At 61.1% G+C, this 55,804-nt stretch carries 60 protein-coding genes, 1 pseudogene and 1 riboswitch (1 of these 62 cut by a window edge); of the genes and pseudogenes, 40 read left to right on the forward strand and 21 right to left on the reverse strand.

Annotation, left to right across the window (positions count from 1 at the left end; genetic code table 11):
• Positions 1-132: pseudogene (locus tag G8767_RS29065) on the forward strand (acetyl-CoA C-acyltransferase); the annotation flags it as partial.
• Between the two features lie 71 nt (positions 133-203).
• Here the strand turns inward: G8767_RS29065 and G8767_RS29070 are convergent.
• Positions 204-419 carry a BldC family transcriptional regulator gene (locus G8767_RS29070; protein WP_095971307.1) on the reverse strand — a complete coding sequence of 72 codons (216 nt, stop codon included), beginning with the start codon at positions 417-419 and terminating at the stop codon, positions 204-206.
• 111 nt (positions 420-530) lie between these two features.
• On the opposite strand from G8767_RS29070, the gene G8767_RS29075 reads away from it, so the two are divergent.
• On the forward strand, positions 531-938 hold the full coding sequence (locus G8767_RS29075; protein WP_095971308.1) for a Rid family hydrolase: 408 nt from the start codon (positions 531-533) through the stop codon (positions 936-938).
• Positions 939-960: 22 nt separating this feature from the next.
• Here the strand turns inward: G8767_RS29075 and G8767_RS29080 are convergent, their stop codons facing one another.
• A complete protein-coding gene (locus G8767_RS29080; protein WP_007734706.1) occupies positions 961-1,230 on the reverse strand; it encodes a DUF4235 domain-containing protein in 270 nt (89 codons plus the stop codon).
• 188 nt (positions 1,231-1,418) lie between these two features.
• Between G8767_RS29080 and G8767_RS29085 the strand changes: the two genes are divergently transcribed.
• On the forward strand, positions 1,419-1,634 hold the full coding sequence (locus G8767_RS29085) for a hypothetical protein (RefSeq protein ID WP_095971309.1): 216 nt from the start codon (positions 1,419-1,421) through the stop codon (positions 1,632-1,634).
• 7 nt (positions 1,635-1,641) lie between these two features.
• On the opposite strand, the gene G8767_RS29090 is transcribed toward G8767_RS29085, so the two are convergent.
• From G8767_RS29090 to G8767_RS29105, 4 genes are all read right to left on the reverse strand, one after another.
• Positions 1,642-2,799: an AI-2E family transporter gene (locus G8767_RS29090; protein WP_095971466.1), complete on the reverse strand. Its 1,158-nt coding sequence runs from the start codon at positions 2,797-2,799 to the stop codon at positions 1,642-1,644.
• Positions 2,800-2,863: 64 nt separating this feature from the next.
• Entirely contained in the window at positions 2,864-3,340 is a 477-nt protein-coding gene (locus G8767_RS29095; protein WP_003945539.1) for a hypothetical protein, read from the reverse strand.
• A 136-nt stretch (positions 3,341-3,476) separates the two neighbouring features.
• On the reverse strand, positions 3,477-3,632 hold the full coding sequence (locus tag G8767_RS29100) for a DUF6131 family protein (protein WP_003945564.1): 156 nt from the start codon (positions 3,630-3,632) through the stop codon (positions 3,477-3,479).
• A 164-nt stretch (positions 3,633-3,796) separates the two neighbouring features.
• On the reverse strand, positions 3,797-4,198 hold the full coding sequence (locus tag G8767_RS29105; RefSeq protein ID WP_166813296.1) for a nuclear transport factor 2 family protein: 402 nt from the start codon (positions 4,196-4,198) through the stop codon (positions 3,797-3,799).
• Positions 4,199-4,298: 100 nt separating this feature from the next.
• Between G8767_RS29105 and G8767_RS29110 the strand changes: the two genes are divergently transcribed.
• The gene (locus G8767_RS29110) at positions 4,299-5,654 is read left to right on the forward strand and encodes a DUF1254 domain-containing protein (RefSeq protein ID WP_166813367.1); all 1,356 of its coding nucleotides are present in this window, start codon (positions 4,299-4,301) and stop codon (positions 5,652-5,654) included.
• 52 nt (positions 5,655-5,706) lie between these two features.
• Here G8767_RS29110 and G8767_RS29115 read toward each other — a convergent pair whose 3' ends face one another.
• Both G8767_RS29115 and G8767_RS29120 read right to left on the reverse strand, forming a co-directional pair.
• Positions 5,707-6,498 (reverse strand): SDR family oxidoreductase, encoded by a 792-nt coding sequence (locus G8767_RS29115; protein ID WP_166813298.1) that lies wholly within the window; start codon positions 6,496-6,498, stop codon positions 5,707-5,709.
• Positions 6,499-6,661: 163 nt separating this feature from the next.
• A complete protein-coding gene (locus tag G8767_RS29120) occupies positions 6,662-6,820 on the reverse strand; it encodes a hypothetical protein (RefSeq protein ID WP_166813300.1) in 159 nt (52 codons plus the stop codon).
• 157 nt (positions 6,821-6,977) lie between these two features.
• Here G8767_RS29120 and G8767_RS29125 point away from each other — a divergent pair, with 157 nt between their 5' ends.
• The 5 genes from G8767_RS29125 (at position 6,978) to G8767_RS29145 (ending at position 11,688) form a co-directional block, all read left to right on the forward strand.
• Positions 6,978-7,835: an SIP domain-containing protein gene (locus tag G8767_RS29125; protein ID WP_166813302.1), complete on the forward strand. Its 858-nt coding sequence runs from the start codon at positions 6,978-6,980 to the stop codon at positions 7,833-7,835.
• A 40-nt stretch (positions 7,836-7,875) separates the two neighbouring features.
• Positions 7,876-8,057, forward strand: a riboswitch (cobalamin riboswitch).
• Positions 8,058-8,114: 57 nt separating this feature from the next.
• Positions 8,115-9,128 (forward strand): ABC transporter substrate-binding protein, encoded by a 1,014-nt coding sequence (locus tag G8767_RS29130; protein WP_166813304.1) that lies wholly within the window; start codon positions 8,115-8,117, stop codon positions 9,126-9,128.
• Positions 9,129-9,881, forward strand: coding sequence for a class I SAM-dependent methyltransferase (locus G8767_RS29135; protein ID WP_166813306.1), 753 nt, complete (start codon positions 9,129-9,131; stop codon positions 9,879-9,881).
• Positions 9,878-10,918, forward strand: coding sequence for an iron chelate uptake ABC transporter family permease subunit (locus tag G8767_RS29140; RefSeq protein WP_095971315.1), 1,041 nt, complete (start codon positions 9,878-9,880; stop codon positions 10,916-10,918). The genes G8767_RS29135 and G8767_RS29140 overlap by 4 nt, the downstream gene beginning before the upstream one ends.
• Positions 10,915-11,688 (forward strand): ABC transporter ATP-binding protein, encoded by a 774-nt coding sequence (locus G8767_RS29145; protein ID WP_166813308.1) that lies wholly within the window; start codon positions 10,915-10,917, stop codon positions 11,686-11,688. Before G8767_RS29140 ends, G8767_RS29145 begins: the two co-directional genes overlap by 4 nt.
• A gap of 15 nt (positions 11,689-11,703) precedes the next feature.
• Here G8767_RS29145 and G8767_RS29150 read toward each other — a convergent pair whose 3' ends face one another.
• Positions 11,704-14,064 (reverse strand): arylsulfatase, encoded by a 2,361-nt coding sequence (locus G8767_RS29150; protein ID WP_166813310.1) that lies wholly within the window; start codon positions 14,062-14,064, stop codon positions 11,704-11,706.
• 177 nt (positions 14,065-14,241) lie between these two features.
• On the opposite strand from G8767_RS29150, the gene G8767_RS29155 reads away from it, so the two are divergent.
• The 3 genes from G8767_RS29155 to G8767_RS29165 are packed head-to-tail and all read left to right on the forward strand — an operon-like array spanning position 14,242 to position 16,567.
• Positions 14,242-15,219, forward strand: a complete 978-nt coding sequence (locus G8767_RS29155) for an HAD family hydrolase (protein ID WP_166813312.1) — start codon at positions 14,242-14,244, stop codon at positions 15,217-15,219.
• Between the two features lie 12 nt (positions 15,220-15,231).
• Complete coding sequence (locus G8767_RS29160) at positions 15,232-16,098, forward strand: hypothetical protein (RefSeq protein WP_166813314.1); 867 nt, start codon at positions 15,232-15,234, stop codon at positions 16,096-16,098.
• A gap of 55 nt (positions 16,099-16,153) precedes the next feature.
• The gene (locus G8767_RS29165) at positions 16,154-16,567 is read left to right on the forward strand and encodes a PPOX class F420-dependent oxidoreductase (RefSeq protein WP_166813316.1); all 414 of its coding nucleotides are present in this window, start codon (positions 16,154-16,156) and stop codon (positions 16,565-16,567) included.
• Between the two features lie 18 nt (positions 16,568-16,585).
• On the opposite strand, the gene G8767_RS29170 is transcribed toward G8767_RS29165, so the two are convergent.
• Entirely contained in the window at positions 16,586-17,962 is a 1,377-nt protein-coding gene (locus G8767_RS29170; protein WP_166813318.1) for a wax ester/triacylglycerol synthase family O-acyltransferase, read from the reverse strand.
• A 280-nt stretch (positions 17,963-18,242) separates the two neighbouring features.
• On the opposite strand from G8767_RS29170, the gene G8767_RS29175 reads away from it, so the two are divergent.
• The gene (locus G8767_RS29175; RefSeq protein WP_166813320.1) at positions 18,243-19,115 is read left to right on the forward strand and encodes a hypothetical protein; all 873 of its coding nucleotides are present in this window, start codon (positions 18,243-18,245) and stop codon (positions 19,113-19,115) included.
• Positions 19,116-19,127: 12 nt separating this feature from the next.
• Here the strand turns inward: G8767_RS29175 and G8767_RS29180 are convergent, their stop codons facing one another.
• Positions 19,128-19,586 carry a MarR family transcriptional regulator gene (locus G8767_RS29180; protein ID WP_206029898.1) on the reverse strand — a complete coding sequence of 153 codons (459 nt, stop codon included), beginning with the start codon at positions 19,584-19,586 and terminating at the stop codon, positions 19,128-19,130.
• 63 nt (positions 19,587-19,649) lie between these two features.
• On the opposite strand from G8767_RS29180, the gene G8767_RS29185 reads away from it, so the two are divergent.
• Both G8767_RS29185 and G8767_RS29190 read left to right on the forward strand, forming a co-directional pair.
• The gene (locus G8767_RS29185; protein WP_166813322.1) at positions 19,650-20,528 is read left to right on the forward strand and encodes a haloalkane dehalogenase; all 879 of its coding nucleotides are present in this window, start codon (positions 19,650-19,652) and stop codon (positions 20,526-20,528) included.
• Between the two features lie 144 nt (positions 20,529-20,672).
• Entirely contained in the window at positions 20,673-21,311 is a 639-nt protein-coding gene (locus tag G8767_RS29190; protein ID WP_166813324.1) for a PAS and ANTAR domain-containing protein, read from the forward strand.
• A 156-nt stretch (positions 21,312-21,467) separates the two neighbouring features.
• Here the strand turns inward: G8767_RS29190 and G8767_RS29195 are convergent, their stop codons facing one another.
• Positions 21,468-21,614: a hypothetical protein gene (locus G8767_RS29195; protein ID WP_166813326.1), complete on the reverse strand. Its 147-nt coding sequence runs from the start codon at positions 21,612-21,614 to the stop codon at positions 21,468-21,470.
• 179 nt (positions 21,615-21,793) lie between these two features.
• On the opposite strand from G8767_RS29195, the gene G8767_RS29200 reads away from it, so the two are divergent.
• From G8767_RS29200 to G8767_RS29215, 4 genes are all read left to right on the forward strand, one after another.
• On the forward strand, positions 21,794-22,981 hold the full coding sequence (locus G8767_RS29200) for a zinc-dependent alcohol dehydrogenase (RefSeq protein WP_124568688.1): 1,188 nt from the start codon (positions 21,794-21,796) through the stop codon (positions 22,979-22,981).
• Positions 22,982-23,093: 112 nt separating this feature from the next.
• Complete coding sequence (locus tag G8767_RS29205) at positions 23,094-23,621, forward strand: SRPBCC family protein (RefSeq protein WP_166813328.1); 528 nt, start codon at positions 23,094-23,096, stop codon at positions 23,619-23,621.
• A gap of 51 nt (positions 23,622-23,672) precedes the next feature.
• A complete protein-coding gene (locus G8767_RS29210; protein WP_166813330.1) occupies positions 23,673-24,260 on the forward strand; it encodes a TetR/AcrR family transcriptional regulator in 588 nt (195 codons plus the stop codon).
• A complete protein-coding gene (locus G8767_RS29215; protein ID WP_166813332.1) occupies positions 24,257-25,027 on the forward strand; it encodes an SDR family oxidoreductase in 771 nt (256 codons plus the stop codon). Before G8767_RS29210 ends, G8767_RS29215 begins: the two co-directional genes overlap by 4 nt.
• A gap of 46 nt (positions 25,028-25,073) precedes the next feature.
• Here the strand turns inward: G8767_RS29215 and G8767_RS29220 are convergent, their stop codons facing one another.
• Positions 25,074-25,559 (reverse strand): RNA polymerase subunit sigma, encoded by a 486-nt coding sequence (locus G8767_RS29220; RefSeq protein WP_095971328.1) that lies wholly within the window; start codon positions 25,557-25,559, stop codon positions 25,074-25,076.
• Positions 25,560-25,733: 174 nt separating this feature from the next.
• A complete protein-coding gene (locus tag G8767_RS29225; RefSeq protein WP_166813334.1) occupies positions 25,734-25,955 on the reverse strand; it encodes a hypothetical protein in 222 nt (73 codons plus the stop codon).
• A gap of 287 nt (positions 25,956-26,242) precedes the next feature.
• Here G8767_RS29225 and G8767_RS29230 point away from each other — a divergent pair, with 287 nt between their 5' ends.
• Both G8767_RS29230 and G8767_RS29235 read left to right on the forward strand, forming a co-directional pair.
• Positions 26,243-27,130, forward strand: coding sequence for an SAM-dependent methyltransferase (locus tag G8767_RS29230; protein WP_166813336.1), 888 nt, complete (start codon positions 26,243-26,245; stop codon positions 27,128-27,130).
• 184 nt (positions 27,131-27,314) lie between these two features.
• Positions 27,315-28,721 carry a serine hydrolase gene (locus G8767_RS29235; protein ID WP_166813338.1) on the forward strand — a complete coding sequence of 469 codons (1,407 nt, stop codon included), beginning with the start codon at positions 27,315-27,317 and terminating at the stop codon, positions 28,719-28,721.
• 81 nt (positions 28,722-28,802) lie between these two features.
• Here G8767_RS29235 and G8767_RS29240 read toward each other — a convergent pair whose 3' ends face one another.
• Positions 28,803-29,756, reverse strand: a complete 954-nt coding sequence (locus tag G8767_RS29240) for an ornithine cyclodeaminase family protein (protein ID WP_166813340.1) — start codon at positions 29,754-29,756, stop codon at positions 28,803-28,805.
• 150 nt (positions 29,757-29,906) lie between these two features.
• Between G8767_RS29240 and G8767_RS29245 the strand changes: the two genes are divergently transcribed.
• From G8767_RS29245 to G8767_RS29290, 10 genes are all read left to right on the forward strand, one after another.
• Positions 29,907-31,493, forward strand: a complete 1,587-nt coding sequence (locus G8767_RS29245) for an ABC transporter substrate-binding protein (RefSeq protein WP_166813342.1) — start codon at positions 29,907-29,909, stop codon at positions 31,491-31,493.
• Positions 31,490-32,521, forward strand: a complete 1,032-nt coding sequence (locus G8767_RS29250) for an ABC transporter permease (RefSeq protein ID WP_166813344.1) — start codon at positions 31,490-31,492, stop codon at positions 32,519-32,521. Before G8767_RS29245 ends, G8767_RS29250 begins: the two co-directional genes overlap by 4 nt.
• Positions 32,522-32,588: 67 nt before the next feature.
• Positions 32,589-33,407, forward strand: coding sequence for an ABC transporter permease (locus tag G8767_RS29255; protein ID WP_166813346.1), 819 nt, complete (start codon positions 32,589-32,591; stop codon positions 33,405-33,407).
• Entirely contained in the window at positions 33,404-34,402 is a 999-nt protein-coding gene (locus G8767_RS29260; protein ID WP_166813348.1) for an ABC transporter ATP-binding protein, read from the forward strand. The genes G8767_RS29255 and G8767_RS29260 overlap by 4 nt, the downstream gene beginning before the upstream one ends.
• The gene (locus tag G8767_RS29265; RefSeq protein ID WP_240952898.1) at positions 34,399-35,385 is read left to right on the forward strand and encodes an oligopeptide/dipeptide ABC transporter ATP-binding protein; all 987 of its coding nucleotides are present in this window, start codon (positions 34,399-34,401) and stop codon (positions 35,383-35,385) included. Before G8767_RS29260 ends, G8767_RS29265 begins: the two co-directional genes overlap by 4 nt.
• Before the next feature lie 60 nt (positions 35,386-35,445).
• The gene (locus G8767_RS29270) at positions 35,446-36,405 is read left to right on the forward strand and encodes a serine hydrolase (RefSeq protein WP_166813350.1); all 960 of its coding nucleotides are present in this window, start codon (positions 35,446-35,448) and stop codon (positions 36,403-36,405) included.
• A complete protein-coding gene (locus G8767_RS29275) occupies positions 36,405-37,196 on the forward strand; it encodes a creatininase family protein (RefSeq protein ID WP_240952899.1) in 792 nt (263 codons plus the stop codon). The genes G8767_RS29270 and G8767_RS29275 overlap by 1 nt, the downstream gene beginning before the upstream one ends.
• Positions 37,193-38,287: a serine hydrolase domain-containing protein gene (locus G8767_RS29280; protein ID WP_166813352.1), complete on the forward strand. Its 1,095-nt coding sequence runs from the start codon at positions 37,193-37,195 to the stop codon at positions 38,285-38,287. Before G8767_RS29275 ends, G8767_RS29280 begins: the two co-directional genes overlap by 4 nt.
• A 52-nt stretch (positions 38,288-38,339) precedes the next feature.
• A complete protein-coding gene (locus G8767_RS29285; RefSeq protein ID WP_166813354.1) occupies positions 38,340-39,185 on the forward strand; it encodes a M55 family metallopeptidase in 846 nt (281 codons plus the stop codon).
• A 13-nt stretch (positions 39,186-39,198) separates the two neighbouring features.
• Complete coding sequence (locus tag G8767_RS29290; RefSeq protein ID WP_166813356.1) at positions 39,199-40,467, forward strand: FAD-dependent oxidoreductase; 1,269 nt, start codon at positions 39,199-39,201, stop codon at positions 40,465-40,467.
• On the opposite strand, the gene G8767_RS29295 is transcribed toward G8767_RS29290, so the two are convergent.
• A complete protein-coding gene (locus tag G8767_RS29295) occupies positions 40,427-41,152 on the reverse strand; it encodes a GntR family transcriptional regulator (protein ID WP_166813358.1) in 726 nt (241 codons plus the stop codon). The genes G8767_RS29290 and G8767_RS29295 overlap by 41 nt on opposite strands.
• Positions 41,153-42,407: 1,255 nt before the next feature.
• Here G8767_RS29295 and G8767_RS29300 point away from each other — a divergent pair.
• On the forward strand, positions 42,408-43,583 hold the full coding sequence (locus tag G8767_RS29300; protein WP_166813360.1) for a glutamate--cysteine ligase: 1,176 nt from the start codon (positions 42,408-42,410) through the stop codon (positions 43,581-43,583).
• Here G8767_RS29300 and G8767_RS29305 read toward each other — a convergent pair.
• Positions 43,580-43,735: a DUF6131 family protein gene (locus G8767_RS29305; RefSeq protein ID WP_095971469.1), complete on the reverse strand. Its 156-nt coding sequence runs from the start codon at positions 43,733-43,735 to the stop codon at positions 43,580-43,582. The two genes, G8767_RS29300 and G8767_RS29305, sit on opposite strands and share 4 nt — an antisense overlap.
• Positions 43,736-43,880: 145 nt before the next feature.
• Here G8767_RS29305 and G8767_RS29310 point away from each other — a divergent pair, with 145 nt between their 5' ends.
• From G8767_RS29310 to G8767_RS29320, 3 genes are all read left to right on the forward strand, one after another.
• Positions 43,881-44,084, forward strand: coding sequence for a hypothetical protein (locus G8767_RS29310; protein WP_003945456.1), 204 nt, complete (start codon positions 43,881-43,883; stop codon positions 44,082-44,084).
• Between the two features lie 77 nt (positions 44,085-44,161).
• Positions 44,162-45,244: a M48 family metallopeptidase gene (locus G8767_RS29315; protein WP_166813362.1), complete on the forward strand. Its 1,083-nt coding sequence runs from the start codon at positions 44,162-44,164 to the stop codon at positions 45,242-45,244.
• Between the two features lie 201 nt (positions 45,245-45,445).
• The gene (locus G8767_RS29320) at positions 45,446-46,480 is read left to right on the forward strand and encodes a hypothetical protein (RefSeq protein ID WP_166813364.1); all 1,035 of its coding nucleotides are present in this window, start codon (positions 45,446-45,448) and stop codon (positions 46,478-46,480) included.
• Between the two features lie 38 nt (positions 46,481-46,518).
• Here G8767_RS29320 and G8767_RS29325 read toward each other — a convergent pair whose 3' ends face one another.
• Together G8767_RS29325 and G8767_RS29330 are read right to left on the reverse strand one after the other, a co-directional pair.
• Positions 46,519-47,685, reverse strand: coding sequence for a MinD/ParA family protein (locus tag G8767_RS29325; RefSeq protein ID WP_124568702.1), 1,167 nt, complete (start codon positions 47,683-47,685; stop codon positions 46,519-46,521).
• Positions 47,686-48,088: 403 nt separating this feature from the next.
• Positions 48,089-49,204, reverse strand: coding sequence for a cellulase family glycosylhydrolase (locus G8767_RS29330; protein WP_166813366.1), 1,116 nt, complete (start codon positions 49,202-49,204; stop codon positions 48,089-48,091).
• Positions 49,205-49,325: 121 nt separating this feature from the next.
• Between G8767_RS29330 and G8767_RS29335 the strand changes: the two genes are divergently transcribed.
• The 4 genes from G8767_RS29335 (at position 49,326) to G8767_RS29350 (ending at position 53,130) form a co-directional block, all read left to right on the forward strand.
• Positions 49,326-49,856 carry a hypothetical protein gene (locus G8767_RS29335; protein ID WP_029254615.1) on the forward strand — a complete coding sequence of 177 codons (531 nt, stop codon included), beginning with the start codon at positions 49,326-49,328 and terminating at the stop codon, positions 49,854-49,856.
• Between the two features lie 108 nt (positions 49,857-49,964).
• Complete coding sequence (locus tag G8767_RS29340; protein ID WP_124568704.1) at positions 49,965-51,395, forward strand: PepSY domain-containing protein; 1,431 nt, start codon at positions 49,965-49,967, stop codon at positions 51,393-51,395.
• 24 nt (positions 51,396-51,419) lie between these two features.
• A complete protein-coding gene (locus G8767_RS29345; RefSeq protein ID WP_124568705.1) occupies positions 51,420-51,920 on the forward strand; it encodes a copper chaperone PCu(A)C in 501 nt (166 codons plus the stop codon).
• A complete protein-coding gene (locus tag G8767_RS29350; protein WP_124568706.1) occupies positions 51,913-53,130 on the forward strand; it encodes a Dyp-type peroxidase in 1,218 nt (405 codons plus the stop codon). The genes G8767_RS29345 and G8767_RS29350 overlap by 8 nt, the downstream gene beginning before the upstream one ends.
• 80 nt (positions 53,131-53,210) lie before the next feature.
• On the opposite strand, the gene G8767_RS29355 is transcribed toward G8767_RS29350, so the two are convergent.
• Complete coding sequence (locus G8767_RS29355) at positions 53,211-54,347, reverse strand: GIY-YIG nuclease family protein (RefSeq protein ID WP_124568707.1); 1,137 nt, start codon at positions 54,345-54,347, stop codon at positions 53,211-53,213.
• 45 nt (positions 54,348-54,392) lie between these two features.
• Positions 54,393-54,980 carry a TetR/AcrR family transcriptional regulator gene (locus tag G8767_RS29360; RefSeq protein WP_234036657.1) on the reverse strand — a complete coding sequence of 196 codons (588 nt, stop codon included), beginning with the start codon at positions 54,978-54,980 and terminating at the stop codon, positions 54,393-54,395.
• Positions 54,981-55,158: 178 nt separating this feature from the next.
• Here G8767_RS29360 and G8767_RS29365 point away from each other — a divergent pair, with 178 nt between their 5' ends.
• Positions 55,159-55,804: the 5' portion of a hypothetical protein gene (locus tag G8767_RS29365; protein WP_124568708.1), read on the forward strand. The gene runs 920 nt beyond the window's last position; the window shows 646 of its 1,566 coding nt (coding positions 1-646); it begins with the start codon at positions 55,159-55,161; the stop codon falls past the right edge of the window.

Consider the following 55,804-nt stretch of genomic DNA (forward strand, 5'->3'; position numbering starts at 1 on the left):
ATGTCCGGCGCCCGCATCGCCCTGCACCTCGCCCTCGAACTGCAACGCCGCGGCGGCGGCATCGGCGCAGCCGCACTCTGCGGCGGCGGCGGACAAGGCGACGCACTCATCATCCGCGTCCCCAAGGTGTAATCAGTTCCTGCTGACCAGACAGGTCGCCGAGCCCTCATCGTGCTCGGCGACCTGTCTGCTTCACGCCGGAGTCACGTCGGATCGAGTGTCGTCGAGCGGTTACGCAACAACTTCTCGATCTCCGACCGTCGGTATCTCCGATGTCCGCCAAGCGTTCTCAGCGTTCCGACTTTGCCCTCCCTCGCCCATCTCGATACCGTCGTCCGGTCGACGTGGAACAGTGCCGCAACCTGTTTGGTCGTCAGCCACTCGTCGACTGGCGCTGTGTGCTCTTCTTCTCGGCTCATTGACAGGCATTCGTAGCCGCAGCCCGGATGGACGGGTCCGATAACGAATTGGCTACCCCAGGTGCGCTGTGAAAGACTGGCTGCAAAACTTTACTATTCCTTGGGGAAACTATGTCGAAGTCGGTAACTCTGATCCGTTCCACATCACTCTCTTTGGTCGCTGAATATGCTTATGCAGCAACGGCTCCCACCGAAGCCAGACTGATCTTCCTCGCAGGATCTTGCCCGTTGAACGAGGACGGCTCTACTGCCGCCGTCGGCGATTACGCGGGGCAAGCAGCCAAGGCCGTCGACAACCTGAGAACAGCTCTCTCGGACGCCGGCGCGTCGATCACCGATGTGATCAACACCCGCGTTCTGGTGGCGTCGAGCAGTCAAGAAGACCTCGTTGCAGCGTGGGAGGTAGTCCGCGACGCGTTCGGCGATCATGACGCCCCGAGCACTCTGATGGGCGTGACCGTTCTCGGCTACGACGATCAGTTGGTCGAGATCGAGGCCATCGCGGCCGTCGTCGACTGAACTCGAACCGAACCGGACGTTCCTACCGGGGATCTTCGTGAGCCAGCGCCTGGTAGCCCTTTGCCCCCGCACGATCGACTGCGGCTCGCACAACAGCGAAGATGGCCCCCTGTAGGGCTGCGGCGATCAGGACTTCCTTGCTCGACCTGCTCAAGTCTTTCGGCTCGGGCGCATTCTTGTCGTCACCGATGCGCTTCCACACCTGCTGGAAGACGGCACCGGCCAAAATGCCGCCGAGGACGCTCGTCGCCAGTGAGAGTGGCTTGTACATCGCTTTCGATACTGCGCTCATTGCGCGGATCCTCCATGGTTCGATTCCTACCGCCTGAGCGGGCTGACCGACTCTCACTACCCCGCAGGCGAACTGTCGAAACATTGCACCGGCGCGCCGCGAAGTCGACTGTCGCACGTTATGTTCCACGGGTTTGCCACTTCGCGGGCCGGGTAGGATCGTCTTAGCGAAAGAAGGTTGTGTAAGTCATGGAAAACTACAGAATCGAACTACCGGACGGTACAACGGTGATGGAAGATTTCGTCTCGGATCGCGCCGCAATCGCATACGCGGTCGATCTGAATCACGGGTGCAGCGAGAAAGTATCGGTATTCCGTATCACCGACGAAGGGGAAACCATCCCGACTCGGATGTGCCCCAAGCCGAATCCCGGTTCGCGGCGTCGCGCGCGAAGCGCCCGATAGAGGCCGGTCAAGAAGCGTCGAGGCGGGGGAAGAGCGTTTCTCTTGCGAGCAGCAGCAGGGCCGCAGCAACCGGAATCGCCAGCAACGCACCGACAATACCGAGCAGCGCTCCGCCCAACAGAACCGCGACAACGGTCACCAGCGCCGGGACCGCCACTGTCTTCCCGATGATCTTCGGAACAAGCAGGTAGTCCTCGAGCAGGCGTAACGCGATGAAGAACGCAACTGTCGCCAATGCCGTTGGGACAGAGACTGTCAGGGAGACCAAGGCGACGATGACCCCTGCGATCGTGGAACCGACTATCGGGATCAGATCGAGCAGGGCGACCAGCAGCGCCAGTATCAACGGGTACGGCACGTCGAAGATCAACAACCATGCGAAGGTACATCCTGCGGTGATCACGGAGATCAGAACATTGCCGAGGACGTACCCACCCACGCCTGCCAGTATCTGATCACCGATGGCGATTGCTCGTGGCCGCCGCGAATGTGGCACCAACCGATACAGATTCGTGCGGATTCGTGGATAGTCGATCAAGAAGTACGTGGTCAGTACAGCAACGATTCCGGCGTCGGCGACTGCGCTGAACACCGCCCGCCCGGCACCGAGCAAACCCGTTGCGAGCGCAGAACCCGAACCGTCCAGTTGCGTGGTGAGGTGCTGCTCGAGGTGATACTTCTCGTCGAGGTCGCTGACGATGGGATACCGGTCCCGAATGTGCGTCAGAAGTTCTGGAGCGTGCGATGCGAACTGACGCCCCTGCTCGACCAGCGGGGTGATCGCAGCAACGAGAAACAGCGCCAACATCACGGCAATCCCGAACAGCACCACGGTGACCGCGATCCAGCGTCGGAAATTTCTCCGCTCCAGCCAGACGATCACCGGTTCTATGCCCACCGCGAGAAACAGGGCCACCACGATCAGGATCAGCATGCCTCGCGCCGCAAGCAGCACTTCGATCACCGCGTAAGTCACGGCAACTCCGGCAGCGGCGGTCAGACCGATGAAGAACGGTGAACGACGATCGAACCTCGGTCCGGGTTCACCCAGCGGCCGGACGGGCGTCGCCAATGCGGCGGCTTCGCGTTCGGCCACCGCCATCGGATCCGGAGCTTGGACTTCGCTTTCGGGGTCGGGTGACGTGTCCGCGGAATTGGGATCCATCCAAGCCACCTCACGATCCGCGCGACTTCCCGGCTCGAGGGTGAGTACCCGTGCCGTAGTCGGATCAACCTCGAGGCTTCTCCGCTCCACTTCGTGTCAGCGCGAGCCCGGTTCCCACAACTCCGATGATTGACACAGCGATGGCGATGCTCGGCCAGCCGTCACTCTGCCAGTAGACGTCGTCGAGAGTGATCAGTAACGCGGCCTCGTCGACGATGAGTCCGAGCGCAATGCCCAACGCGATGCCCATCCATGTTCGTGCGCGAGGGCTTCGGTCGACGAGTCCGAAGATCGCCACCCCCGCCAACAGGAGAATTCCCCACAAGTAGTGGTGCAGATGAGTGCCGCCGGCACTGATGTCGCCGACATCCCTGGTGTCGATCTGGATCAACCACGTCACCAGACGTGCTCCGCCGAACGTCAGCGTGAAGGCCACCCACGCCAACACCAAACCGCGACGTGATTCGTCAACTTGATTCCATCTGCGAGGGAATCTGAATCTCTCGGCAGATTTCTCTTCGTCATGATCTCGAGAAAGCATGCTTCATGTTTACCCGACGCCGATCAGAGTGATGATATCGGGTAGAGACACCGAAAAGCTATTGAAGAACGAAAAAGCGGTACTCGATCTCCGAAGAGACCAAGTACCGCCTTCTCAGCTACTCGCCCAGTATCGATCAATACCAGACTTTTCGTCCGCCCACTGCACGCCCGGTAGCACCGAGGATGGACAAAACTGCACCTACGACGACCAAGATGATGCCGACGGTGGTCAGAATACTCAACCCCGTGAAGAAGCCGATCAACGCCAGAATAATGCCGAGAACAATCATGTGAGAACCTCATCCGGTATGCGTATAAAAATGATCTACTCATCTGACGCTACTACAAAAACGTCACATTCTATAAATCCGATAATTGACGTCGTAAATACTGAACTCGTATTACTACCCAATAGTCTCGACGTTAAAACATCAGCGTTTCTTCGCATTCTCGTTCACGGTTCCGCGTCCTCGACCTTCGCCTCGACCGCCGGCGTGATGTGGCTCAACACGCAGCGCCAGCGACCTTCTCGCCGGGCGAACACGTCGGTGGTCCACTCGTCGGCGTCGTACTGCCTGCCGTCGTATTGCGCAGTATTGGTGATCCGTGTGGTGAACAGTGCAACGTCACCGAAGAAGCGCACGCGAGCGTTCCCGACACGGTCCATCGCCGAATGAGTCAGCTCGCCTGAGGCCACGAAGCCCAGAAACTCCGCTTTGGTCGAGACCCCCGATTCCGAAACGATGACCCAGTCGTCGGCCATGAAGTCGCCGATCCGTTCGGCGTCGTTCGAGCACATCGCGACGTTCCATTCGTCTGCGGTCGCTGTCAACGCCGCTTTCTCCTGATCCGACATGTCCAATCCCTCCCCGCCGTCACCCCTTGCGGGTGATGCCGCGACGACAGGGTTCCCGCAAGGTGGACCTCGAACCGCCGTGAACGACGAGAGGGCAGCGATGACCGACACCATCCGCACCGAGCTTGCAGCTCAGGCGTACATCTACGGCTTTCCCCTCGTTTTCAATCTCGACCAGGTCAATCGGTACGTTCACGACGGTGTCGGGGCAAACCCGGCCGCACCTTTCAACACCTTCAGCCACGCCCGCACACTCGCCGGCCCGGCCGACACCTTCGTCACGATCAACAACGACACCGTGTATTCGATGGCGCAGATCGACCTCTCGGTCGGCCCTGTCGCGCTGCACGTCCCCGATACCGATGGCCGTTACTACGTCCTCCAATTCGTCGACGCCTGGACGAACAATTTCGCTTACGTCGGGCACCGTGCCACCGGCACCAAGAGCGGAGACTTCCTTCTCGTCCCGCCCACCTGGACCGGAACCCCGGCGGCCCAGACCACGGTGATCAGATTTCCCACGACTGTTGCATCAATCGTCGGCCGGTGGGCGTGCGGTGGCGACGACGACCTCCCCGCCGTGCACGCCTTGCAGGACGCCACCACCCTGACCGTCGTCGACTCCGCCGGGGCGCCGCCAGGTCTCCCGGTCCCCGACTCCGAAGTCAGCCAGGACCTCCTGTTCCTCGAGAAACTCCGCATCTGGTCGCAGGCCTTTCCGCCTGCCCCGCGCGACCGAGAGCTGCAGGATTCGTTCTCGGCGATCGGAATCGACGAGCGCGGACCCTCGCCCTACACCTCACCGTCTGCCGACTCGCTGACTGACGACGAGGCAGCCGCACTCGCCGACGGATTGAGGATCGGTGAGAAGAACTTGCTCGAGGCCCTCACCAAAGGCTCCAGCCCCGAAGTCAACGGATGGAAGCTCACCTTCCACGCTTTCGACTACAACCTCGATTACTTCGAGGTCGGCGCAATCGACGATCCACAATTCAAAATCGCCGATCCCAGGTTGCGCATCGTCGAACGTGCCGCGGCGGCCAAGGGCGGGCTCTGGGGCAACCATCCCTACGAAGCGGCGTACATCATGACCTACGTCGACGATCAGGGAGAGCAACTGAACGGAACCCACACCTACACAATCAGACTCGACCCCACTCCACCGGTGAGCGCGTTCTGGTCGTTGACGATGTACTCGGTGCCCGACTTCTTCCTCGTGGCAAACCCGGTCGACCGATACTCGATCGGCGACCGCACTCCAGGTGTCGTCCACGACCCCGACGGCGCGTTGACGATCACGATCAGCCACGAGGAGCCGAAAGATGCCACAGCGAAGGCGAACTGGCTCCCCTCCCCGCCCGGAGACTTCCGACCGGTCCTGAGAATGTACGAGCCTTCGCCCGCCGTACTCGATCAGTCCTACGTCGTCCCCGCTATCACTCGCTCGCGAGAATGACGGCTCGCGTCTGACGGCCTGCCCTGGGGCAGGCCGTCAGACGGACGCAGAATCAGGCGTGTGTGCCGCCGTCGACCCGGATCTCCGTGCCGGTGATGAAAGCACCATCCTCGGAAGCCAGCATCGCGATAACTCCCGCAACACTTTCCGGCCCCGCCATGGGGGCGCCGCCGGACTCCAGATCAGTGCTCAGAATCGGCGACAGCTTGCCGAAGAGCGACCAGTCGGTGTCCTCCGGCAGATACGACGCCGTTGTGTCGGTGATCCCGCTCTTCACACTGCCCGGAGCTACCGCGACGGCGCGCAGACCTTGCTTGCCGTATTCGAGAGCCAGTGCGTGAGTGAAGGACTGGATTCCTCCCTTACTTGCCGCATATGCGGCCATGTACGGGTGCGCGAAGGCTGCGGAGGTGGAGCTGAAATTCACCACTACTGCGTTGCCCGTGGCCAGGAGAGCGGGCAATGCCTCACGCGTGACGAGGAAGGTGCCGGTCAAGTTCACGGAGATCACCTGATTCCACAGCTCCAGTGAGGTCTCGTGGGTATGCCCGCCGCGCAGTATCCCGGCAGCGTTGACCAGTACATCCAACCCACCGAGGGCCGAAATCGCTTGACCCACAACCTTGATGACGGAACTCTCGTCACCGATATCGACGACGACGTTGTCGAGACGGTCGGCCGTCAAGGCGTGTTCGGCCGATTTCCGGGTGTCCGCCAAACCCGCCTCGGAGATGTCTGCAGCGACCACACGGCCACCTTCGGCGAGCAACCGCAGCGCGGTGGCCTGCCCGATTCCAGATCCTGCGCCGGTGACGAGAATACGACGACCTTCGAAACGATTCATTGCTGAGTACCTTTCACGAAAACGAGTTGGTTGGTAATCCAGGCTCGGCGGCGCCGACACACAACCACCCGACACAGAACTTCGGTACGGGAAAAGCGCAGCACGGCAACAGGTGTGGTGCTGCGAAGTCACGGCAAGGCGATGCCCGCCGCAGTGGCGAATGTCAGACGGATCCGGCCGGTACGGCCAATGCTCTTTCGATCCAGACGAGACCGGAGGGGCGGCGGTCGATCGCCTTGCGCCCCCGTCGGAAAGTCGCTACGCCGAATCGGGCCGTGCGCAGTGCACGGCCGGAAGCGAGAGAACAGCGGCGTATGGACATCACGAGCACGGTAGCAGTGCGAGGACAAATCGCTCAAACGCGTTGTTCGCTGCGCCAGTTCATTCAGGTAATCAGATGTCACTTCTGGACAAATCTGTCAACTTAGGCAGTACTAACCTGATGGCATCTCGAAAACCCGATCCAGGAGCAACAGTCGATGACACATGCAGACGCCACGAGCACAACAACTCCCCCGACGACCGTCCTACGCACCGCTGACCACAATCGCGGACTCAACGACGTTCGCGCGGTCATCGAAGCACTGGAGCGACCGAGCGACCATCTGCTGCGGATCACGGCTCGTTTGACGGAGTCGACCGACGATCCGGCCTGGTCACGCCCGAACGTCACCGTACGTATGAATCTCGGGCCTTCCTTCGACGACGCTTCGCGCGTTTACACGGTGCGTTCCTACGATTCCGCCGCCGGATCGATCGTCATCGACGTGGTCCTGCACGGACGTACCAGCCCGATGATGAGGTGGGCAGCAACATTGACCGTCGGGGACACCTTCGACCTCACCGGTCCGCGACCACACTTCTTGGTCCCCGAAGTTCCCGGTCGACGTATCGCGCTTTTTCTGGACGGCACCGCAATACCCGCGCTGTTCTCGATCATCGAGCAGCTGCCTACCGACGTCGTCGGAATCGGCTGGGTCACAACAGATGACGAGGTCGCATTCGACGAACTTCCCACCCTCCCCGGCCTGGAATTTCATCGCGTGAGCGCCGATCCCGCCGAGTCCGACGGCCCTCTGACAGCACGAGCACGCGAGCTCGCCGATCCCGAGAGTTACGTCGTGTGGGGAGCCGGTGAACGCAACGAGATGCGCGCAATCCGGAAGCACTTTCGATCGACCGTCGGACTCGACAAAGACGACGTCGCGATATTCGGATACTGGAAGCACGGCGTCAGCAACACCGAAATCGACCTCCGCCGGCGCGAGAACTACGAGCGCATCCTCGCCGACGGTGGAACCCTGACCGACATCGACGACCTGGCGATCGAGATCTGATCGCCCTCACCGGCCGACCTGACCGGCTGTGCACTGCGGTGATAAGTTCCTCTGTGCCAGCAGACCTCCACACAGGGGGTCAGGGAATCCGGTGTGAATCCGGAACTGACGCGCAGCGGTGAGGGTGACCGCCCGGGCTTACGCCACTGGATGAGAATCTGGGAAGGCGCTCGGGTGGAGTGATCTCGAGTCCGAATACCGGCTGGCAGCAGGGGCCAACAGGCGCCTGTTCACACGGTAACGGGCTCCGCGAACGAGCCCCTGCGAGAACGAGATTCCATGCGTCTGTCCACACTTCGCGTATCCGCCGCTGCCGTCGCGGCTCTGTTGGGTGCATCGTTGGTTGCCTGTTCCTCCGAAGACAGTGCTGCCGAACAATCCAACTCTTTCGAACAATCCGGCGCCACTGTTCAGAACTGTGGCCGAGACGTCACGGTGGAGCGACCGATCGAACGAGCGATCGCGGTAAATCAGCCTGCCGCCGAGATGCTGTTCGCGCTGGGGGTGCAGGACCGGATGGCCGGCTACGCCATGAGCGATGACGATGTCCTCCCCGAACTGCGTGAGGCGCGCGGTCAGGTCCAGGCCTTCGACACCGAGTTCCCGTCATTCGAGAGTGTCCTCGAACGCGAACCGGACATGGTTTACACGACTTTCAATTACACGTTCACTTCGGAGGGCATCGCCGACCGGACCAAGTTCACCGACCTCGGTGTCGCGACATATCAGTCACCCAGTGAGTGCACCGGCCAGGACGCAGAGCAGAACAAGGCTCTCACACTCGACGACCTGTATGACGAAATCGGGGACGTGGCAACACTGTTCGATGTCAAGGACAAAGGTGCCGAGCTGACCGAGAGTTTGAAGGATCGCGCGGCCACCGCCACGGCGTCACTGGGAGCCGAGAATGTGACACTGGCGTGGTGGTACGCAGCCACGAAGACCCCGTACTTCGCCGGGTGCTGCGGCGCACCGGGAATCATGACCGACGCGGTGGGCGCAAAGAACGCCTTCGACGACAACAAGCAGTACTGGCCCGAAATCGGTTGGGAGAGTGTGCTCGACCGGGACCCCACCGTGCTGGTGCTCGCTGATCTCGACCGCGGCGGAGACGGCGACAGTGCGGCGGCCAAGATCGCGTTCCTCGAATCGGACCCGGTAGCCAGCAAGCTCACCGCAGTGAAGAACAAGCGATACATCATCCTCGAAGGCACGACGATGGATCCCTCGATCCGCAACGTCGGTGGCATCGAACAGCTCTCCGACGGTCTGCGCCGGTTGGGTGTGGTCTAGATGTCCACGGAAGTCAGCGAACTGGTGCGTCAATGGGACGACCAGCAGGCGGCATACATCGCCGATCGCGAGAAGCGCTTCGACGTGATTCTCGACGTTCTCGAATTGCAGTATGCGCACACTCCGTTCACAGTCGTCGACCTGGCCTGCGGACCTGGTTCGTTGAGCGTCCGGATCCTCGAGAAGTTCGGGCACGCGAGCGTTGTGGGGATCGACTACGACCCGATGTTGCTGGAAGTCGCCCGCCAGTCGTCGACTCGTTTCGGCGACCGAATGCAGCTGGTCGACGCGGACCTGCTGAGTACCGATTGGCCGACTTCGGTGACTGCGCCGGTTCAGGCGATCGTGTCGACGACCGCGCTGCACTGGTTGCAACCGCAGCAGCTCGTCGAGGTGTACCGGCAGTGCCGCGAACTGCTGAGCCCCGACGGCGTTCTGCTCAACGGTGATCACTTTCGCTTCGACGGCCGCTCCCCTGTCATCGGACGGTGGGCGAAGGCACACGACGAGCAGACACAACGCTCCGCTTTTGCTGCGGGGGCTCCCGCGTGGGACAGCTGGTGGGACGAGTTGCGGGCCACTCCCGGGATCGGGGCACTGACCGACGAGCGTGAGCGCAGATTCGCCGGTCGCGACGCCACCGCGCCCACCGCCGTCGATTTCCAATTGGCGGCGCTCGCGCAAGCAGGTTTCCGGGAGTCGGGTACGGTCTGGCAACTGTTCGACGACTACGTGGTCTACGGCGTGAGATGACGACAAGAGTTCGGCTGCGTGACAACCCGACTGCCGTCAGCCTGCTGTGGGTGATCGGTGTTGTCACGCTGGCCGGGTCGGCCGCCGTGGCGATCACGTTGGGGCCGGCGGGCCTGTCGGTCGGTGAGGTGACCTCGATCGTCGTCGGGCACCTCGGAGGTACCGCGGCGGACGTCACACCTATCCGCGACGGCATCGTGTGGGATCTCCGTCTGCCGCGTACTCTGCTCGCCGCGCTCTGCGGTGCCGGTCTCGGGTTGTGTGGAGCGATCATGCAGTCGCTGCTTCGCAATCCACTGGCCGATCCGTTTGTCCTCGGCATCTCGTCCGGCGCCTCGACCGGTGCCGTACTGATCGTGATCCTCGGAGTGGGCTCGGGAGTGATCGGACTGTCGAGCGGCGCCTTCATCGGCGCGGTGATCTCCTTTGCCCTTGTGCTGCTGCTCGCCCACGCGGCCGGCGGCACGCCGGATCGGGTGATCCTGGCCGGTGTCGCCGCGACCCAACTGTTCTCCGCGCTCACCTCGTTCATCGTCATCACCTCGGCCGATCCCGAGCAGACCCGCGGCGTGATGTTCTGGCTCCTGGGCTCACTCGGTGGCGCCGACTGGCTCGACGTCGCGCTCTGCGCTGCGGTGGTCGCAGTCGGCCTCGTGGTCTGTCTGACTCACTCCCGCGCACTCGACGCCTTCGCCTTCGGTGAAGACGCGGCGGCGTCACTGGGAGTGAACGTGTGGCGGGTGCGCGTGACCCTTTTGTTGGCAACAGCTTTGATGACCGCGGTGATCGTGAGCGTCGCTGGCGCCATCGGCTTCGTGGGCCTCGTCCTCCCTCATGCGGCACGGGCCCTCGTCGGGTCGAACCACCGCCGACTCCTGCCCGCGTCTGCACTGATCGGCTCCATCTTCCTGGTCTGGGTCGACGCTGTGGCACGCACAGCCATTGCACCGCAGGAACTCCCGGCCGGCGTGGTGACCGCACTGGTCGGTGTGCCTGCGTTCGCCGTCATCCTCTGGAGACGGAAGGCCAGGCCATGACACTCGAAGCAACCGGTGTCAGCTGGCGGGTCGGCGAGGCGCTCATAGTCGACGACCTCGACGTGTCCCCCATCGTCGGAAGCACGGTAGGACTCCTCGGCCCCAATGGCTCGGGCAAGTCGACACTGCTGAAACTGCTTGCCGGGCAGAACCGTCCGACGTCCGGTGTGGTGGCTCTGGACCGAACTCCGTTGCCTGACTGGAAACGCCGCGATGTCGCGCGCCGGATTGCCACCGTCGATCAGCACAGCAACACCGAGATCGACCTGACGGTAGCCGAGGTCGTCGAACTCGGACGCACACCGCATCGCGGACTGTGGGGCGGGCAGTCGGATTCCGACCGCGACGCCGTCCGCGCTGCGATCGAACACACCGATCTCGCCGCCATGCTGGACCGTTCGTGGCACACGCTCTCGGGTGGGGAGCGCCAACGCGTCCAGATCGCGCGCGCCCTCGCTCAGGAACCTCACGAGCTGCTACTCGACGAGCCGACCAATCACCTGGACATCAACCACCAACTCGAATTGCTCGCGCTCGTGCGACGCCTGCCCACCACCACGATCATGGCTTTGCACGATCTGAATCTGGCCGCCATGTTCTGCGATTCGATAGTGATGCTGAACCGTGGATCCATCGTGGCCCACGGAAGCCCGACCCAGGTCCTCACCGCCGACCTGATAGCCGAGGTCTACCAGGTCGACGCCGAGGTCCGCTTGGACGGCCCCGGCGGCATACCCACCGTGAGATACCTTCCACCCAGCTCGGATTAGACGCGCTCGGATCTGTCATTCACGCGAGAGCATCGCCACTGCTTCGCGTTCGAGGTCGACGTACGGTTCACCACTGACGTCGATCGCCACCCGGTTGAGCGTTCCACCGGTAAACGCCCAAGGTGACGTACCCGGGTAGTCGTCGGTCACAGGCTCCCCGCTGTCACGGCCTGCGTTGAGCCCTTCGCCGCCGCCGATGCTGAACTTGCCTGGCTGAGTGCGGATTCTGCCCTCACCGACTTTCCGGTCGCCGTAGTAGAGACCGAGCACCCCGTGCGCAGTACCCGGCGGGTCCTCACCTTCCTTGTCGAAAGTTGCTGCCAAGATCACGTTTTCGCCGACCGGAAGGTCTTCGGTGGCATCGATCTTCTGTTGTTCACTGCCGAGGAAGTTGTACACGTAATGCAGTCGGTTGTCCTTGACGTACAGCGAATGACCACCGAACCTGCCGCCATGCGAGAACAGCACGCCGGCCGCACCCGGTTCGGCCAAGTCGACAACTGCTCCGATCGAGAAGGAACGATTACGAAGGTTGACGGCGACGGCTTCCGGTACCTCGGCTCCCCCTGGACGGTAGACGTACCGGTTGCGCGGCGGAGCGAGCTGGGGGCGAGGCGTGGTGAGGAGTTCGACACCGGACCGATCGTCCAGTGGCAGAGCTTGATTGGCACCGGCCTCGTGGAACCACAACCCCACGAGCTCGGCCAGCCTGCCGGGTTCTTCATCCGCAAGGTTCCGGAGCTCGGCTCGGTCGACCTCCGTGTGGTAGAGCTCCCAGGTGTCTTCCGAGAAATGGCCCCACCCGCTCAGAGTCGGGTGCGTGGTGACGGCCTTCCAGCCGTCATGCCAAATCCCTCGTCCTCCGAGCATCGAATAGAACTGGGTGTGCTTGGCGGTGGGGATGTTGCCGGCGTCGAAGCTGTACCGCATGCTCACGCCTTGGATCGGGTGCTGGGTGTATCCCTTCACCGTGTCGGGCAAGTCGACGCCGACGCAGTCGAGCAGAGTCGGGACGACGTCGATAGCGTGGTGGTACTGATCTCGAATCTGACCACGGGCGTCGATGCCTTCCGGCCACGAGATGATGCAGGGGTCGCAGGTTCCACCGTTGAACGAGTACCGCTTCCACATCTTGAATGGAGTGTTGAATGCCATCGCCCACCCGTTGGGGTAGTGATTGTATGTCTCGGTGCTGCCCAACTCGTCCAGCTTTGACAGGTTCTCGGCGAGGTCATCGGGTACGCCGTTCGCAATCTTGTTCTCGTTGACGGATCCGTCGGGTCCGCCTTCACCGCTGGCACCGTTGTCGGAGACCACCACGATGATCGTGTTGTCGAGCTGCTCGATTTCTTCGAGGTATGCGAGCAGGCGTCCGATCTGATCGTCGCAGTGCGAGAGGAAGCCCGCGTACACCTCCGCCATCCGTGAGAACAGTCGTTGCTCGTCAGCGGAGAGAGTGTCCCACGGTCGAGTGAAATCCAGCGGCGGGAACGGTTCGCCGTCAGGTCCGGTGCGGGTGTCAGGAGTGCCTATCGGGTTGAGTGAGGGCAGAGTCGTGTCGTTCGGGACGAGTCCCATTTCCTTCTGCCTCGCCAGAATCTCATCACGCATGGCTTCGTACCCCGCGTCGAACCTTCCTGCGTAGCGATCGGCCCATTCACGGGGTGCATGATGCGGAGCGTGTGCGCACCCGGGGGCGTAGTAGAGAAATACCGGCCGTTCCGGAGCTATCGACTTCACGTCACCGATGTACTCGAGCGCCCGGTCTGTGATGTCGACACTGAAGTGGTATCCCTCTTCCGGCGTCGACGGTTGTTCGACGGGGTGGTTGTCGTGGACGAGGTCGGGATACCACTGATTGGTCTCGGCACCGAGAAAGCCGTAGAACCGCTCGAATCCGCGACCGACCGGCCAATTCCTTTTCGTGGAAGCAAGATTCATCTCGTCTTCGGCGCAGAGGTGCCATTTCCCGACCATCGCGGTACTGAACCCCTGCTCGACCAGAACCTCGGCGAGCGTGGCACATTCGGGAGGGATGTGACCGTTCCCGCCGGGAAAACCGACCGCGCACTCACTGATGCAAGCCATTCCGTTGGTCGTGTGGTTCCGGCCGGTGAGCAGACACGATCGCGTCGGTGAGCACAGCGCTGTGGTGTGCCACTGCCCGTACCGCAATCCGTTGCCCGCGATGCGGTCGATGTTCGGCGTCTCGATCGGTCCCCCGTAGCAACCCAAGGCGCCGAATCCGACGTCGTCGAGAACGATGTAGAGAATGTTCGGCGTGCCGGCGGCAGCCTTCGGCTGCTCGTATGGGCTCCAGTCGGGAATCGAATCGCGAATATCGAGGTTGACGACGCCTTTGAATGCGTTGGCCATGACCTGGCTCCTTGTAGGTGATCTGAATGCCAGCCTCTACGGCTGCATGGTCAATCGCATACCCCGATTGTGCTCACCGAAGCGCTGTCGCCCGAAATGGGCGATGCCATCTTCGGCAGGAAGTCCGAGTATGAAAGTGCCGGGTCTGTCATCACCTCACTGGAAGCCAGAGACCACATGAACAATCACTTCGTCAAACCCTCCGACTCCGGTAGCCCTGACCCGCTTCCGAGCTGGCAGGACGGCACGTCGAAACAAGCCATCCTGCAATTCGTCGAACGCGCGACGACGGAGGGAAGTCCGGACGAAATCGCACCGGAAGACAGGATCGCAGTCTTCGACAACGACGGAACCCTGTGGTGTGAGAAACCGATGCCGATCCAACTCGACTTCATCTTGCGCCGCCTCGTCGAGATGACCAACCAGGATCCGACTCTTCGCAACCGTCAACCGTGGCAGGCGGCGTTCGAACAGGACTACGCCTGGTTGAACGATGTGATCTCGAAGCACTATCGCGGCGACGACAGCGCACTGAAGGTGCTCGCGGCCGGTGTCCTGGCGGCATTCGCCGAAGTCACGGTCGACGAATTCGAGAACCACGCCGATACCTACCTGCGCACTGCTTCGCATCCCACTCTCGATCGCAAATATTTGCACTGCAGCTATTCGCCCATGGTGGAGTTGCTCGATTACCTTGCAGCCAAAGGATTCTCCAATTACATAGTGTCCGGCGGCGGACGTGACTTCATGCGGCCGATCAGCCAGGAGGTCTACGGCATCCCCCGAGATCGCGTCATCGGCAGCGGCGTGGCTCTGACGTGGAAGGACGACGGTCACAGCGGCACGATCCTTCGTCAGCCTCAAACGGATGTCGTCGACGACGGGCCGGCCAAGCCCGTCCAGATCTGGAACCGAATCGGTCGACGACCTGTTCTCGCGGCCGGAAACAGCAACGGTGACGTACCTATGTTGAAGTTCGCCGACCACCCGAACATTCCGGCACTTCGCCTTCTCGTGCTCCATGACGATCCGGAACGCGAGTTCGACTACGTGGACGGGGCCGAGCACGCGCTCGACACCTCGCGCACAAACGGGTGGACCGTGGTGAGTATCAGAAGCGACTGGAAGACAGTCTTCGAACCACCCGCCGAATGACAGTATGAATACGTGACCCTCGATGATGTCGCCGACGAACTGTACGGCCTCGACCCCGGCGAGTTCGTCGAGGCGCGTACGAAGCGTGCGAAGGCTGCGCGGGAGGGCAACGACCGCGCACTGGCCACGGCTATCGGAAAACTTCGAAAGCCGACCACCGTGGGCTGGTTGGTCAATCTCATTTCGCGCGATCTGCCTGAAGAGCTGGAAGCACTTCTCGCGCTTGGTGAATCGTTACGCGACGCCCAGCGACATCTCTCGGGCGCGGACCTGCGCAAACTGACGACACAGAGGCAGCAGGTGGTGCGCAGCCTCGCCCACAAATCCGGTGAGATCGCGGCCTCACGGGGAAAGAGTGTCGGTGAGGATGCATTACGTGATGTCGCGCAGACTCTCAATGCCGCCCTTGCCGACGAGGAGACCGCCGAGTTGGTCCGACTCGGACGAGCTGTGACCGCTGCCAGTTACAGCGGCTTCGGACCGGCCGGACTTGCTGTGGTGAAAGGGAAATCGCAGCAGCACGCCCCGAAGGAACCAGCAGAAGTACCGCAGACTCCGAAGACGAAGACTCCGGATGTCGAGGCCGAACGTGCCAGGGTAGAAGCAGAATTGAAGGAAGCCAGGGCAGGCGTCGAGAAGGTCCGACGACGGGTCAAGGCCGAGACCGCCCAGTTCGAGGATGCCAGGTCGAAGCTGTCCGACCTCGACCGTCGCATCGAGGAACTCCGCGCCGATCTCGAACACGCAGAACAGGAACGACAGTTCGCCGAGAACACCGAGAAGGCTGCCGGCGTCGCGGTTCGGGAATCCGAGGAGGAACTTCGTGAGGCCGAGCGCCGGGTCGAAGAGGCAGAAGAGAGCCTCGACGAGATGGAATGAGTTGTACGTTCGGAGATCTTGACCTCTACAGCTGTTCAGGTTCTAGCGTGGTTTCATGACAATGACCCGTATCGAACTCGACTACCTGGCCACACAGACTCTCGGACGCCTGGCAACCGTTCAACCGAATGGAACGCTGCAAGTCAGTCCGGTCGGGTTCCACTACAACCCGGATGCAGCCACGATCGACATCAGCGGCTACAACATGACTGGCAGCCGTAAGTTTCGCAATGTCGCGGAGAACGGGCGGGTCGCCTTCGTCGTGGACGACATTGCATCTGTACACCCATGGCGGGTCCGGTGCGTCGAAATCCGCGGACGAGCAGAGGCTTTGGACGCTACGGCTGCTGCTGCGCATGGTCTCGACGCACCGATCATCCGTATCCACCCCGAACGCATCATCAGCTTCGGCCTGGACGACAAGGAGTTGGACGTCCACCAGTTGGTTGTGAACGGACGTGACGTCTGAATGCCCGAATGGAATCGATCAGCCTGCGGCGGCTTCGAGTTCACTCAGTGATTCCTCGAGGTGGCCCAGGAGTCGCTGCAGGTGCGGCACATTGCGGCGGCAGCCGACGAGCCCGAACTGCATGGTGTCCGCGTAGCCGATGACGGTGATGTTCATTGCCTGCCCGTCCAGCGGAATCGATGCCGGATAGCAACTCTCGAGCTTCGCACCGTTCCAGTATCGCGTCGTCGTCGGACCGGGGACGTTGGAAATCACCAGGTTGAACACCGGACGCCCAGTGATCAATCGGGAGGAACCAGGGATCAGCGGTAGCCCGAGACCGGCAACGTTCAACGCGCTCAGCGCCGTGATCTGAAGGGGCGTCAGGCCTGACATCAGGGACTTGGCGTTACTCATCGAGTCGTGAATTCTCTGAAGTCGGGCCGCCGGATCCGCCAATTCGGTTGCCAGATCACACAACACCGCACCTACGGCATTGCCGGAAGCCTCACCCTCTTCGCCTTTACGAAGAGATACCGGCACCATCGCGATCAATGGCTTGTCCGGCAACGCATCCAGTTCGATCAGGTATCGCCGCAACGCGCCGGCGCACACCGCCAACACCGCATCGTTGAGCGTCACGTCTGCAACGCAGCTGACCTTGCGCAGGCGCTCGATCGGCCACGACTGCGCCGCGACACGCCTCGCTCCGGTGATCGGGACGTTGAAGATCGATTTCGGAGCAGCAAACGGCAACGGTGCGACGTGGTCCTTCACTGCCGAGGCAGCCGCGTTGACTATCGCCGGGCCCACCCCGACCACATCTTGCACGGTCTCGATCACGGAGCCCACCCGCCTTTGCAGGTCCAGCCCGCGATTGGCCCGGACCCGCCCCGAAGAAGGTCGCTGCGCCCACGGAGGCATCGAATGTCGATCGAGCGGATCCGACGAGAGGCTGCGGTACCACGCCTGAACAGCAGACACACCATCCATGAGCGCATGGTGCGTCTTCATGTACACGGCAACTCGGCCGTCGGCGAGACCTTCGATCACGTACGCCTCCCACAGCGGCCGATGCCGATCGAGCAGCGTGCCGTGGAGCATCGAGGTCAACTCCAATAATTCGCGGACTCGACCCGGTTTGGGCAGTGCGAGCAACCGGACGTGATATTCGAGATCGACGTCCTGGTCCTCCGTCCAACGCACCGGCGCGAAGTTCGACAAGAACTGCACCGGCTTGCGGCGGAACAGGGGGCGAATCGAGTCGACATCGGTGAGCGAACGGTAGAGCGACCTGGCGAATTCGCCGTCATCTCCTTCCGGCGGAACGAACAGAGACAGGCCACCGACGTGCATGGGGTGCTCCCGCGACTCCATCAGCAGGAACATCGAGTCGAGCGGCAGCATCAGCGTCATGTCGATCCGTTCTCTCGGGCAGCTGTCCGGAGTACCGATCAGCCGCTGTTCGACAAAGTTACTCGCCCTGACTTCGCACATTGGCGATTCGCGAGTTAGTGATGAGACACGGAGCACTGCAACAAATTTCAAAGCACATGACCACAGGTAGTAACGGAGCCGATCGCACTAATACTTTCGTCGGATTTGTTGCAAATTGTCTGTACATCCAAGTCACACATGGCTACTGTCACTCATCATCACAAATCCGACTGGTCGGTTGTCTCCGAAGGAGAAATACATGCCCCGACGTCCAACGTCGCGTGCGCTTTCCGGCGCGCTCGCCACCGCAACTGTGCTCGCCACCGTCACAGCAGCGGGAACCTTGTCAGCAGGTATTGCCGGAGCCGCCCCAGCAGCGGACATTCCATTCGGCGGTTGGAGCTCCTGTCCGATCGACAATCCCGAGACCAGCACCTGCATGGACGTCACAGCCACCGGCGGCAACATGAAGATCGGCAAGCTCTCGGTCGGCATTCCCGCGGGGGCGATGCGCATCGCAGGCGGAGTTGCCTACCGAGAAAATCCGGAGGCCGAATTCGGATTCGACCAAGTATTCGTCCCGCCGAACGACAACAGTCGAGGGATCTACGCCGAACCCATCGAGATCCCAGGCGGCGCAATCGGAATCGATCTACCCTTCAACAATCTCTTCGGACTGAACAAGGCCTCGGCCACCGTCGAGTCGACGTCTGCACTTCCCACCGTGGATGCATTTCAGCTTGGCGTGAAGCTACCCGTCAAACTGAAGATCGCGAACCCTCTCCTCGGCGGCAAATGCTACCTGGGCTCGGACAACAACCCTGTCCAGCTCAACTTGGATGTGACCGAATACGGCGCCCTCGAAGAGGTTCCAGGATTCCCGGATACTGCAGTAGTTCGAAACACCGGGCACACCGGACAGCCCTTCACGGTCCCGACAGCGTCCGGGTGCGGCCCGTTCGGCGTTCTGAATCCAATCGTCAACTGGCGCGCCGGGCTTCCATCGTCCACCACGTCAAACTCCCTCACCACGACGAGCGACGTCTACAACATCGGCGCCGACAGCCTCAGGCCCCAGTCGGCCGGCTCACCTGAACCCGCCGCCGTCATCGCCGAACGTAACGCCAGGTAAGTAGTTCGGACTTCATTCATCTCCGGCTTCGGTGGCGTCGAGCAATGCACCGAGGGCGCGGTGAAGTTCGGCAAGCTCACGTCCACCGGCTTCCGTCAGCACGCGAGTATTCTCCGCATCCAATTCGCGGACAATGCCTTTGGCGAGCACGATGACTCGTCCTCCCTCGTCACTGAGATCGAGGCGAACGGCGCGCCCATCGCGGTCGTCGCGTTCGCTGACGACAAATCCCCCCTTCTCCAAAGCTCGCACGAGCTTGGATATGTAGATTCGCTGCAACCCTGTGTGCGTGGCGAGTTCCCGCTGGCTGGGCCTCTCCCCCACACTCACCAAACCGTGCAGGGACGCAAGCACCGAATACTGGGCGTGAGTCAACCCGAGATGCGCAATCGCTCTGTCAACCCCCGCCCGCCAGCGCAAGGCAAGATGCCACACCAGCGAGCCAGTCGTCCATGTTTCTCGATCTTGCATGCATATAGAGTACATGGCTACTATCTCAATATAGAGTATATGGAAACTATTTGAGGAGTCGCAATGGCCGCAATTTCCGTGCTCGACTCGACCATGGCTTACAACTCGTGCGGCGCAGGCACCCCCTTCGTGCTGATCCACGGAAACCCCACATCGTCACACTTGTGGCGAAAGATACTGCCAGACATAGGAAATCTCGGCCATGCACTCGCTCCGGACCTCATCGGCATGGGGGCTTCCGGCAAACCGGCCATCGACTACGGTTTCCTCGACTCCGCCCGCTACCTCGATGCATGGTTCGACGAGATGAAGATCGACGACGTCGTACTCGTCGGGCACGACTGGGGTGGAGCACTCGCTCTCGACTGGGCCGCCCGCCACCCCGATCGCGTCCGAGGTGTGGCCTTCTTCGAAACGATCCTCCGTCCGATGACCTGGGACGAACACTTCCCGGGAGACGCACGAGCGCGGGTTGAGGCGCTGAGGGCCCCGGGCACCGGCGAAACGAAGGTGCTCGACGAGAACTTCTTTCTCGAAATCGCGCTTCACAGAACGGTTCTCGGAGCTCTACCCGAAACAGATGCTGACGCCTATCGCGCCCCTTACCCGTCACCCGAGAGTCGCCGACCCCTTCTCGCGTGGCCACGATCCTTCCCCATCGAAGGAACTCCCGCCGAAGTGACGGCACGCGTGTCGGCGTACAGCCAATGGCTTGCCACAAGCAGCGAGGTACCCAAACTCCTTCTCACCTTCTGCGGACCAGCCGAACTGCTCATGATCGGACCAGACGAAGTCGCGTGGTGCCGATCGAACATCACCAACCTCGAGGTGATTCAGTGCGGTCCCGCCGGGCATCTTGCCCCCGAGGATCAGCCAGGAGCAATCACCGCGGCGCTCACCGAATGGACACAGCGGCATCGTCTCAGCCCACGAGTGACGTAAGACCGACACCGACACCGACCCGCACAGCTAGCGTCCAGACCTCGCTCCGAAATGTGGGACCGACACCACCTCCGCCGGATTTGTCCGATATAACTATCTGGCGAGTACGCCGGTTGGGACGAGGTCGAGAACGAGGGGGCGTGTGTGGTGAACGAGGACGGGTTGGGGCGGACTTCCGAATCGGGGGCTCCACACCGAGTGGGTGGGTTTCTCTATCACCGCAACGGCGACCGTTGGGAGTGGTCAGCCGAAGTTGCGCGAATTCACGGTTACGAACCAGACCAGGTAGCTCCGACGACGGAATTGATGCTCTCGCACAAGCATCCGGACGATCGAAGACACGTTGCTCAGACACTGCATGCCATCCGCACTTCAGGCGGCCCGTTCAGCAGCCGACACCGCATCATCGACACTGCCGGAGACACTCACTCGGTAATCGTCGTCGGCGACAGCGTCGTGGACGAGTCAGGGGATGTGATCGGTAGCTCCGGCTTCTACATCGACGTCACCGAAACCCTCGACAGCACCGTGAAGGCATCCGTCGACGAACTGGTCAACGAAATCGCCACGTCCCGCGGAGTCATCGAGCAAGCCAAAGGCATGCTCATGGTGATCTACGGCATTTCAGCCGATCGTGCCTTCGATATTCTCGTGTGGCGTTCCCAAGAGACCAACGTGAAACTCAGGGATGTTGCCGAGCAGTTGATCGTTCGTGCGCTGGACGACTTCCGGGTCCCGACGCTTCTGCGTACCCGGTTCGATCACTTGCTGCTGCAGGGTTGAATCACTAATGGGTTGAGGGATCTGCAGGGTTGAGGGATCTGCTTGAGGCGGTTCCCGTGGCTGGCTGCTCAACCTCGAGGAACCTCGCCCGCATTGATTCCGGGACGGTCCGATGCGGCCTATCCCCGTTGTTACCCAACACCGGGTAAAAGGAAACTACTCCTGGTCAGACTTTTTGTCGGAGGAGTCCTCGACCAGTTCAGGTGCTTGTTCTCGCGTTGCCATTCCGCCGTCGCCGCCCTTGTCCACGGGCCCTGGGTGCCCACCCTTGGGCGACTGGTCGTTGTCGTCTTTGTCGGTCATACGATTGTCCTCATCATCTCGTGGTCCAGGTCCTGGAGCCGGCGCAAAGACCGGGACCCAGCTCCATCTCAATCTAACGCGCTCAGGACTTCTCGCAACCCTCACCGATTTTGTTTGCATTTCAGTGCTTTCGGGCAGGTGAGTGCGAACAGCAGTTCCACGATGAGAGGTCGATTCCAGTGCGCGCAGTGACTTGGCAAGGCAAACGGAAAGTAAGCGTCGATACGGTTCCGGACCCCACGATCGTCGAACCCACCGACGCGATCATCAAGGTCACCACGACGAACATCTGCGGGTCCGATCTGCACCTGTACGAGACCTTGGGTGCGTTCATGAATGCGGGCGACATTCTCGGTCACGAACCGATGGGCATCGTCGAAGAAGTCGGGTCGGAGATCACGAACCTCGAGATAGGCGATCGCGTCGTGATCCCGTTCCAGATCTCGTGTGGCAACTGTTTCATGTGCGATTCGAGCCTCTACACACAGTGTGAGACGACTCAGGTCCGCGATCAGGGAACCGGCGCAGCGTTGTTCGGATTCTCCGAACTGTACGGATCGGTGCCAGGTGGTCAGGCTGAATACCTACGAGTGCCGCAAGCACACTTCACACACATCAAAGTTCCCGAAGGTCCCGCGGATTCGCGCTTCGTCTACCTCTCCGATGTGCTGCCCACAGCCTGGCAGTCGGTCGAATACGCCGACATCCCGCCGGGTGGGTCCGTGACAATCCTCGGTCTCGGACCGATCGGTGACATGGCGGCTCGCATCGCCCACCACAAGGGATTTCGGGTAATCGGCGTGGACCGTGTACCCGAACGCCTTGCACGCCTTGCCGAACGTGGGATCGAAACCCTCAATCTCGACGACTACGGCAGCAAGATCGGCGACGCCGTCAGGAATGCGACGAACGGCCGTGGAACCGACTCGGTCATCGATGCTGTCGGCATGGAAGCGCACGGGTCTCCGATCGGAAAGCTCGCGCAGCAGTTCGTCGGACTTCTCCCCGATGTTCTAGCCGCGCCTGCGATGCGTAACGCAGGAATCGATCGCCTCGGTGCTGTCTATTCAGCCATCGACATCGTTCGGCGCGGTGGAACCGTTTCTCTGATCGGTGTTTACGGCGGCATGGTTGACCCACTGCCGCTGATGACCATGTTCGACAAGCAGATTCAGCTCAGGATGGGCCAGGCGAATGTCAAGAAGTGGGTAGACGACATCATGCCCCTGCTCACTGACGACGACCCACTCGGCGTCGACAGCTTTTCCACTCATCAGCTGCCGCTCGATCAGGCGCCACACGCCTACGAGATCTTCCAGAAGAAACAGGAAGGAGCGGTCAAGATCCAACTGAAACCGCACCTGTAGTCCAACTCCGATCAGCTCGACGGGTTCATGCGCCGCTGCGCATCTTGTTCGCGAAACCACCGATCGTCATACTCACCTCACACACGCTCGACAGAAAGAAACTGAAACCGAAATGGCTCGCGTACTTACCGTCTCCGACAGCGTCGTCGTCAATGCCGACGCGCTCTCCCTCTACGAGCTCATCAGCGATCCCACTCGTATGGGTGCCTGGAGTCCCGAAAACTTGGGCGCGACCTTGCGAGGAGATCGCGAAAGCGCATTCCTGGGTATGGAGTTCGACGGACATAACAAACGTGGGCGCGCACAGTGGACCACGAGATGCACAGTCACCGCTGCCGACGCCGGAAAGCTCTTCGAGTTCCGCGTTCACAAGATAGGCCTCTCCACGCCGCGGATTCCTGCCGCCATCGCAACCTGGCAGTTCCGATTCTCGCCGGTGCCCGGCGGAACGCGAGTTACCGAAACGTGGACCGACGACAGGCGCGGCTGGCCGGACCTTGCGGCCGAGTTGTTCGACAAGGTTGCCACCGGTGGAAAGACGTTCGCCGACTTTCAGCGCGGCAACATCCGCAAGACGCTGCTGAACTTCAAGAGCGCCGTTGAGCAGGAAGTATCCGGCGTCGAAGGCAGCACCGGCTGACCAACTACAACCATATATGGCAGTTTCTGCCACTTTTGGTACAGTGCGGATATGGCAACAGCCCGCCGCACCGCACTACTTCTCCGCGTCTCGCAGAGTTGTGCTGCCGCTTTCGTCGAACGCGGCGACACTTCGACGACAATCGCCGAACTCGCCGAGCGTGCGGAAATCTCCGAGCGCACGTTCTACCGCTGCTTCGCCACCAAAGAGGAGAGCATCTGGCCGATGCTCGACGACGGCAACCGGAGCCTCGCCGCCGCACTCGGTGAGCAGCCACGCGATTCGGGACTTGCGCCGGCTGTCCGGAACGCCTTCGTCGCCTCGGTCGGCGAGTCTTTCGAGGCCATGACACGGTCACTGATGCCGATCATCTTCAGTGATGCTGCACTCCGGAGAGTCTGGGAGTCAGCGACTTTCGAGACGATGGAACTCATTCGCCCCGAAGTGGCCCGGCTGATCGATCGGCCGGAAACCTCGCTCGACACCACCGCAGCTGCGGGTCAGGCGACGCTCGCGGTGGTCGCAGCACTACGGGAAATGGCAGACCACCGAACCCCGGCGCCCGCGGCAATCAACCGTGCACTTGACGCGTTTTCGACGTCGTATCTCTCACATCCAACTGGTAAGGAACAATCATGACTCAGGATCTCTCCGGAAAAACCGTACTCGTCACCGGCGGCGCACGCGGCCTGGGTGAGGTGTTTGCGCGCGGCATCGTCGCGGGTAACGGCCGCGTCGTCATCGGCGACCTACTCGACGACGACGGTCGAGCAGTAGCCGAATCTCTCGGCGACGCAGCGCGTTACGTTCATCTCGACGTCACCGACCCAGGGTCGTGGAAGTCTGCCGTCGAGTTCACCGTGTCCGAGTTCGGCGCCATCAACGGTCTGGTCAACAACGCCGGGATCTCCGCGTCCGGCCAGACGGTCGCCGATGAGCCCCTCGAAACGTTCCAGCGGATCATCCAGATCAACCTCGTGTCCGTACACACCGGCATCCACACGGTGGTTCCGTTCATGAAGGCAGCAGGCGGCGGATCCATCGTGAACATCTCCTCGGCTGCCGGCCTGATGGGCATGGCTCTGACCAGCGGGTACGGCGCGGCCAAGTGGGGCGTGCGTGGACTGAGCAAGATCGCTGCCGTCGAACTCGGTCGCGACAAGATCCGAGTCAACTCGGTTCACCCCGGCATGGTCCTGACACCCATGACTGCACCGACGGGCATCAGCCTCGAAGAAGGCGCATTCCCCAACAATCCGTATCGACGTGTCGGCCGCCCGGAAGAGTTGGTCGGTGCGGTCACCTACCTGCTCTCCGACGATGCTTCGTACACAACAGGTTCCGAGATCGCCGTCGACGGCGGTTGGACTGCGGGACCGTCGATCGAGTACATCGCCGGCCAGTAACGCAGAGTTCTGTTCGCTCCTCGTCTTCTGACGCACTCCGGGAACCTCATATCGGTGTCAATACTTCCCTGATTGCATTCGCGGAGGGCAACTTTCGCAGTCGCTGCAGCGCTCGATGCAGGTCGAGTGATACCTCGTCCGTCGTACGGGCAAGCGATGTTGCGGTCGCCTCGGTGCCGAGGCCGACGATCAGACGCAGAACCAGGACATCGCGTTCGACAACCGGAAGGGCCGTTGGCGACGGAAGCGGCCCACCACTGAACCCGTTGGATGCCGCCCGGGCAATCGCGACGCTCGTTCTCGCATACAGCAACCGCAGGAAAGGCTGATTCAACTCCGATCCGTCGCGCACTGCCTCGAGAACAGCGAGGCACGAGGCATCCGCGGCGGAGTCGGAGACAGTCCGATCAAGCTCGGCGCGGCACCGCAGCACAACCATCGGACGAAACGCCGCGTACAAATCGGCCATGGCTTCATTGCTACCGCTCCGTGCCGCAGCGGCCAACACCTCGAGCGCGCCTTCCTGCAACATGGGCTTACATTCTCTCTGTCTCGAAACGAAATTCGTCGTGCAGACGACCGATCAGCTGGAACCGAACAGTCCGGCGAAGGGGTTCACTGTCGGCGCGGGTGCCGGACCTTGCCCGCCTTGCCATTGATTCTGGTTGCCCTGATTCCAGTCGTTGCCCTGATTCCAGTTATTACCCTAGTTCCAGCCGCCGTTTCCACCATGGTCCCCATCGTGCGAGTGATCGCCACCCTGATCTCCGTACCAACTGTTATCAGTCTGCGTTACATCATGATTCACCGTATCCGCCGAGGCCGGCGCGGCGAGCACGGCTATCGGTACCGTCAAGACCGCACCCGTCACTGCGAGCTTGGCCCAGAAGTGCTTCTTACGTTGTTCCGGTGCGAATAGTCGAGCCATGATCGATCCCTTCTCCGAAGATTTCTCCAGACTCCCTCTGGCTGTCCCGAACGGGGCACACACCAGTGAAGTCCTGCATCCTGGCCGTCCACTGGCACTACCCTGGCAGATGCCTGGCAGGACTTACTTCAAACCGAACGCCTTGCACTACAGAATGTTCCGGCCCTGACGCGCTGCTCGCACCGCGCCCCAGTTCCGACCGTTCCGTTCCAGGCGGCAAGCGGTCGCTCGGGCGTAAAGTCGAGAGAGTTCGGCTCAGTCACCCAGAGCGGAAGGACACCCAGGCAATGCGGAGCGATGGAGACACGTGGGACATCGTCAGTAGTGTCGGACTCACTGCGCTGGCAGTGGCGACGTTCCGCGCATTGGAAAGCACCCGCACGGACGCGATCATCGAGGACCAATTCGCATCGTGGTTCGTGGAAGCCGCAGCGGAGCCGCATTTCACAGCTCTTCTGAAAGATCCCGCGCTCCTCGACGACACCCCCTTCGGCGGTTTCATGGGGTTGCGAACCCGGTTCTTCGACGAATTCTTCTTGTCGTCAACCGAATCCGGAATCAAGCAGGCGGTAATCGTTGCGGCAGGGTTGGATTCGCGCGCCTATCGACTGGACTGGACCCCAGGATCGACAGTCTTCGAAGTAGATCAACCAAAGGTGCTGGAGTTCAAAGCCGAAGTGCTCACTGCGCGCGATGCCCAGCCGAAAATCGATCGACGCACAGTTCCTACCGATCTGCGCAACGATTGGCCGACTGCGCTCGAGAGCGCTGGTTTCGATCGGAACGACCCCACTGCCTGGTCGGCAGAAGGCCTGCTCGCGTACCTCCCCGGCGCTGCCCACGATGCATTGTTCGAGCGGATCGACGAACTCTCGGCGACCGGTAGTCGGTTGGCAGTGAACGACTTTCCGGCCGGCACGGACCCGAAGAAGCTGGCGGCCATCAGATCCAAGTACTTTGCGCAGAGTCCGTTCGGAGACCTGGACATTTCGCAACTGTTCTACAGCGACAAACGATCCGATCCGGGACAGTGGTTGACTGAACACAATTGGATCGTCCGACGCTTCAACTCGGTCGAGTTGGCAGATCTGTATGATCGCCCGATTCCTGATCTCCCCGAAGAGATCGCCGCACTGTCGACGCAGCCCACTTTCCTGGCCGCAACCAAGAACTGAATCTCGCAGTCATCACGAAAGTTACTCGGGTGCAGCATTTCTCCCTATTGTCCAGCTTCAACATGCGTGTCACCACCACAAGGAGTTGACGGCACTCGAGGATGAACCGATTCAGTACTTCAGGCTGAGTATGTCTACACCTCAGACGGACGCGCGCCGAAGAGAACGCTGATGAAATGAATCCATGAAACTCGAACACACATGCAGGAAGAGTCGCCCGCTCACGCTGGTGGCACTTGCCTCCGCAGCGGTATTCGCCCTCGCTGCATGTACCTCCGGGTCCGATTCTGCACAAACCTCTGAGAACAGCACAACGAGCTCCGCCTCCGATACACCTGCGACAGTCACGATCCCCGACAGCTCCGTCGGCAAGCAGATCACCTGGCTTCTCGGTGCTTTCAACACGAGCACGCCATTGACCCAGGAAGAAATCGCCGAGCACTTCGGACCCACCGCACCCGTCGTCCTGACGCCTCCGGACTTCGACTCCATCCGAGCCGGACAGCCCTGGACACCAGTGAATTACACGGGAGGTGATACCGACGGCACCGTTTCCATCACCAGTGCCACCGGCGGCGCGTTCGACATCAACGTCGTCGTCGACGGCAACGGGTTGGTCCTTGGAATGGCGATCACACCGGCCAAAGACGATCATGTGCCTGCCGCATCGTGGCAAGAGCTCGAAACAGCTGTCAAAGCACTTCCCGCGCCGACGAACTTGACCGTCACCGAAGTCACCGGCGGAAAGAACGCCGAGGTCTTCGGCGTCGGCGACACCTCACCGCAGCCCACAGGGTCAACGATCAAGCTGTACGTTCTCGGCGCAGTTGCGACGGCTGTCGAGAACGGGACACTCTCCTGGGATCGGAAGCTCACCGTCACCGACGACCTCAAGTCGATGCCAGGCGGGACCATGCAGGACCTGCCGTCCGGAACCGAAGTCACGGTCCGGGAAACCGCCGGCAAGATGATCTCGATCAGCGACAACACCGCCACCGACGTGCTGATCGCTGCTGTCGGGCGCGAGCAGGTCGAAGCCGAGTTCACCCAGATGGGCATGGCGGATCCTTCGCTCAATATTCCGCTGAAGCCGACCCGCGCACTGTTCCAACTCGGCTGGGGCAACGATGGCGCACAACGTGTCGCCTGGCGAGACGGAACCCCGGACGAGCGTCGAGCAATACTGGCGGCACTACCCGGCGGCCTGGTGGACATTCCTGTGTCAGCATTCACCACCCCCGCATGGCCTTTCGACATCGACTGGTTCGCCTCGCCGGCGGACCTGCGTGCCGCGCTGGTCTCGTTACAACAGATGGCGAAGACCGAGACCGGCGCACCGGTTCGAGACATACTGGCCGAGGATCCGGCGCTCAGTGAGGAGTCCGCGAAATGGTTCACCTACGGCGGATTCAAGGGCGGCAGCTCCATCGGCGTCCTTGCAGGTGCCTACTATGTCGAACACGAGGATCGCGCCTGGGTTGTCACCATGCAAACTCATGGTGACGAGGCTGCACTGGTTGCCGACCCGGCTCTGTACTTCGATCCGGTCGACGACGCGATGCTCTTGATCCAGAAAGACGCGACCAGCTAGAGCGCACGTCCCAGTTCGAGCCCACACCACCGAAAGGCCTGTCCCGACAAGCGAATCGTTGGGGCAGGCCTTGGTCATCACTCAGGAAAGCACGACACTCTCCAGTCTGTCCGCGATCGCTTTGCCGACGCCCCAGTCGAGTGCAGCGCACCCGACCGACTTGAAGACCGTGCGACCGTGACGCTCCACGCCGGATTCCATTACTGCGCCCAGTGATCGGAGGTCGGAGATGGGGAACTCCCGTGCGATTGCCGATCGGACTTCACCCGACCCCTCCAGACATCCGGCAATGTCGTCGAGGACGGTGACCGTCGAAGCATCGATGAGCCCGGCAGGGAGCTCCGTCATCGACGGACGGAAAGATCCGACTGCATTGACGTGCACGTTTTCCGGGAGTGCCGCCAGGTCGAACAAAGGTGACGTAGCGCCGGTCGCGCAACACACCACGTCAGCATTTTCGACGCATTCGTTTGCCGACCCTGCTACGGAAAACCGGAGTCCTGGATGCCGCACTTCTGCTTCGTCGACAAATCGTCGTGCATGGGCGAGAGTCCGGCTGTACACCGAAACCTCCTCGAATTCCCTTACTGCGCAGCAGGAATCAAGTTGCGTCGCAGCCTGGGCGCCGGAGCCGAGGATCGCCAGACGCAGGACCTTTTCTGGCGCCAGTACGTCCGTTGCCACGCCGGAGACCGCACCGGTTCGCAGCGCGGTGAACCGGTGGGCCTCCACGCTGAACCGCGGAAGTCCGGTGGCTCCGTCGTACCAGAGCACAGTGCCTTCGATGCGCCTGCTTCCGTCGATGTCGTAGATCGTCAACGTCTTGACAACGGCGTCGCGGGTGGTCCGATGCAGCGCAGACATCACGAGCAACTGGCCGTCCGCAACAACCGTACGCGGCGGCTGTTCGAGCCTGCCCTCGTGAAGTTCGGTGATGGCACCGGCCACCGCTGCGACGGCAACCCCGACCGGAATCAGCGAGTCGAGTCTGGCGAGGTCGATGTGTGGAGCCACTGCATGATCTTCGATTTCCATCGTTTTTCGATTCCGTTTCTCGGGGTGTACTTCAGGGCTAGTTCACTGAAATTCCTTGACATCCAATCGGTAAGGTATTACACCTAATGCATCCTCGCAAGGCTCCGTACGAACCCGCCGTTCCAAACGAACGGCCCGAAGGTGGATCTGATGGACAAAACAATGACGCGGTTCTCGAGGCGTACCGCTCTGGTCGGAACTGCAACTGCACTCGCACTGATTCTCGGTGGTTGTTCAGGCGCAGCAAAGGACGCAGGTACCTCGTCCGAGCCCACCGGCGAGCCGCAGCGGGGCGGTGAACTGCGAGTTTCGATCGGCGCAGAACCGATTGCACCTGCGTTCGACATGGGAACAATGGCCGTCACGTCGGTGGGCACGGCATCGATCGCCACCCTCGCCTACAACGGATTGGTGGACTTCCAGGACGGTCAGCCGGTACCCGAACTCGCTACGGCGTGGAAGCAGACATCCCCCACTCAATACGTCTTCACCCTCCGCGATGGTGTGAAGTTCACCGACGGAACGCCGTTCGATGCCGCAGCCGTCAAATTCAATCTCGATCGATTGCTCGACCCGAACGGAACGGGTGCGAATCTGCCTCCGTCGTTGGAATCGGTTGAGGTCAGCGCACCCAATGAAGTAACGATGAATCTCTCGGCTCCGGCCGGCGGATTCGTCGCCTCGTTACGCCGTGGACGGGTGATGATGATGTCCCCCACCGCCGTGGCGCAGTACGCCAAGACCGATCCGTTCAAAGCTTCGGTGGGCACCGGTCCGTACAAGTTCGAGGAGTACAAGACCGGTCAGTACATCAGGCTCGTCCGCAACGACGAGTACTGGGCTGACGACAACTACCTGGACTCGATCAAGATCTCGATCCTTCCGGACCCGACCACCTCGATGCAGGCATTCGTCAACGGGGAACTCGATGTTCTCGGTGTGACACCGGCCCAACTCGCGCAAGTCGAAAGCCGAGGCAACTCGGTCATCAAGACGTCGATCAGCAATACCTTCAACTACGTCAGTTTCAACCAATCGGTCAAGCCATTCGACAACGTCGACGTCCGCCGTGGATTCTCTGCGGCGATCAACCGTGACGGTATTGCACAGGGCATTTACCAGAGTTATGCCGATCCGGCGAGTGGACCCCTCAGCCCGAAGATCGGTGATGCGTACTCGGACCTCTCCGGCCTTGCCTCACAGACTTTTTCAACAGACAAGGCAAAAGAATTCCTGAAGAACGGAAACTTCGACTTCGGTACGACGGTTCCGTTCAGCACCTTCACCCAGGCCCCGTTCTCGACAGAAGCGGATGCGGTTGCCGAACAGCTCCAGAACATCGGCGTCAAAGTCGACCTGAGCAAAGAGGAGTTCGGATCCTGGGCTCAGAAGATCTACACAGCAAAGAATTTCACGGTCATGAACAGCGGCCAGACCACGGCCACCGTCGATCCCGACGAGATTCTCTACCCTTTGTTCCACAGTAAGGGCGATCTGAACGCCTCTTCGATCAACGACCCCGAACTCGACAAGCTGCTCGACGCCGCTCGCGGCGAACAGGATCCGCAACTACGCGCACAGATGTACCAGCAGGCATCCAAGCTGATCGCGGACAAGGCCTACGCGGCGTTCACCGTGTACCCGCAGAAGATCGCCGCTACCAGTCCGTCGGTCGGTGGATACGAATTCACGGAGGGTGGCACCAATCCGCTCTCGAGGGTTTGGCTCGCCAAGTGAGCGTGATCGAAGCGGTACCTGATTACGACAGGCCGCCGAAGGTGAGAGAGCCCGCCCCCTCGTCCGGCCGGCTGCGGCGAATCGCGCGAACCTTGCTGATCAACGCCGCGCAACTGGGAATCGTCGGACTCGCCGCGACTTTCCTGATGTTCGTACTTCTTCGGACGATCCCTGGGGACCCCGCTCGCACGGTGAGCGGGCCCGGCGGGTCCGTCAGTCCTGAGCAGATCGCACGAATACGTTCCGAACTCGGCCTCGACAAGCCGGTGGTAGTCCAGTATTTCGACTGGCTGTCCGCAGCGGCTCATGGCGACCTCGGAAAGTCCTTGGTGCTCAACGACTCCGTGACGACCTTGCTGTCCGACCGCATCGTCGTAACACTCCAACTGGGTATGTACGCACTTGCCTTCGCATTGTTGGTGGCGGTACCACTGAGCGTCCTCGCTTCGAGGTTCACCAGCGATCGCGCGAACCGGAGTGTGCGACTGGTCGGAACGCTGGGTATCGCAGTTCCCAGCTTCTGGTTGGCACTCCTGTTGATCATCGCGTTCCAGAACGTCTTGCCGACGTTTGGATACTCGTCGATCAGTGACGGTGTCGGTGCACATTTCCAACACATGATTCTTCCGACTATCGCGCTGGGTGTCGGTATGTCTACTCTGCTCTTCGAGACCACACGTGCATCCTTGATCGGCACACTCAATTCCGATTACGTGCGCACGGCGAGGTCATTCGGGATCCCCGAGCGTCGTGTTTACTCTCGATACGCACTAAGGAACGCACTACTTCCCACTGTGACCATCGCCGGACTGGAGATGGGCGCACTGATGGGCGGAGCGCTACTCGTCGAGAACGCTTTTGCCGTCCCCGGTATGGGCCGACTCCTCGTTCAATCCGTCTTGGCCCGCGACTACACAGTGGTGCAGGGTTGCATCCTCGTACTGGTCATCGTCGTCGTATCTGTCAATCTTCTGATGGATGTCGTCTATTCCTTCATCGATCCCAGAGTCAGGACCGACAATGCCTGAGTCATTCGGGGCTGCGCTTTCCCCGTCTTCCCCAATCGCGCCGAACACACGTCAGCGGCGTCGGTTCATGGCCCGCATTCTCTCCTTGCCTGGCCAGAAGGTGGCATGGAGCATTCTGTTCGTACTGGTGTCTGCGGCCGTGCTCGCGCCTCTTCTCGCGCCGCACTCCCCCAACGTCCAAGATCTCACGTCGACCCTGGCCCCACCCAGCGGTGAGCATCTCCTCGGAACCGACGATTTGGGCCGAGATCAGTTGAGCCGTCTACTGTTCGGACTCCGCACGTCACTAGCCATCAGTGCTGCCGTGACGTTCGGTGTCATGGTCATCGGGCTGCCGCTGGGAATGCTGGCAGGTTTCACCCGGGGAATTGCGAACACCGTCATTGCTCGGCTCATCGATGTCGGGTTGGCTTTGCCGTCATTGCTGCTCGCGCTCGCCCTCATCGCTGCGATGGGAGCCGGGGTCACCAGTACGGTCATCGCTCTCGTTGCGGGCTACACGCCGTATCTCGCACGGGTCACCCGCAGTGTCGTGCTCAAGATTCGTGAAGAGGAATACATCGACAGCGCAGCCGTGAGCGGAGTTCCGACCTGGCGCATCATCGTTCGGCACGTGACGCCGAACATGATCGAATCGGTGTCGGTTCAGCTGACACTGATCTTCGCCTTCACCGTCATCGCCGAGGCCGGGCTCAGCTTCGTCGGCCTCGGAATCCAACCACCGACCTCGTCCCTCGGCAACATGCTCGCCCTCGGGTCGACACACAGCATCGACCTGCCTTTGATGTCGATAGTCCCCGGATGCACCATCGCTCTGGTCGTCATCACTTTGCTGGTCTGTGGAGACGGCCTTCGACACGCGCTCGACCCGAGGAGCAACCGATGACGAAGCCGCTATTGTCGATCACGGATCTCCGTGTAGCACTGGCCGACAACCCCGCACTGCGACCGGTGGACGGAGTCAGCTTCCACATAGATTCGGGTGAGAGCGTCGCCCTGGTCGGTGAAAGCGGCTGCGGCAAATCAGTGACGTCGTACTCCGTACTCGGTCTCCTCGAAGGGTCCCTGGCGGCCCATGGAGAGATGGTCTTCAACGGCAGACGCTTCGACATGTCCGACCGTGGTGCGCTGGCGCCGCTTCGAGGCACAGACATCGCAATGATCCCCCAAGACCCCGGAACCTCGCTGAACCCAGTAGTGAGCATCGAACGACAACTCGGCGATCTCGTCCGCATCCACCACAGGCTCTCCAAACGCGTTGCGGCCAAGCGAGTACGCGAATTGTTGGCCCGCGTCGGCATTCCGGCCCCGGACCGGGTCGCCGGTGCGTTTCCTTTCGAACTGTCCGGTGGCATGCGACAACGTGTACTCATCGCAATGGCTCTGGCCTGCGAACCGACGATGCTGATCGCCGATGAGCCGACCACTGCCCTGGACACCACCGTGCAGGCGCAAATCATGGATCTGTTGCAGAGTCTCATCGCAGACGAGGGAATGTCCATGATGTTCATCTCGCACGATCTCGGACTGGTTGCACAACACTGTAACCGGGCGTACGTGATGTACGCGGGAAAGATCGTCGAATCCGGATCGGTGGGCGATGTACTGCGAGAACCGGAGCACCCGTACACGCATGCGCTTGTCGACTGTCTGGAAAGCATGAACTCGGGTGCACGACGCTTGAAGACGGTACGAGGGATCGTTCCGCCGCTGTCTGACCGAACGCGCGGTTGCCACTTCGCGCCACGCTGCGACCGCGCGGAAGACGAGTGCCTTTCCAGCTCACCCGAACTCGAAAGGAGTGGACACAGTCTCGCAGCCTGTCTGCACCCGATGACAGGTTCACATCAGCGCGTTTCGGCCAGTGAGGTGCCTCGATGACTACACACCAATCCGTTTCCACACGGGAAGTAGCCCGTTTGGAGGGGATCACCCATTCCTTCCGTACACGTCTGGGCGGACGTGCCGTGCAGGCGCTTCGGGGCGTCGACTTGGCGATCCCGGCAGGTCGGTCTCTCGGACTGGTCGGCGAAAGCGGCAGCGGCAAGTCCACTCTCGGTCGGGTCGTGACCGGTCTGCTCGAGCCGTCCGGTGGCAACCTGGAAATACTGGGGCAGCGCGTCACCGGTAAGTCATCTCACAAGCGAGCCCCGGGATCTGTGCAGATGATCTTCCAGAATCCGCGGGCATCGATCGATCCGAAGCTGCCGATCTGGCGTGCCGTCGCCGAACCTCTACGCATAGGCGGGCATTCGGCGCGACGCAAGGACGTCGACGACTTGCTCGACCGCGCCGGGCTGAGTGCGTCGTACGGAGACATGTACGCGCATCAGCTTTCGGGTGGGCAGTGCCAGCGGGTGGCCATCGCACGCGCCGTCGCCGCGAAACCGCAACTCATCGTCGCCGACGAACCTGTCTCCGCCTTGGATGTCTCGGTGCAGGCACAGATTCTCAACCTACTCAAGGACATTCAAGAGGACTCCGGAACATCCTTTCTGTTCATCAGTCATGATCTTGGAGTCGTTCGATTCTTCTGCGACGAGGTTGCCGTCCTGTATCTGGGTCAGGTTCAGGAGTACGGTTCGACCGAGAGCATTCTGACCGACCCCGCGCACCCGTACACCCGGGCATTGGCCTCGGCATCGCCGACACTGTTCTCCGAAGCCGTGCGCGAGCGGATCATCCTCGTGGGCGAGCCTCCGAAGCCTGACAACCCACCCAGCGGTTGCGTCTTTCACGAGAGATGTCACCTGCGCATTGGCAAGATCTGCGACACGGTCTCGCCTCCGACCTATTCCACACCTTCAGGCGAGGCTCGTTGTCATCTTTACGCCCCGACTCACTCCTCGAGTACACCGCTTTGATCAGTTCACTGCCCTGATCGAAACATCCTCCGCCACTACAGCTACCCCGAACGGAAGACCATGAGCACCAATCCCCTCAGAATCCTCGCCTCCATCGCCGACGTGTGTGACGACGCAAATGCCACCGTTGCGTTTCACGTCCGCAGTCTCGACGGAAAACTCGAAATCGGTTCAGGCGCTGATGCGCGTTCGGTAACCGCCTCGACCTACAAGGTTCCTGTCATGCTCGAGGTCGCCGCCCAGGCATCCGAGGGACGCCTGCAACTGGCCGACCGAATCAAGGTCCCGGCAGACAGGCGCACCATCGGGCCTTCCGGGATTTCAGCAATGACGGACGACGTCGAAGTATCCGTACGGGACCTGGCCCTACTCATGATGCAGGTCAGCGACAACACCGCCACCGACATCCTGCAAGAGATGGTCGGTACCGAGAACATCATGAGCCGACTCCGCTCGCTCGGATTGCACTCGACCGACATCACAACCGACTGCGAAGGCATCATTTCGCTTGCTCTCCAGGAACTCTCGACCGAAAAATACGCAACTTTGCAGGACACCTCCACTGGCAATCCGTTCGGCTTGCCCGAGGACGAGTTCGCCGCGGCAATTGCAGCGGGCGAGTCGTTGAACGCGCGCGGTGGCAACACCAGTACCCCGCGCGAGATGACCGAACTGCTCAGCCTCATCTGGACGGACAAGGCTGCCGACGCCGAAGCCTGTGCCGAAGTGCGGCGGGTGATGGGCCTGCAGTTCGCGCCTCACCGACTCTCGTCAGCCTACGTCGACGGTCCGGCTATCTCTGGCAAGACCGGCACCTTCCTGGCCGGTGTGCGCAACGAGGTGGGCGTCGTCGACTTCGGCGACGGGGACGTCTACGTGGTCGCAATCTTTCTGCGAGACAAGAACAACCATATGCGAAACGGTAAGGTGGACGCGGCAATCGGAAAGATCGCCGCACTGGCGATCGACAGTCTTCGGATCACCAGTCGCGACGCCGCTGCGACGGCGGTAACAGCCTGATGTCCCCTACGCTCGTCACACCCCTGTCCATGGCCGAGATGACGTGGACGCAAGTGCAGGAGGCGATGCACGACGGGATCCGCAACGTCATCTTCGCGGTGGGAGCGACTGAACAACACGGCCCACACCTGCCTCTCTCCACCGACACCCTGATCGGCACTGCGACTTCGCATGCCGTCGCGGCACAGGTCGGGGCGACGATGGTGGCGCCCACCATCGCGTTCGGGGTTTCCCCGCACCACATGGCCTTCGCCGGAACGGTCTCCTTACGCGAGGCAACATTTCTCGACGTGGTCGAAGACTACGTTCGCAGCCTCGCCGCTCATGGGTTCGACAACATCCTCGTCATCTCGAGCCACGGCGGTAACTTCGAACCCCTCGCGCATCTGATCGAGAGAGTCGGACCCCGGATCGGCGAGACACGGGTACATGCGCACACTGATCTTCTCCAGGTGCTCGCAGCCTTCAAGGCAGTGGCCGAGGAGGATTCGATCTCTCCCGAAGCATGCGGCTCTCATGCCGGCGATTTCGAAACGTCGATCGTCCTTGCACTCCGACCCGAACTCGTCGACATGAACGCCGCCGAGCCCGGATTCCTCGGACTCTTCGACAAGAACACTGCCACAGCGTTGTTCGAGGGCGGGACGAAGGCACTGTCGGTGAACGGTATCCTCGGAGACCCCCTTGCCGCACTGGCGTCACGCGGCGAACGGTACCTCGAATCGCTGACGACAGTAGTCTCGGAGTACTTTCGTGCCGAGATCGCCGAGCACCAAGGAAGCGAAAAATGACTGGCGACGTACAGCGGGTGGTTCAAGCCGAGCTCGACGCAATGGTTGCCGCAGACACTCAGCTCGGTATTCAGGTGGCGGTGTACCAGCACGGTCAGTTGATCGTGGACGCATGGTCCGGGCACACTGAACCCACCCGGAGTGCGCCCGTGCGAAGTGACACGCTGTTCCCGATCTTCTCGTGCAGCAAGGGTCTGATGTACACGACAGTGCATCTGCTGGCCGAACGCGGCGAACTCGACTACGACGCACGGGTCAGCGACTACTGGCCGGAGTTCGGGCAGAACGGCAAAGAAGAGGCGACCGTCCGACAGGTCCTCGTACACACGTCCGGTATCCAAGACATCACACACGACTTCCACCTCGACGACTGGGACGGCACCTGCGCTCGCCTGGCCGAGTCTGAAGCCATGTGGATTCCGGGTAGCGAGACCGCGTACCGCGGACTGTCTTCCGGATTCGTTCTCGGCGAGGTAGTAAGTCGCGTGTACGGGAAGCCCTTCGGCCAGATCGTCGCCGAACTGATCTGCAAGCCTTTGGGTATCACGGATCTGTTCTTCGGCATCCCTCTTTCGGTGAGGGACCGTATCGCAGTTCTCGCGAACGACGAGTCAGTTCTGACCGGTCCCGCGTCGAGCCCCGATACTCGGATCATGGCGGAGCTCTTCAACACTCCGTCGATTCAGGCATCAGCTGTACCTGCCGGAGGCGCTATCACCTCCGCCCGATCCTTGGCCAGACACTATGCGTCGTTGGTCGGAGATGGTGTGGACGGCGTGCGTCTACTCCCGCCAGCGCGGACCACTCTGGCAACGACACTGGAAACCGATGCGTACGATCAAACCCACATGGCACCGGTCCGCAAGGGTTTGGGTTATCTGTTGGGTGACAACGGGATTGCGATGGGCGGACGATCGAATTCATTTGGCCACAGCGGGTTCGGCGGTTCGTACGGGTTCGCCGATCCGGACTACGGTTTGAGTTTCGCGCTCACGAAGAATCGACTGGTTGCCACGACGCCTCCCGAGGTTCCTGCCTCGGTCGTCTTGGCGAATACGGTGCGAGAAGCCTTGTCCATCCCGAACGGTTGACCAGTGCGTACCGAGTCGTCACGATGGCATTCGACAAACGGAGAGTCTCACTATGCACGTTTACATTTCGGTGGACATGGAAGGCATCGCAGGAATTGCGACGCTCGACCAGATAGTTCGTGGAGGTCACGGATACCAACGTGCGCAAGCACTGATGACGGCCGAGGCCAATGCGGCCATTGCCGGAGCATTCGATGCCGGCGCGCAATCGGTGCTCGTCAACGACAGTCACGGAACGATGGACAACCTGCTGCACGCCGAACTGGATCCGCGGGCGCGGGTTCTGTTCGGATCGCCGAAGCTGCAGTGCATGGCAGAGGGTCTCACGGCAGAACACGACGTGGCCCTCTTCGTTGGCTACCACGCTCCCGCCGGTGGTCCGGGTGTGCTGGCACATACGTTCTCGGCTCTGTTCACGGATGTGCGTCTCGACGGCAAGACCGTGTCGGAAAGCGATGTGAACTCGCTCTACGCGGCTACCCACGGCGTGCCGGTCGGCTTGGTCACTGGAGACGACGTGATCTGCGGGTTGGTCAGCGCTACGGCTCCTTCGACCGAAACCGTCGTGGTGAAGCAGGCGCACGGGTGGTCGGCTACCAATTCGCTTCCACCGAGTCTGGCGTGCGCAGCCATTCGCGACGCATCCAGACGAGTCGTGCAACAGTGCGACTCGTTGAAGCCCACCGAGTTGCGCGACGAGTGGGTACTCGAAATCGTTCACCCGACAACAACTGCTGCGGAGATGGCTGAGGGTGTCCCCGGTTCTCGACGAACGTCAGATCGAACCATCGAACATCGATTGAACACCGTCGACGACATCATCGGGTTGATTACCGTCAACTATCAATTGGCATCTGCCGGCCTCCGCGGACAGATGACTATCGCCAACCGTCAGTAGAGGGCAAATTTCCATGAGAGTGACCGTTATCGGTGCAGGTTCGATCGGGTTGTGCTCGGCGCTGGCTTTGGCTGCCGAGGGAGCCGAGGTCTGTGTCGTCGACGCGCGTGCTGCGGGAACCGGCGCATCGCGTCACAATGCCGGGTGGGTCGTCCCTAGCATGTCAGCGCCCGTCCCCGCACCCGGAGTACTGACCCAATCACTGAAATGGATGCTGCGTCCTGACAGCCCGCTGTATATCCGCCCCGGCCGCGACCCTCGCCTTGCATCCTTCCTGATTGCGATGCTTCGCAACTGCACTACAACGAGATTCGAATCCGGTCTGCGAAACCTGATGGCGCTCAGCCATCGAACTTTCGAGCTCTTCGACGAACTCGAGCGGACCGGGCTGCAGTTCGAGAATCACCGATCAGGATTGGTGCAACTGTTTCGCACACAGAAGTCGCTCGATTCTCACGCCGAAGAAATGACGCTGGTGCGAGCACTCGGCGGTGACGAATTCGACGTACTCACCAGTGCCCGGACGGCTCAGTTGATCCCGGGACTCTCGGGCTCTGTTCTCGGTGGGATCGTCTGTCCCAACGAAAGATTCCTCGATCCCGCAGCCTTCGTCGAAAGCTTGGTCACGCAATGCGAGAGCCTCGGGGTCGAGATCGTGGAGGGCACCGAACTCACGCTGTCGGCAGACTCATCCGGCAACGTGACGGCGTCTGGAGCAGACAGGCAGATGACGTCTGATCATTTTGTGGTCGCGGCAGGCGCCTGGAGCGCAGACGTGGTGCGAGCGCTCGGGTACACACTCCCCGTCCAATCCGGGAAAGGCTACGGTTTCGACGTTCCGCCGTTTTTCCCCGTCGGAACTCGGGCGTCGTATCTGTCGGAAGCCAAGGTTGCCGTCACGCCGTTGTCCGGTGCCACCCGACTGGCCGGCACAATGGGATTCGGAGGCCGAAGTGAACACATCGACAAGCGAAGGGCCGGAGGCATACTGACCTCGGCAGCCGACTATTTCGACAACTGGCGGCGCCCACCCAATGCGGTCCCCTGGACGGGGCTACGCCCGATGACACCCGACGGGATGCCCATCATCGGCCGCTTACCTCACCATCCGAATGTCACTGTCGCGACCGGCCACGCGATGCTGGGCATAACTCTAGGCCCCGTCACCGGAGAGTTGGTCGCTCGCAGCACGTTCGGCCGAAGCCTCCCGGCCTATGCCGACGTGTTCGGGCCAGGCCGCTTCAGTCGGACTTTTCGGAGCGTCCGGCCCACAACCCGCTGACGTGGTGGAGGTGTGCAGTCATGACAGCTTCGGCCGCAACCGGATCTCGTGATTGCAATGCCTTCAGGAGTTGATCGTGTTCCCGAGCCGACCCGACCAGGTCCTTGCTGCCTGCAATACCTTTGAGCCCGGACAGGCGAGTCTGATCGCGCAACTGCTCCACCACCTTGACCAGCCGTGCGTTACCCAGTGCAGCCAACAGTTCCAGGTGGAAGTCCTTGTCGAGGGTAAGGAAGGAGACCAGATCCCCCTCGGCCGCAGCGTTTTCGACGCGCTTGCTCAGCGTCCAGAGATCAGTGAGATCCAACGGAGGGTCGAGCACGGCAACCTTCGCCATTGCAGGTGGTTCGAGCATCAGCCGGACTTCGACGATCTCCTCGAGTTCGTCATCTGTCAGTTCAACGATACGAAAGCCGCGGTTCCTCACCATCTCGATGAGGCCTTGGCTCTTCAGATCGAGTAGAGCCTCGCGTACCGGGGTGGGCGAGACCTCGAGTTGCGCGGCGATGTCTCCAATCGCGTAGAGCCGGCCCGACTCCAGTTCACCGCTCGAGATCCGGGCCCGAAGGAGTCTCGTGGCATCGCTGCGCAAACTGGTCCGTGCCAGTGGTTGGAACACGGCACTCTGCTTCGGGTCGCGGGTACTACGATCTGCGCTTGAACCGGCCGGCTGCTTCGTCCCCATACCTGCACCCTAATACCGATCGATGTCCAATATGTAATACCTAACATTTTATGTGACAAAGATCGTTTCAGCTCGCGCAGTTGCGCAAGCTGAAGCCGCGCCCGGCCGACATGTCGAGCTCAGTCTCCGGCTGAGCTGACAGATGAGGGCCGGATACAGAGAAGCCGCTGTGCATCGAGTGTCACTCGGATGCACAGCGGCTTCGGTAAGTCTTAGCCCGTCGGCTCAGTCTCGTCCGACGAGAATCCGTCGAAGAATGCGATGACCTTCTGGAGAAGTGTCGCGATGTCGAAATCTTCCAAGCTACCCATTGCGTTCGTCCTTTCGCTTAACACTGAGGATGAAACGTGCATCTTGCAATTCCCAATGTAAAGCATCAATGCGATTATTTCTCGACCATGCAGCACTTCTGCCACAAAAACTCCACACAGCAAGATACGAGCAAATTGCCACGAATAACAGCTCCCACCCGCAGCATTTCCAATATTCTGAAGCTGAGAAACTTCCCCAATTCGCCAATGGGTAAATCTTGAGAAAAATTTCCGGGCGCGTCGATTCTGATAGATATCCCTGGCGAAACTCTCCACCGAAGACGGCGAGGTTGGCGAAGTTTCCACACTGTTGACACGCAGTTTTGCCAGCCTCAAAGAGGCGTCACTCACATACATAGTGGACATTCGACTGCGATAACGAACCGGTAGCAACACGATCCCAGGCACTTTCTCCCAAATTCTGACGTTCACCCATAACCACTGCATATTTCCGCTGATGAAACGCAATACCAGTCCAAAAGTCCGATAACTTTACCGGATACTGTGCACGAGATTAACTGGTCACATATCCACTGCCGCTCCGAGTGCCCACTCTCACCGAAACCTCACATCTGAATGTTGGACGTTAGTTTAGATGGGTTCACATTTCTCCGCGATCGGCGTGATAAACGCGGACTCCACGGATAAAACCGAGACAGCCCCACCGCACTCCGACAGGTCACGATCCGCGACTCGACGACGTGCGGGCGGGCAGGCTCACACGAGGGTGAAATAGGGGGTGAAACATGCCAGGAGGTCTCGTTTTTCCGAGTCCGACACAGTACGTTTTCCCAGGCACGCCAGTCCCCAGATTCACACGGTGTGCAAGGGCTCGTTGACGCTTACGAGATGTTGGCAAGACCGACCACAGGCCCCGTTCTCCCGACGAGAACGGGGCTTCCTCGTGTCGGTTTCCTCCGTCGACCGACCGGGTAGACGCGAGCATGAGCGCCACCAGCTCGACCGGATCCACCGCTGGCCGCTACGAATCGACGACCCCGACCGTCGGCGTCGAAGAAGAATTCATCCTCGTCGACCCGACATCGTGGTTGCCCTCCACCGACAATGCCGCGGTCGCGGAAACCGCGTCGGCACTCGGTATGGATCTTCAGCTCGAATTGTCCCGGTGCCAGGTCGAGACCAACTCTCCGGTGTGCCAGAGCATCGGCGAACTCCGAACCCATTTGATCGACATGCGTCGGCGCGCAGCGAAAGCGGCCGAGTTGAACGGCTGCAGGCTGTTAGCCGCCGGCGCACCGCTTTCGGGGCCTTCGCGTTTCGAGATAAGCGATGCACCTCGCTACCGACAGATGGGTGAGCGCTTCGGCTCCCTCGCTGCTGAACAGAGCATCTGTGGTTGCCACATCCATGTTGGCGTCGCTGATCGAGCCGAAGCCGTGCAGGTCTGCAATCACGTGCGCATCTGGCTGCCCGCCTTGCTTGCTCTGAGCGCCAATTCTCGTGTCCACCAAGGATCCGACACAGAATTCGCGAGTTGGCGGGCGATCCAATGGTCCAGGTGGCCCGTCGCCGGGCCGCCGCCGTACTTCGAGAGCGCTGCAGACTTCGACACCGTGGTAGCGCGGATGGTGGATTGCGGTGTGATGCTCGACGAGCGGATGGCCTACTGGGACGTCCGTCCGTCGTGCCATCTACCGACCGTCGAGATCCGGGTTTGCGACGTTCAACCGACAGCAGACGATGCAGCGCTACTGGCAACACTTGGACGGGCTCTGGTGGCAACTGCGTTAGGCGCGATAGACCGGGGCATCGAGGCTCCGAACATTTCTCTCGAGAACCTTCGTCTCGCAACCTGGGTGTCCGCGAAGGAAGGGGTCCTGGGAACGTCGATCGATCCTGTTACCACACAAAGAATTTCGGCCACCGAACTGTTGCGCCGACTCCTGATCCATGTCCGCGACTCACTCGACGAGACAGGCGAGTACGCGAGTGTGGAGTCGGCGCTGCGGAACAAGTCGGTCACCGGCAGCGGCAGCGACTGGCAACAGCGAACGCTTCGCCAGGTCTGCCTTCGGGAACTGATCGCGCGTGCCATTCAACGCACCACCCCGATCGAGCCGGCACGCATGGATACGCATGCGGGACCGGCTCCCGATTAGTAGTAATGCCGCCGACCGCCGACAGCGTGCCCGGCCGCGCCCAACGCGTACAGGATGATTCCGATCACCAGCAAGACGACACCAATCGTCCACAGGATCGGAATGTTCACCACGAAACCGATTATCAGCAGGATTACGCCGAGGATGATCATGACAAGCTCCTTCAGTGCGTTCACTCGGGCGGATACGCCCGCCTCGAGCCGCATACACCCCGGATACCCGTCGGCCGTGCGTTTCATACCCTCGCTGACCGGGTATTTCGCTGGGCACCATAATATTTGAAGAATCGAGCACGCCATGATGAGAATTGTGACTCTGATCGTTCTGATCTGGCTGATCGTCGGAGCCGTTGCGGCCGGCCAGCGCGGTTACTACAGCAGTTCGCCGACCAACTGTGCCGGCGTCGGGACCATCGCGCTCACCGTCATCGCGGGTCCGCTGAACTACTTCGGCGTCAATCCCAAAGTTACGGACTGCACGCTTCCTCAACCGACCGAGTGAACTGCCGATATGCAGCGCTAAACCGACTAGTCGTTACCCTGGAGGTGAGTCGACACACATCGAAGTGAGGGGCCACCATGACCACTGCGCCAGATCGCACCCGAATCGAGTTCCCGGACATCAGCTCGCGTGCGTGGGAACACCCTGCCGATCGGGCTGCATTGGTGACCCTCCGGACACTTCGGGGGTTCGACACCGTGCTGCGGACGCTGTCCGGCCTACTCCAGGAACGCCAGCATCGCCTCATGTATCTCGCTACATCCGTGCGGGTCGACGAACGCCAGTTCAGCGACCTGAACGATCTGCGACGCGATTGCGTCGACATTCTGCAGGCCGACGAGACACCAGAGTTGTTCGTCCTCCAAACCCCGATGGTCAACGCCTTCACCATCGGTATGGACAAGCCGTTCATGGTGGTCACGACCGGCCTGCTGGACGTGATGAACTACGAGGAGCAGCGGTTCATCATCGGCCACGAACTCGGCCATGCGCTGTCCGGCCATGCGGTCTACCGCACCATCCTGATGCATTTGATGCGACTGGCCGGAACCATCGGTTGGTTACCCGTCGGCGGGTGGGCACTGCGCGCGATCATCGCCGCCCTCATGGAATGGCAGCGCAAATCCGAACTGTCCGGCGATCGCGCCGGATTGCTGTGCGGGCAGGACGTCCACACCGCGATTCGCGTCCAGATGAAATTGGCGGGCGGATCGCGAGTCAGTGAAATCGACATCGACGCATTCCTCGCCCAGGCTGCCGAGTACGACGCCAGCGGCGACCTCCGGGACGGCGTACTCAAGCTCCTCAACATCGAACTGCTCTCGCATCCGTTCTCGGTACTTCGCGCCGCAGAACTCAAGAAATGGGTGGACAGCGGAGACTATGCCGCGATCCTGCGCGGAAACTACCCGCGGCGAGGAGAAGACGACGGAGCGAAGATCAGCGACGAGTTCAAGAATGCAGCCAAGAGCTACAAGCAGAACTTCGACGAGTCAGAGGACCCTCTGATCCGAATGGTGCGCGAGATCGGCAGCGGACTGGGCGGCGCGGTCGGCGCCGTCGGAAACGGCGTCGGCGACGTCGCGTCGGATATCAAGGAACGATTTACTCACTGGCGCAAGAGTTCCGACAGAACGAAGGGCACCGACGACGCCGAGTGAGCAGAATCGGGACCTGCCACCGAAGGCAGTCGGCGGCAGGTCCCGGGCTCTTGGCGTGAGAGTGATGCAGGCTTCCCTCTGCACCACCCTCACGTTCACAGACAGTACCAGCAGTCGAACAAACGTGCGAACTGAAAGCGGTCGTGTCGAATACCCGGTTGTCGGGTACGCGGCATAGGACCACTACAGAAGGGAGCCGACATGCATGCTGGGCGACTGAAGAAGGTCGGTTCGAGTGACGGCCCGTTTGCCTCCGTGTACTTCGAAGACGTCCGCAACCGGGAGGATGCGCGCGAGCGCTTCGAACTCGAATGGCGCTCGATGCGCAATCAACTCTCGAAACAGGGCGCATCCGAAACGCTCATCGCACGACTGGACGAGGTGAAGGACAACCATCACGGAATCTCGGGACGCGCTGGGCGAGCGATCGTCGCCACATCCGAAGCAGTGCTGATCGACGATATTCTGCTCGAACCCGCCGGATCGACCATCGCAACCTTGGGCGAGCTGCCCTACTTGATTCCACTGATCGCACACGGATACGACACCGAGCCCTTCCTCATCGCCAAGGTCGACCACACCGGCGCGGACCTGTGCGTGCGCGATGCCCGCGGGCGTGACGTGTACGGCGAATCGGTCGACGGCGACGGCTTCCCGGTACACAAGGCGCACGTGGGCGGCCAGGAGCGGTACACCGACAGTCAAAGCCTCGTGGAGGAGAACATCCGGAAGAACCTGGCACAGGCTGCGGAGCGCGCGGCATCGCTCGCCCGCGAACACAAGGTCGCGCTGGTGGTCGTGATCGGAGAAGTACAGTCACGCAAAGCTTTTGCACAGCTCCTACCGTCGACGCTACGAGTGGTGGATGTCGAAAAGGGTTCACGTTCAGTGGGTTCGTCACCTGCTGAGGTGTCCAAGTCGATTCGTGAACTGATCGATACGCAGCGGCTGCGCAGGATGGACTCGGAAACCGAACGCTACGTCGCAGAGCAGGGACGGGACTCCGGTCTCTCCATCGACGGGACCGCGCGCGTCCTCGACGCTCTCGAACAGGGCAAGGTCGAGACACTGTTGCTCACCGATCCCGACGACAAGGAAGTCACCAGCGGAAAGTTGATCGGGCCCGCCGATCGCGTACTCCCCTACATCGCAATCGGGACCGGAACCGAACTGGTACAGATCGACGAACGCCTGGTTCTCGCCGACGGATACGGCGCGATCCTCCGGCATCACTGAACATCGGCAGCCTGATCGGATTCGGTGGGTGAGCACCTTCAGCGAGAGGCGTGCTTGCCCACCGAGTCCGGAAATCCGTCGGCAATTGCTGCGACAAGTTCCAGATATGCCCGCGCAGTGCGCTTGTTCAGCAATTTCAAGTCGATCGGACCGCCCTCGCCGAGGTGATCGTCGTAGGGCAAGGTCTTGACCGCGCGCACTCCCCGCTGAGCGAAAACGTCTTCGAGTTGATCGAGGTCGAGCGAAGACGAACCCGGCCTCGTCGAATTGATCGCCACGACCGACCTGCTCACCAGGTCTGCGTAGCCATGCTTGGTCAGCCAACTGAGCGTTGCAGCAGCGCTACGGGCACCGTCCTGCGCCGTCGGGCTGACGACAACCAACGCATCTGCTTCGTCGAGGATTCCGTACATGGCCGAGTGCATGATCCCTGTGCCGCAGTCGGTGATGACGATGTTGTAATGCACCTCGAGAATTCGCAGAGTATCGAGGTAGTCCTGTTCGTTGAACGACTCCGAGGTTTCCGGATCTGCTTCACTCGCAAGGATTTCGAGCCGGCTGTCGCCTTGAGACGTGTAGTAGCGAACATCGCTGTACGTGCGAATGTCGCCGTCGGCCAACAGATCACGAACGGTCAGATGATGTTCACGTCGTTCGCGATCCGCCAGGGTCCCCAGATCGGGGTTGGCGTCGATGGCCACGATGCGATCCCCACGGATCGACGCGAACGTCGAACCGACGGTCTTGGCCGCCGTGGTTTTTCCCACACCGCCCTTGAGTGAGATGAAGGCAATTTTGTACACACCGCGCACCGTGCGGTTGGCCCGGCGCACGAGAGCTTGGTGCTCGAGTTCGGCAGCAGACTGCCCCGTGTTGATCCGCCCACCGGTGAGTTTGAACAACACACTGCCCAAACCGCGTTCAGGCGGACGCTTCGCTCGCTTGATGATGTCCAGGTCGTCGACGGACGTCATAGCCCTAGGCGTCGAGGTCCGAAAATCGGTCGGCTCTTCACGACGTTGCTGACGCATCCGCTGACTGGGCAACGGTTTTGCTGCGGGTTCGTCGAATTGCGGTGTGAAGGTGACGGTTCGAATCGACGTTGCGTAACCGTCGTCGGACGCGTCGAAAAGGCCGTCGCCCTGAGTTGTTCCGGAGTTGTTCCCCAAGACTCCGCCATTCGAACCGTTGTTATCGCTGCGCACCGTTTTCCTAGGTCGAGTTCGGAATCATTTCGGACATAGCCTCTCGGACGCTATCACTCTGGCGGGCTTGCCGTTCTCTGCTCAATACCGTCACGGCACAACAGACCGTTACACCCGCACTTCGATGACTTTGGTCCTCACACTGGTGCCATTCTCAGCAAATACGATCGTCGTAACGATATGCGGCACATATATCTTCATCTGCCGACAAATGCAGCCTCCCGCAATGTCAGGGCAAATCCCTTGGTAACAAACGGAAAAAGGGAGGGTGATCGCGCAAGCGATCTCCCTCCCTTCATGGACATGTGTTCAGCTGCTGCAGGATTCCTGGCACTCGAGCGAAGGTCCCACTCTGTCAGCTTCCTGCCAGTCCTGCAGGATCACTCGTACCATTCGACCTCCGTCACGGGCAGAGCACACTCTTCACGTATGCAGCACTCGGCTTGACGGTGCCGTCCGACCTCACTGCGCCGAAATACGACTCTCGATCCGTCGTCGCTCCGTAAGGCGCGTAGTCGTTGAGACGGTAGAAGATGAGCGGCCCCAACCACGGCTTGGTTTGCTTGTCTGCCATCGCCGCCTGATAGATCTCGAGTTGACGTGCTTCGCTGACGCTGTCCGGAGTCCCACTTGTAGGCGCCCCGAACTCGGTAATCCAAATCTTTTTTGCAGAATCGCCGTTGGCACTCATGATTCCGCGAAGGCTCGGCCGAACGATCCCACCGCCCTCGAACGACTCGACACTCATCTGAGACCACGAGTTCCAGTCATGTTCGTCTGTAGGCAGCGCCGGATACGAGTACGGATGATGACCGACCGCGTTGAACGATGACCGTGCGCCATTCGTATACAAGGATTGCAAGAATGTGAGTGGCGCGACCTGACTGCCGTCGGCAGCATCCGCGGCAGGTGACATACCGCCGCTGATTATGGTGATCGAGGGATTCGCCGAGCGGGCCGAGGTAGCAGCCGCTTTCAGCAATTGCGCGTATCGCACGGGATTAGGCTTCGGATTAGCAACCGAGTCCTTCCAGAACATACTGATATTCGGCTCGTTCCAGATCTCGTAGGACATGATGCCTTTAGGCGCATACCGAGCAACAAGCTTGTTCACGAACGTCGCATATTTGGAAATGTCGGCGGGTGCATACTTGTCGTCCGCAGGAGCCCCTGCAGGTCGAGCCCACGTCGGTGTTGTATGTGGCAGGAGAATGATCTTCTTTCCATGAGCGAGCGCCTCGTTTACGACCGTGTCGAGCGGACCCCAGCTATAGGAATTAACACCCCCAGATTGAATCTGCGACCAAAACGCATCGATTCGAACCCAACTCACGCCTGCGCTGTCAATCTGGTTCAGCGCAGCTTCACGCACAGCTGGAGCGGACGATTGATTCGCGTAGACAACGCCGTAGTCACTGACCGGACAAGCCGTTGGCACGGCACTCACAGACTGTGGATTGATCAAAAATGACATCAACCCCAGAACCGCTGACACGGCAAATAATCTCATTCTGGACATTTCACTCCCCCGTTGAAACCTGAATGTCTGTCGAACGTAACGGCGCCCGTCGAAGGCGTCAATCCGACTCGGCCGGGCTCGACTACTAACCCTCGTAGTAGCTGCCTGTATCCTTTCGCGTATGACGCCGGGTCCGAAAGATGTCGCGCAGCTGCGCGGCGCTTTTGTGGGCGGCACCTCCGGCGCGGTGTCGGTCGCAGCCCACGCCCTCGGTGGCGGCGGCATGGCCCCGTCCGAAAGCGCCGTGGTGTTGTTGATCCTCGCGTGCGCGAGCGTCGGCGCGGTGGTCACGTCCATCGACACCCGCAGATCCCCCGCGCTCTTGCTTGCCCTCATGCTCGCAGCGGGTCAGGCCATCGGCCACGCGACATTGACGATCGCTTCAGATCATCAACACGGCTTGCTCCTGTCGCTTCCGATGCTTGCAGCGCACATCGCTGCGGTCGGAGTGTGCGCAGTACTGATCCGCGGCGCAGAACGCGGGTACGTCGTTGCGGCGTCGACGGTAGCGGCCATCGTCGCGGTGCTCCTACGGCCGTGGGCGCCTGAACCATCGCCGTTCACCGCGCGCACTCGATACCGCGCCAAAGTTGTTCTGCGTCAACTTCTCACTTCCGGTTTGGGCACTCGCGGCCCGCCGGCATTCGTGTAACTCACCTTCCCTTTCCTTTCACGCACGTGATTACGTGCGCCACTTTGCTGTGCGCCTTTAGTAACCGCCCGCGGTTAATAAAGGCGCACGGCGGGATCGAGTACACGCATGTCCGCACCCGAATTGGAGCGCGCACAGACGCGCGCGTCCAACGACAGTTCTCCCCCGAAGAAGCAGGTTGGCGGCGCCAGACCACTGATACTGCGTCTGCATTTCTACGCCGGCGTTCTCATCGGGCCGTTCATCCTCATCGCCGCGTTGAGCGGTGGCCTCTACGCGATGGCGCCCACCATCGAGAAGTTCGTCTACAGCGACTACCTCCAGACCGACACCACCGGACAGATCGCGTCTCTGAACGACCAGATCCGTTCCGCTCAGCAGTATCGACCTGACCTGACGGTCTCGGCAGTACGTCCGTCCCCTGCTGCCGGAACCACCACACGGGTCCTGTTCACCGATCCGTCACTGGGCGAATCGGAGAGGCTCGCGGTCTTCGTCGATCCGGTGCTCGCACAGCCGGTCGGCGAGTTGGCCGTGTACGGAAGCAGTGGTTCGCTGCCATTGCGCACCTGGATCTCCCAGCTGCATCGCCACCTTCATCTGGGCGAACCCGGCCGCCTCTACAGCGAATTGGCCGCGTCGTGGATGTGGGTGGTCGCACTCGGTGGCGTCTACCTGTGGTTCCGTCGATACCGCACCGCCAGGAACGCTCGTCTGCTCACGATCGACCGAGCGTCCACCGGACGAAGCCGGACCCTGAACTGGCACGGTGTCGTCGGCATCTGGATAGCAGTTGCATTGGTCTTCCTCTCGGCGACCGGCCTCACGTGGTCGACCTACGCCGGAGAGAACGTCAGCAATCTGAGAACTGCATTGAGTTGGACGACGCCCTCCGTCGTGAAAACTCTCGGCGACGCTCCCCCACCGGCGACAGGCGGGCACGAGGGCCACGACATGGCTCCCGCTGCCACCGGCACTCTGACCGATACCAACGTCGGACGCGTCGACACCGTCCTCGGAATCGCCAGATACAACGGGATCACCGGTCCGGTCGAAGTATCGATACCTGCCAATGCCGAGACAGCGTTCACCGTCGCCCAGACTCGTGAGCCCTGGGTGTACAGCAACAACACCATCGCCATCGACGGAGCGACACAAAAGGTCACCGACGAGTTGTGGTTCTCGGATTGGCCACTCGCAGCCAAACTTTCGGCCTGGGGAATCCAACTCCACATGGGCCTTCTGTTCGGCCTTGCCAACCAGATCGCACTCGCCGCACTGGCGCTCGCGCTGGTCAGCGTGGTCATTCGGGGTTACATCATGTGGTGGCGCCGACGCCCCACCCGTGGCTCCGACTGGGCAGTCGGCCGGGTTCCTGCCCGCGGCGGAATCCGCAACCTCTCCCCGATCAGCCTCGTTGCGCTCGTCGCGATCACGGCGCTGGTCGGCTGGTTCGTTCCGCTACTCGGCATCAGCCTGCTCGCATTCCTGCTGATCGACGTGTGCATTGCGGCGTTCAAACGCCGCGCCACTACCTGACAATCACGAATTACGGAGACACACATGACTGTTCGCACCAAGATATTCGCAGCTGTTGCATTGACCGCAGCTCTCGCGCTGACCGGCTGTTCTTCCAACTCCGACAAGGAAACCGAAGCTGCACAATCCATCACAGTTCAGGATCAATGGGTCAAGGCCGCGCCGGAAGGCATGAGTGCGGCGTTCGCCGAACTCATCAACTCCAGTGACAAGGACGTACGCGTGGTCTCGGCCACCAGCCCCGCGTCGTCTCGACTCGAATTGCACGAAGTCGTGACCGGCGACGGCGGAACGATGACGATGCGCCCCAAGGACGGCGGTTTCCTGGTCCCTGCCAACGGTTCCGCCTCCCTTACCCCGGGCGGTGACCACCTGATGTTCATGGACCTGTCGGCGCCGCTGCTCCCGGGCGCCGAAACCGATCTCACCCTGATCTACGACGACGGTTCCAGCACCACGTTCACAGCTCAGATTCGCGACTTCTCCGGTAATCAGGAGAACTACGACCCGAATCACGGTGGCTGAGAACACGAACCCGCCCAGCCGAGCTCTCAGCCGGCGGCGCCTTCTCGGAGGAGGCGCCGCCGCGCTCGGCGTCGCGGGAATAACCTGGGGCGCAACCACAGTGGTCGAGCGCAGCGAACACGAGCAGCAAGCAGGCAAGCTCGTGGAGCCGTTCTACGGAGTCCACCAAGCTGGGATCGCCACCACTCCACAAGCGCACGGCACGTTCATCGGGTTCGACCTCTTGCCTGGAACCGATCGAGCAGTCGTCGTCGGGATCATGAAGATGTGGTCCGAGGATGCGTCACGGCTGACCGCCGGCAGTCCGGCGTTGGCGGACACCGAACGGGAACTTGCCGTGGATCCGGCGCGCCTGACGGTGACCGTCGGTTACGGCCCCGGCCTGTTCACCAAGCTGGGATTGCAGGCACGTCAACCGGACTGGTTCGAGCCGTTGCCGAGCTACGCGATCGATCGACTCGACGAACGATGGGGCGGCTCGGATCTGCTGCTGCAGATCTGCGGCGACGATCCGGTGACCATTGCTCACGCCGTTCGAGTGCTGACCAAGAACGTCCGATCACTGACGACAATCCGATGGACGCAGAAAGGATTCCGGAACGCACGTGGCACCACGCCCGAAGGAACCACGATGCGTAATCTCATGGGCCAGGTGGACGGGACGGTCAATCCTGCTCCGGGAACAGTGGATTTCGATTCACTGATCTGGCACGACGGGACCGGGCAGTCGTGGCTCGCGGGCGGAACCTCCTTGGTACTACGACGCATTCGCATGGAAATGGATACCTGGGACGAACTCGATCGCTCGGGACGCGAACTCACCATGGGGCGCACGTTGTCCAATGGCGCTCCGCTCAACGGAACCGACGAATTCGACGAAGCGGACTTCACTCTCACGGACAAGTTCGGTATTCCGGTGATCCCGCCAGGATCACACATCGCCAGAGCACACCGAACACATGAAAAGGAGCAATTCTTCCGCCGGGCTTACAACTACGACGACGCACCCGAGAGCGGGCAGACCTCGAACTCGGGGTTGATCTTCGCCGCGTTCCAACGGGACATCGCCGAGCAATATCTGCCGGTCCAACAGCGGTTGAGTGACTTCGACGCACTCAACGAGTGGACGACGCCGATCGGTTCTGCGGTGTATCTCATTCCGCCGGGGTGCACCGAGAACGATTACCTCGGAAGCGGTTTGCTCGGCTGACAACACCGGGTAACGATATTGTGGGGGCGGGATCCGAACGGATCCCGCCCCCACAATGCCTTCTACCTGAAGCTGTTGCGTTACTTGGACTTACGAGGTCCCGGCATAGCCGCACCCGGACGAGCGGTAGTCAACCTCGTGACCCACCCACTGGCGGGCCACTTCTTCAGGCCGACGTTGTGCGGGGTGACCTCGGTTCCGACGTACTTGGCAGCAAGCTCGTCGTCGACGGTTCCGTTGAAACGCCACAGTTGACTTCCGTCGGCATTGCGAGTGGAGACCTCCCATGACTGTGCGCGGAAGGCACCACGAATGATGCTGTCGGCAAAGACCAGAACGGGAATGCCGATCTCGGCACGGACAGCCGCACCGGCAGACCACTCGGCGCGTGCGAGTTCGTAGATCTCTTCCGGCGTTACTCCCGGACGGGCGGAGGCCGGTACGTGGAGGACGATGCTCGGCGTCGGGAGTTCCGGCGCGGGATCGGCCGAGTATCGCAACGCGAGTTCCTCGACGCGGGTCGCACGGGCGTCCTTGTCCGAGGTATCGCCCGCGAGGTTGGTCAGGCCGTCTCCCGCGTCGGTAATCCGCAAGGCTTCCACGATGCCGCGGACGACCTCTCCGGTAGTGGCAGCCGAATCGGTGGCGGCGGAAACAGATCGGAGGAGTACGAAGTGCTCCACTGCCGAACCTGCGTCGTAGATTTCACGGATCCGAGCGATCTTGGCTGCCGTCACAGCAGCATTCGACTCGGCCGGGCCGTCCGCTCCTTCGAGATTCGCGAGTTCACCGAGCGCTTCGAACACCGGCGCGAACACCTGGTTTCCCGTGCCGTGCCCGACATGGAATACCTGGTCGTTACGTGGGTCACGCAACGCAAAGACATACTGCCCCAACCGCTTCCCGACCTTTTCGGTGAACGGCTGCGGAGCCGGCTTCCTGACGACGACCTCGGTGGACAGAGTGCGCATCACGGCCAGACGCAGTGCGTCGGGCACGCTGGCAGAACCGGCAGCACCGGAAAAGATTGCCGCCGAGGCAGCGCTGATCGAGGTGAACGTGCGGCCGACTTGCTTCTCGAGAGATGCAGAGACCGTACCGACCGCAGTCAGTTTTGCATCGAGGGTGCCGTCACCCTCGACAAGGAACTCCTTGATCAACGGAGCAACGAGCAGGGTGGAGCCGATAGCGCGAGGAACTGTCCAGACAATAGCCATGACACGAGCCTAGGCGATCACCTCGAGACGCGAGGCGAACGCGACTCAGCCCGCCGCTGTCGGCCCGGCCAGTCCCTGCACAAGTAGGTTCCAGGCCGCGTGCGCGACTTCTTTTCGTGAGCTCTCGGCGGTCCGTTCCATGATCGCGGCGAACATGGCGATCGCCAGGATCACGTCCTCGGCAGTGACGGACTCGCGTATCTTCCCAGCTCGACGCGCTTCGTCGAGGCGACCTTCGAGAAGATCGGTCAGGCGGGTGCCGGCCGAATTCAGTCGTGAATCGCCGAAGGAGACAGGTTTGATGACCTCCACGAACACGATCGAGGTGGTGATCTGGTCGACCAACAAACGAAAAAGATCGTCGAGAGTCGAATCCGGATCGGCAGCCAGATCCTGCAACTCGACGATGTTCTCGTCGAACACTGCGAGTGCCAGGCTTTCGCGAGTGGGAAAGTGCCGGTAGAGGCTGCCCTGGCCGACACCGGCCGTACGGGCGATCAGGCTGAGCGGAGCAGCGAAACCCTGGGTGGCGAACACCTCGCGAGCTGCTGAGATGAGTGCCGCACGATTGCGCGCCGCGTCTCTCGGCCCTCTGTTGAGAGATCCGCTATTGACGCGGCCAGACGATGTCACGCACACTACGATACCAACCGGACAGCATTGTCCGGTTGGTTGCGGCCCGACACCGGTTCACACCCCGACCCGACCGTCGTGAGCGCTCGAACCCGCGCCTGCCCTCCGTGCTGCCTGTCCGTGAGATACGTCTGCCCGTGAGATACGAAAGGCAATCCCGCACCGGGAGTTGGACTCGATGAAATCGTTCACGACCATCAGAACCAGATCTGCCATCGCGCTCGTCGCATTGATCACCATCCTTCCCGTGTGTGTCGCCGCGGCCGAACCAGCCACCGCCCCCGGCTCGATCCTCGAAACCTCCGGTGTCGGTTCGAACGCGGCGAGTCGTGCGGAGTGCGGGCCTGGTTCGATGCCCGAGACCGGGTTGCAGGGTGATGTTCCGGCCGAGGACCGAAACAGCGGACGCAGCCGGGATGGTTACAGCTGCAACATGTCTCAGATCGGTGGCTACTCGGGTCGCGGCGGCGGGATCACATCCACCAACTTCGAACACTGCTCGTACGTCGGCAGCTTCTTCCCCGGGAACCTCCTCGGCCCCGCGCAAGGCGTCCAAGTTCTCGACGTGTCAGATCCTGCCAACCCCGCACTCACCGCCACTCTGACCGAACCGGCGATGCTGGCCGGAACGTGGGAGAGCCTCAAGGTCAACGCCACGCGAAAGCTGCTGGTGGGCACGGGCGTTCCGCTCTTGACCGGCGTCGGCCTGATGTCGGTCTACGACATCTCCGACTGCGCACACCCGAAACTGCTCAACCCCGGGCCGGGAACCGATCTGGGAATGCTGCTGCCCATCACCAATCACGAGGGTGGGTTCTCACCGG

The organism is Rhodococcus sp. IC4_135 (genome assembly GCF_011602025.1).
Classification (GTDB): domain Bacteria; phylum Actinomycetota; class Actinomycetes; order Mycobacteriales; family Mycobacteriaceae; genus Rhodococcus_F; species Rhodococcus_F baikonurensis.

Bases quoted from the DNA above. Each gene is read 5' to 3' on its own strand.
- G8767_RS29070 (WP_095971307.1), bottom strand. From the start codon at position 419: ATGAGCCGAGAAGAAGAGCACACAGCGCCAGTCGACGAGTGGCTGACG.
- G8767_RS29075 (WP_095971308.1), top strand. From the start codon at position 531: ATGTCGAAGTCGGTAACTCTGATCCGTTCCACATCACTCTCTTTGGTC.
- G8767_RS29080 (WP_007734706.1), bottom strand. From the start codon at position 1,230: ATGAGCGCAGTATCGAAAGCGATGTACAAGCCACTCTCACTGGCGACG.
- G8767_RS29085 (WP_095971309.1), top strand. From the start codon at position 1,419: ATGGAAAACTACAGAATCGAACTACCGGACGGTACAACGGTGATGGAA.
- G8767_RS29090 (WP_095971466.1), bottom strand. From the start codon at position 2,799: ATGGATCCCAATTCCGCGGACACGTCACCCGACCCCGAAAGCGAAGTC.
- G8767_RS29095 (WP_003945539.1), bottom strand. From the start codon at position 3,340: ATGCTTTCTCGAGATCATGACGAAGAGAAATCTGCCGAGAGATTCAGA.
- G8767_RS29100 (WP_003945564.1), bottom strand. From the start codon at position 3,632: ATGATTGTTCTCGGCATTATTCTGGCGTTGATCGGCTTCTTCACGGGG.
- G8767_RS29105 (WP_166813296.1), bottom strand. From the start codon at position 4,198: ATGTCGGATCAGGAGAAAGCGGCGTTGACAGCGACCGCAGACGAATGG.
- G8767_RS29110 (WP_166813367.1), top strand. From the start codon at position 4,299: ATGACCGACACCATCCGCACCGAGCTTGCAGCTCAGGCGTACATCTAC.
- G8767_RS29115 (WP_166813298.1), bottom strand. From the start codon at position 6,498: ATGAATCGTTTCGAAGGTCGTCGTATTCTCGTCACCGGCGCAGGATCT.
- G8767_RS29120 (WP_166813300.1), bottom strand. From the start codon at position 6,820: ATGTCCATACGCCGCTGTTCTCTCGCTTCCGGCCGTGCACTGCGCACG.
- G8767_RS29125 (WP_166813302.1), top strand. From the start codon at position 6,978: ATGACACATGCAGACGCCACGAGCACAACAACTCCCCCGACGACCGTC.
- G8767_RS29130 (WP_166813304.1), top strand. From the start codon at position 8,115: ATGCGTCTGTCCACACTTCGCGTATCCGCCGCTGCCGTCGCGGCTCTG.
- G8767_RS29135 (WP_166813306.1), top strand. From the start codon at position 9,129: ATGTCCACGGAAGTCAGCGAACTGGTGCGTCAATGGGACGACCAGCAG.
- G8767_RS29140 (WP_095971315.1), top strand. From the start codon at position 9,878: ATGACGACAAGAGTTCGGCTGCGTGACAACCCGACTGCCGTCAGCCTG.
- G8767_RS29145 (WP_166813308.1), top strand. From the start codon at position 10,915: ATGACACTCGAAGCAACCGGTGTCAGCTGGCGGGTCGGCGAGGCGCTC.
- G8767_RS29150 (WP_166813310.1), bottom strand. From the start codon at position 14,064: ATGGCCAACGCATTCAAAGGCGTCGTCAACCTCGATATTCGCGATTCG.
- G8767_RS29155 (WP_166813312.1), top strand. From the start codon at position 14,242: ATGAACAATCACTTCGTCAAACCCTCCGACTCCGGTAGCCCTGACCCG.
- G8767_RS29165 (WP_166813316.1), top strand. From the start codon at position 16,154: ATGACAATGACCCGTATCGAACTCGACTACCTGGCCACACAGACTCTC.
- G8767_RS29170 (WP_166813318.1), bottom strand. From the start codon at position 17,962: ATGACGCTGATGCTGCCGCTCGACTCGATGTTCCTGCTGATGGAGTCG.
- G8767_RS29175 (WP_166813320.1), top strand. From the start codon at position 18,243: ATGCCCCGACGTCCAACGTCGCGTGCGCTTTCCGGCGCGCTCGCCACC.
- G8767_RS29180 (WP_206029898.1), bottom strand. From the start codon at position 19,586: ATGCAAGATCGAGAAACATGGACGACTGGCTCGCTGGTGTGGCATCTT.
- G8767_RS29185 (WP_166813322.1), top strand. From the start codon at position 19,650: ATGGCCGCAATTTCCGTGCTCGACTCGACCATGGCTTACAACTCGTGC.
- G8767_RS29195 (WP_166813326.1), bottom strand. From the start codon at position 21,614: ATGACCGACAAAGACGACAACGACCAGTCGCCCAAGGGTGGGCACCCA.
- G8767_RS29205 (WP_166813328.1), top strand. From the start codon at position 23,094: ATGGCTCGCGTACTTACCGTCTCCGACAGCGTCGTCGTCAATGCCGAC.
- G8767_RS29210 (WP_166813330.1), top strand. From the start codon at position 23,673: ATGGCAACAGCCCGCCGCACCGCACTACTTCTCCGCGTCTCGCAGAGT.
- G8767_RS29215 (WP_166813332.1), top strand. From the start codon at position 24,257: ATGACTCAGGATCTCTCCGGAAAAACCGTACTCGTCACCGGCGGCGCA.
- G8767_RS29220 (WP_095971328.1), bottom strand. From the start codon at position 25,559: ATGTTGCAGGAAGGCGCGCTCGAGGTGTTGGCCGCTGCGGCACGGAGC.
- G8767_RS29225 (WP_166813334.1), bottom strand. From the start codon at position 25,955: ATGGCTCGACTATTCGCACCGGAACAACGTAAGAAGCACTTCTGGGCC.
- G8767_RS29230 (WP_166813336.1), top strand. From the start codon at position 26,243: ATGCGGAGCGATGGAGACACGTGGGACATCGTCAGTAGTGTCGGACTC.
- G8767_RS29235 (WP_166813338.1), top strand. From the start codon at position 27,315: ATGAAACTCGAACACACATGCAGGAAGAGTCGCCCGCTCACGCTGGTG.
- G8767_RS29240 (WP_166813340.1), bottom strand. From the start codon at position 29,756: ATGGAAATCGAAGATCATGCAGTGGCTCCACACATCGACCTCGCCAGA.
- G8767_RS29245 (WP_166813342.1), top strand. From the start codon at position 29,907: ATGGACAAAACAATGACGCGGTTCTCGAGGCGTACCGCTCTGGTCGGA.
- G8767_RS29255 (WP_166813346.1), top strand. From the start codon at position 32,589: ATGGCCCGCATTCTCTCCTTGCCTGGCCAGAAGGTGGCATGGAGCATT.
- G8767_RS29260 (WP_166813348.1), top strand. From the start codon at position 33,404: ATGACGAAGCCGCTATTGTCGATCACGGATCTCCGTGTAGCACTGGCC.
- G8767_RS29265 (WP_240952898.1), top strand. From the start codon at position 34,399: ATGACTACACACCAATCCGTTTCCACACGGGAAGTAGCCCGTTTGGAG.
- G8767_RS29270 (WP_166813350.1), top strand. From the start codon at position 35,446: ATGAGCACCAATCCCCTCAGAATCCTCGCCTCCATCGCCGACGTGTGT.
- G8767_RS29275 (WP_240952899.1), top strand. From the start codon at position 36,405: ATGTCCCCTACGCTCGTCACACCCCTGTCCATGGCCGAGATGACGTGG.
- G8767_RS29280 (WP_166813352.1), top strand. From the start codon at position 37,193: ATGACTGGCGACGTACAGCGGGTGGTTCAAGCCGAGCTCGACGCAATG.
- G8767_RS29285 (WP_166813354.1), top strand. From the start codon at position 38,340: ATGCACGTTTACATTTCGGTGGACATGGAAGGCATCGCAGGAATTGCG.
- G8767_RS29290 (WP_166813356.1), top strand. From the start codon at position 39,199: ATGAGAGTGACCGTTATCGGTGCAGGTTCGATCGGGTTGTGCTCGGCG.
- G8767_RS29295 (WP_166813358.1), bottom strand. From the start codon at position 41,152: ATGGGGACGAAGCAGCCGGCCGGTTCAAGCGCAGATCGTAGTACCCGC.
- G8767_RS29300 (WP_166813360.1), top strand. From the start codon at position 42,408: ATGAGCGCCACCAGCTCGACCGGATCCACCGCTGGCCGCTACGAATCG.
- G8767_RS29305 (WP_095971469.1), bottom strand. From the start codon at position 43,735: ATGATCATCCTCGGCGTAATCCTGCTGATAATCGGTTTCGTGGTGAAC.
- G8767_RS29310 (WP_003945456.1), top strand. From the start codon at position 43,881: ATGATGAGAATTGTGACTCTGATCGTTCTGATCTGGCTGATCGTCGGA.
- G8767_RS29315 (WP_166813362.1), top strand. From the start codon at position 44,162: ATGACCACTGCGCCAGATCGCACCCGAATCGAGTTCCCGGACATCAGC.
- G8767_RS29320 (WP_166813364.1), top strand. From the start codon at position 45,446: ATGCATGCTGGGCGACTGAAGAAGGTCGGTTCGAGTGACGGCCCGTTT.
- G8767_RS29330 (WP_166813366.1), bottom strand. From the start codon at position 49,204: ATGTCCAGAATGAGATTATTTGCCGTGTCAGCGGTTCTGGGGTTGATG.
- G8767_RS29335 (WP_029254615.1), top strand. From the start codon at position 49,326: ATGACGCCGGGTCCGAAAGATGTCGCGCAGCTGCGCGGCGCTTTTGTG.
- G8767_RS29340 (WP_124568704.1), top strand. From the start codon at position 49,965: ATGTCCGCACCCGAATTGGAGCGCGCACAGACGCGCGCGTCCAACGAC.
- G8767_RS29345 (WP_124568705.1), top strand. From the start codon at position 51,420: ATGACTGTTCGCACCAAGATATTCGCAGCTGTTGCATTGACCGCAGCT.
- G8767_RS29355 (WP_124568707.1), bottom strand. From the start codon at position 54,347: ATGGCTATTGTCTGGACAGTTCCTCGCGCTATCGGCTCCACCCTGCTC.